General features: G+C 70.7%; 57 protein-coding genes (2 of these 57 running past the window's edge). 27 read left to right on the top strand and 30 right to left on the bottom strand.

From position 1 onward, the window contains the following. The 3 genes in view from G6G98_RS12885 to G6G98_RS12895 are tightly spaced (at most 32 nt apart) and all read right to left on the bottom strand, a layout consistent with a single transcriptional unit that may run on beyond the window. On the bottom strand, positions 1-1026 hold the 5' portion of the coding sequence (locus G6G98_RS12885; RefSeq protein ID WP_164234069.1) for a Gfo/Idh/MocA family protein. It extends 39 nt beyond the left edge of the window; 1026 of the gene's 1065 nt are visible here — the first part of the coding sequence; its start codon is at positions 1024-1026; its stop codon lies beyond the left edge, outside the window. Between the two features lie 2 nt (positions 1027-1028). Beyond that, positions 1029-2027: a Gfo/Idh/MocA family protein gene (locus G6G98_RS12890; protein WP_164234068.1), complete on the bottom strand. Its 999-nt coding sequence runs from the start codon at positions 2025-2027 to the stop codon at positions 1029-1031. A gap of 32 nt (positions 2028-2059) precedes the next feature. Continuing rightward, a complete protein-coding gene (locus tag G6G98_RS12895; protein ID WP_164234067.1) occupies positions 2060-3064 on the bottom strand; it encodes a LacI family DNA-binding transcriptional regulator in 1005 nt (334 codons plus the stop codon). A gap of 12 nt (positions 3065-3076) precedes the next feature. Between G6G98_RS12895 and G6G98_RS12900 the strand changes: the two genes are divergently transcribed. Together G6G98_RS12900 and G6G98_RS12905 are read left to right on the top strand one after the other, a co-directional pair. Further along, on the top strand, positions 3077-3895 hold the full coding sequence (locus G6G98_RS12900; protein ID WP_208321491.1) for a 6-phosphogluconolactonase: 819 nt from the start codon (positions 3077-3079) through the stop codon (positions 3893-3895). Continuing rightward, positions 3892-5037: an N-acetylglucosamine-6-phosphate deacetylase gene (locus G6G98_RS12905; protein WP_164234066.1), complete on the top strand. Its 1146-nt coding sequence runs from the start codon at positions 3892-3894 to the stop codon at positions 5035-5037. The genes G6G98_RS12900 and G6G98_RS12905 overlap by 4 nt, the downstream gene beginning before the upstream one ends. Positions 5038-5156: 119 nt before the next feature. Here G6G98_RS12905 and G6G98_RS12910 read toward each other — a convergent pair whose 3' ends face one another. Next, the gene (locus tag G6G98_RS12910) at positions 5157-5879 is read right to left on the bottom strand and encodes a GntR family transcriptional regulator (RefSeq protein WP_164234065.1); all 723 of its coding nucleotides are present in this window, start codon (positions 5877-5879) and stop codon (positions 5157-5159) included. Positions 5880-5982: 103 nt separating this feature from the next. Between G6G98_RS12910 and manD the strand changes: the two genes are divergently transcribed. The 5 genes from manD to G6G98_RS12935 all read left to right on the top strand — a co-directional run bounded on the left by manD (position 5983) and on the right by G6G98_RS12935 (position 10752). Then, complete coding sequence (gene manD / locus G6G98_RS12915) at positions 5983-7221, top strand: D-mannonate dehydratase ManD (RefSeq protein WP_164234064.1); 1239 nt, start codon at positions 5983-5985, stop codon at positions 7219-7221. Next, on the top strand, positions 7218-7715 hold the full coding sequence (locus tag G6G98_RS12920; protein ID WP_243842125.1) for a gluconokinase: 498 nt from the start codon (positions 7218-7220) through the stop codon (positions 7713-7715). Before manD ends, G6G98_RS12920 begins: the two co-directional genes overlap by 4 nt. Positions 7716-7760: 45 nt before the next feature. After that, a complete protein-coding gene (locus G6G98_RS12925) occupies positions 7761-8504 on the top strand; it encodes a hypothetical protein (RefSeq protein ID WP_164234063.1) in 744 nt (247 codons plus the stop codon). Positions 8505-8806: 302 nt separating this feature from the next. After that, positions 8807-9808, top strand: a complete 1002-nt coding sequence (gene corA, locus G6G98_RS12930) for a magnesium/cobalt transporter CorA (protein WP_164234062.1) — start codon at positions 8807-8809, stop codon at positions 9806-9808. Between the two features lie 23 nt (positions 9809-9831). After that, a complete protein-coding gene (locus G6G98_RS12935; RefSeq protein WP_164234061.1) occupies positions 9832-10752 on the top strand; it encodes a Gfo/Idh/MocA family protein in 921 nt (306 codons plus the stop codon). A 106-nt stretch (positions 10753-10858) separates the two neighbouring features. On the opposite strand, the gene G6G98_RS12940 is transcribed toward G6G98_RS12935, so the two are convergent. Continuing rightward, a complete protein-coding gene (locus tag G6G98_RS12940) occupies positions 10859-11428 on the bottom strand; it encodes a DUF305 domain-containing protein (protein ID WP_347877968.1) in 570 nt (189 codons plus the stop codon). A 64-nt stretch (positions 11429-11492) separates the two neighbouring features. Next, a complete protein-coding gene (locus tag G6G98_RS12945) occupies positions 11493-12008 on the bottom strand; it encodes a hypothetical protein (RefSeq protein WP_164234059.1) in 516 nt (171 codons plus the stop codon). Between the two features lie 234 nt (positions 12009-12242). Here G6G98_RS12945 and G6G98_RS12950 point away from each other — a divergent pair, with 234 nt between their 5' ends. The 5 genes from G6G98_RS12950 to G6G98_RS12970 all read left to right on the top strand — a co-directional run bounded on the left by G6G98_RS12950 (position 12243) and on the right by G6G98_RS12970 (position 15620). Next, on the top strand, positions 12243-12581 hold the full coding sequence (locus tag G6G98_RS12950; RefSeq protein WP_164234058.1) for a PadR family transcriptional regulator: 339 nt from the start codon (positions 12243-12245) through the stop codon (positions 12579-12581). Between the two features lies 1 nt (position 12582). Beyond that, entirely contained in the window at positions 12583-12954 is a 372-nt protein-coding gene (locus G6G98_RS12955; RefSeq protein WP_067356701.1) for a DUF1048 domain-containing protein, read from the top strand. Continuing rightward, complete coding sequence (locus tag G6G98_RS12960) at positions 12951-13736, top strand: ABC transporter ATP-binding protein (protein ID WP_164234057.1); 786 nt, start codon at positions 12951-12953, stop codon at positions 13734-13736. Before G6G98_RS12955 ends, G6G98_RS12960 begins: the two co-directional genes overlap by 4 nt. After that, on the top strand, positions 13733-14500 hold the full coding sequence (locus tag G6G98_RS12965) for an ABC transporter permease (RefSeq protein ID WP_164234056.1): 768 nt from the start codon (positions 13733-13735) through the stop codon (positions 14498-14500). Before G6G98_RS12960 ends, G6G98_RS12965 begins: the two co-directional genes overlap by 4 nt. A gap of 478 nt (positions 14501-14978) precedes the next feature. After that, entirely contained in the window at positions 14979-15620 is a 642-nt protein-coding gene (locus tag G6G98_RS12970) for a GntR family transcriptional regulator (RefSeq protein ID WP_164234055.1), read from the top strand. Between the two features lie 42 nt (positions 15621-15662). Here the strand turns inward: G6G98_RS12970 and G6G98_RS12975 are convergent, their stop codons facing one another. The 4 genes from G6G98_RS12975 to G6G98_RS12990 form a co-directional block, all read right to left on the bottom strand. Next, positions 15663-17138 (bottom strand): lipase maturation factor family protein, encoded by a 1476-nt coding sequence (locus tag G6G98_RS12975; RefSeq protein ID WP_164234054.1) that lies wholly within the window; start codon positions 17136-17138, stop codon positions 15663-15665. A 53-nt stretch (positions 17139-17191) separates the two neighbouring features. Beyond that, positions 17192-17575, bottom strand: a complete 384-nt coding sequence (locus G6G98_RS12980; RefSeq protein ID WP_067356715.1) for a RidA family protein — start codon at positions 17573-17575, stop codon at positions 17192-17194. 65 nt (positions 17576-17640) lie between these two features. Further along, a complete protein-coding gene (locus G6G98_RS12985) occupies positions 17641-19230 on the bottom strand; it encodes an N-acyl-D-amino-acid deacylase family protein (protein ID WP_164234053.1) in 1590 nt (529 codons plus the stop codon). A 108-nt stretch (positions 19231-19338) separates the two neighbouring features. Next, complete coding sequence (locus G6G98_RS12990; RefSeq protein WP_067356721.1) at positions 19339-20694, bottom strand: MFS transporter; 1356 nt, start codon at positions 20692-20694, stop codon at positions 19339-19341. Positions 20695-20834: 140 nt separating this feature from the next. On the opposite strand from G6G98_RS12990, the gene G6G98_RS12995 reads away from it, so the two are divergent. Continuing rightward, positions 20835-21554, top strand: a complete 720-nt coding sequence (locus G6G98_RS12995) for a helix-turn-helix transcriptional regulator (RefSeq protein WP_084788448.1) — start codon at positions 20835-20837, stop codon at positions 21552-21554. A gap of 132 nt (positions 21555-21686) precedes the next feature. Here the strand turns inward: G6G98_RS12995 and G6G98_RS13000 are convergent, their stop codons facing one another. The 6 genes from G6G98_RS13000 to G6G98_RS13025 form a co-directional block, all read right to left on the bottom strand. Beyond that, a complete protein-coding gene (locus G6G98_RS13000; RefSeq protein WP_164234052.1) occupies positions 21687-22607 on the bottom strand; it encodes a glycine betaine ABC transporter substrate-binding protein in 921 nt (306 codons plus the stop codon). After that, entirely contained in the window at positions 22600-23553 is a 954-nt protein-coding gene (locus G6G98_RS13005) for an ABC transporter permease (RefSeq protein WP_164234051.1), read from the bottom strand. The genes G6G98_RS13000 and G6G98_RS13005 overlap by 8 nt, the downstream gene beginning before the upstream one ends. Then, complete coding sequence (locus G6G98_RS13010) at positions 23550-24857, bottom strand: quaternary amine ABC transporter ATP-binding protein (protein WP_067356729.1); 1308 nt, start codon at positions 24855-24857, stop codon at positions 23550-23552. Before G6G98_RS13010 ends, G6G98_RS13005 begins: the two co-directional genes overlap by 4 nt. Before the next feature lie 306 nt (positions 24858-25163). Continuing rightward, positions 25164-26366 (bottom strand): class I SAM-dependent methyltransferase, encoded by a 1203-nt coding sequence (locus G6G98_RS13015; RefSeq protein ID WP_164234050.1) that lies wholly within the window; start codon positions 26364-26366, stop codon positions 25164-25166. A 26-nt stretch (positions 26367-26392) separates the two neighbouring features. Continuing rightward, positions 26393-27124 carry an IclR family transcriptional regulator gene (locus G6G98_RS13020; protein WP_067356732.1) on the bottom strand — a complete coding sequence of 244 codons (732 nt, stop codon included), beginning with the start codon at positions 27122-27124 and terminating at the stop codon, positions 26393-26395. Between the two features lie 8 nt (positions 27125-27132). Then, positions 27133-28416 carry an alanine racemase gene (locus tag G6G98_RS13025; protein WP_067356735.1) on the bottom strand — a complete coding sequence of 428 codons (1284 nt, stop codon included), beginning with the start codon at positions 28414-28416 and terminating at the stop codon, positions 27133-27135. Between the two features lie 124 nt (positions 28417-28540). Between G6G98_RS13025 and G6G98_RS13030 the strand changes: the two genes are divergently transcribed. From G6G98_RS13030 to G6G98_RS13055, 6 genes are all read left to right on the top strand, one after another. Continuing rightward, entirely contained in the window at positions 28541-29449 is a 909-nt protein-coding gene (locus G6G98_RS13030) for a sugar kinase (protein WP_084788449.1), read from the top strand. A 23-nt stretch (positions 29450-29472) separates the two neighbouring features. Further along, the gene (locus G6G98_RS13035; protein WP_208321492.1) at positions 29473-30093 is read left to right on the top strand and encodes a bifunctional 4-hydroxy-2-oxoglutarate aldolase/2-dehydro-3-deoxy-phosphogluconate aldolase; all 621 of its coding nucleotides are present in this window, start codon (positions 29473-29475) and stop codon (positions 30091-30093) included. Further along, a complete protein-coding gene (locus tag G6G98_RS13040) occupies positions 30090-30497 on the top strand; it encodes a rhodanese-like domain-containing protein (protein ID WP_067356738.1) in 408 nt (135 codons plus the stop codon). Before G6G98_RS13035 ends, G6G98_RS13040 begins: the two co-directional genes overlap by 4 nt. Before the next feature lie 141 nt (positions 30498-30638). Further along, positions 30639-31016, top strand: coding sequence for a GntR family transcriptional regulator (locus G6G98_RS13045; protein WP_067356741.1), 378 nt, complete (start codon positions 30639-30641; stop codon positions 31014-31016). Beyond that, positions 31013-31921 (top strand): ABC transporter ATP-binding protein, encoded by a 909-nt coding sequence (locus G6G98_RS13050; protein WP_067356743.1) that lies wholly within the window; start codon positions 31013-31015, stop codon positions 31919-31921. The genes G6G98_RS13045 and G6G98_RS13050 overlap by 4 nt, the downstream gene beginning before the upstream one ends. Beyond that, on the top strand, positions 31921-32607 hold the full coding sequence (locus G6G98_RS13055; protein ID WP_164234049.1) for a hypothetical protein: 687 nt from the start codon (positions 31921-31923) through the stop codon (positions 32605-32607). Before G6G98_RS13050 ends, G6G98_RS13055 begins: the two co-directional genes overlap by 1 nt. 251 nt (positions 32608-32858) lie before the next feature. Here G6G98_RS13055 and G6G98_RS13060 read toward each other — a convergent pair whose 3' ends face one another. The 6 genes from G6G98_RS13060 to G6G98_RS13085 form a co-directional block, all read right to left on the bottom strand. Further along, the gene (locus G6G98_RS13060; RefSeq protein ID WP_067356749.1) at positions 32859-33635 is read right to left on the bottom strand and encodes a DeoR/GlpR family DNA-binding transcription regulator; all 777 of its coding nucleotides are present in this window, start codon (positions 33633-33635) and stop codon (positions 32859-32861) included. Positions 33636-33637: 2 nt separating this feature from the next. Next, positions 33638-34477: a class II fructose-bisphosphate aldolase gene (locus G6G98_RS13065; RefSeq protein ID WP_067356752.1), complete on the bottom strand. Its 840-nt coding sequence runs from the start codon at positions 34475-34477 to the stop codon at positions 33638-33640. Continuing rightward, complete coding sequence (locus G6G98_RS13070; RefSeq protein ID WP_084788450.1) at positions 34474-35487, bottom strand: 1-phosphofructokinase family hexose kinase; 1014 nt, start codon at positions 35485-35487, stop codon at positions 34474-34476. Before G6G98_RS13070 ends, G6G98_RS13065 begins: the two co-directional genes overlap by 4 nt. Further along, entirely contained in the window at positions 35484-36509 is a 1026-nt protein-coding gene (locus G6G98_RS13075; RefSeq protein WP_164234048.1) for an ROK family protein, read from the bottom strand. Before G6G98_RS13075 ends, G6G98_RS13070 begins: the two co-directional genes overlap by 4 nt. A gap of 24 nt (positions 36510-36533) precedes the next feature. After that, entirely contained in the window at positions 36534-37430 is an 897-nt protein-coding gene (locus G6G98_RS13080) for an SIS domain-containing protein (protein ID WP_164234047.1), read from the bottom strand. A gap of 86 nt (positions 37431-37516) precedes the next feature. Then, the gene (locus tag G6G98_RS13085) at positions 37517-38503 is read right to left on the bottom strand and encodes an N-acetylglucosamine kinase (RefSeq protein WP_166706102.1); all 987 of its coding nucleotides are present in this window, start codon (positions 38501-38503) and stop codon (positions 37517-37519) included. A gap of 86 nt (positions 38504-38589) precedes the next feature. On the opposite strand from G6G98_RS13085, the gene G6G98_RS13090 reads away from it, so the two are divergent. Genes G6G98_RS13090 through G6G98_RS13110 form a run of 5 tightly spaced genes read left to right on the top strand, consistent with a single transcriptional unit; the run spans position 38590 to position 43676 of the window. After that, positions 38590-39519 (top strand): MurR/RpiR family transcriptional regulator, encoded by a 930-nt coding sequence (locus G6G98_RS13090; protein WP_164234045.1) that lies wholly within the window; start codon positions 38590-38592, stop codon positions 39517-39519. After that, positions 39519-40271 (top strand): sugar isomerase domain-containing protein, encoded by a 753-nt coding sequence (locus G6G98_RS13095; protein ID WP_067356764.1) that lies wholly within the window; start codon positions 39519-39521, stop codon positions 40269-40271. Before G6G98_RS13090 ends, G6G98_RS13095 begins: the two co-directional genes overlap by 1 nt. 56 nt (positions 40272-40327) lie before the next feature. Then, positions 40328-41749 (top strand): N-acetylglucosamine/diacetylchitobiose ABC transporter substrate-binding protein, encoded by a 1422-nt coding sequence (gene ngcE / locus G6G98_RS13100; RefSeq protein WP_067356767.1) that lies wholly within the window; start codon positions 40328-40330, stop codon positions 41747-41749. Continuing rightward, positions 41746-42765 carry a carbohydrate ABC transporter permease gene (locus G6G98_RS13105; RefSeq protein ID WP_347877969.1) on the top strand — a complete coding sequence of 340 codons (1020 nt, stop codon included), beginning with the start codon at positions 41746-41748 and terminating at the stop codon, positions 42763-42765. Before ngcE ends, G6G98_RS13105 begins: the two co-directional genes overlap by 4 nt. After that, on the top strand, positions 42762-43676 hold the full coding sequence (locus G6G98_RS13110) for a carbohydrate ABC transporter permease (protein WP_084788453.1): 915 nt from the start codon (positions 42762-42764) through the stop codon (positions 43674-43676). The genes G6G98_RS13105 and G6G98_RS13110 overlap by 4 nt, the downstream gene beginning before the upstream one ends. Positions 43677-43747: 71 nt before the next feature. Here the strand turns inward: G6G98_RS13110 and G6G98_RS13115 are convergent, their stop codons facing one another. Next, entirely contained in the window at positions 43748-44047 is a 300-nt protein-coding gene (locus tag G6G98_RS13115) for a chorismate mutase (protein ID WP_067356770.1), read from the bottom strand. Between the two features lie 101 nt (positions 44048-44148). Here G6G98_RS13115 and G6G98_RS13120 point away from each other — a divergent pair, with 101 nt between their 5' ends. Further along, positions 44149-45372, top strand: coding sequence for an AI-2E family transporter (locus G6G98_RS13120; RefSeq protein WP_164234044.1), 1224 nt, complete (start codon positions 44149-44151; stop codon positions 45370-45372). Between the two features lie 100 nt (positions 45373-45472). Here G6G98_RS13120 and G6G98_RS13125 read toward each other — a convergent pair whose 3' ends face one another. The 5 genes from G6G98_RS13125 to G6G98_RS13145 all read right to left on the bottom strand — a co-directional run bounded on the left by G6G98_RS13125 (position 45473) and on the right by G6G98_RS13145 (position 50350). After that, entirely contained in the window at positions 45473-46387 is a 915-nt protein-coding gene (locus tag G6G98_RS13125; protein WP_067356775.1) for an ABC transporter substrate-binding protein, read from the bottom strand. Between the two features lie 54 nt (positions 46388-46441). Further along, positions 46442-47167, bottom strand: a complete 726-nt coding sequence (locus tag G6G98_RS13130; RefSeq protein ID WP_067357325.1) for an ABC transporter permease — start codon at positions 47165-47167, stop codon at positions 46442-46444. Beyond that, the gene (locus G6G98_RS13135) at positions 47164-47844 is read right to left on the bottom strand and encodes an ABC transporter permease (RefSeq protein WP_067356778.1); all 681 of its coding nucleotides are present in this window, start codon (positions 47842-47844) and stop codon (positions 47164-47166) included. Before G6G98_RS13135 ends, G6G98_RS13130 begins: the two co-directional genes overlap by 4 nt. After that, the gene (locus tag G6G98_RS13140; RefSeq protein ID WP_067356781.1) at positions 47841-48701 is read right to left on the bottom strand and encodes an ABC transporter ATP-binding protein; all 861 of its coding nucleotides are present in this window, start codon (positions 48699-48701) and stop codon (positions 47841-47843) included. Before G6G98_RS13140 ends, G6G98_RS13135 begins: the two co-directional genes overlap by 4 nt. 188 nt (positions 48702-48889) lie before the next feature. Continuing rightward, complete coding sequence (locus G6G98_RS13145) at positions 48890-50350, bottom strand: dihydrolipoyl dehydrogenase family protein (protein WP_067356785.1); 1461 nt, start codon at positions 50348-50350, stop codon at positions 48890-48892. Between the two features lie 163 nt (positions 50351-50513). On the opposite strand from G6G98_RS13145, the gene G6G98_RS13150 reads away from it, so the two are divergent. Both G6G98_RS13150 and G6G98_RS13155 read left to right on the top strand, forming a co-directional pair. After that, entirely contained in the window at positions 50514-51962 is a 1449-nt protein-coding gene (locus G6G98_RS13150) for a class I adenylate-forming enzyme family protein (protein WP_164234043.1), read from the top strand. Then, positions 51959-53173 (top strand): beta-ketoacyl-[acyl-carrier-protein] synthase family protein, encoded by a 1215-nt coding sequence (locus tag G6G98_RS13155; RefSeq protein WP_164234042.1) that lies wholly within the window; start codon positions 51959-51961, stop codon positions 53171-53173. The genes G6G98_RS13150 and G6G98_RS13155 overlap by 4 nt, the downstream gene beginning before the upstream one ends. 155 nt (positions 53174-53328) lie before the next feature. Here G6G98_RS13155 and G6G98_RS13160 read toward each other — a convergent pair whose 3' ends face one another. Together G6G98_RS13160 and G6G98_RS13165 are read right to left on the bottom strand one after the other, a co-directional pair. Next, positions 53329-54435, bottom strand: coding sequence for a lactonase family protein (locus tag G6G98_RS13160; protein WP_067356803.1), 1107 nt, complete (start codon positions 54433-54435; stop codon positions 53329-53331). 45 nt (positions 54436-54480) lie between these two features. Continuing rightward, on the bottom strand, positions 54481-55312 hold the 3' portion of the coding sequence (locus G6G98_RS13165) for an adenylosuccinate synthase (RefSeq protein WP_067356806.1). It continues 455 nt past the right edge of the window; the window shows 832 of its 1287 coding nt (coding positions 456-1287); its start codon lies off the right edge, out of view — the gene reads right to left on this strand; it ends in the stop codon at positions 54481-54483.

Here is a 55312-nt window from a genome sequence, read left to right on the forward strand (position 1 = left end):
CTGGAGTGAGTGGTCATGTCGGGATCGAGGAACAGGGACGGTGCGGCCCACGCGCGCGGACTCGTAGACGCCGACGACGGATGCCAAGGCGAGGCGCCCATCGGCGACCCCGATGGCAGGAGGACGGCGTGCGGTGATGGCGTCGAGCACATCCAGATACTGCGCGCGGTGCGCCCAATCGACGGTCGTCCATCCCTCTGGCGCGGTGTCTTCGATGACCTCGTCCGCATCGTTGTAGCGCATGACGAGGCGGCCGGCGGCAATCGTGGCCGATCCTTCCGTTCCGAACACCGACAGGCGCACACTGCCCTCCGGATAGGCTGCGGTCGACGCGAAGACGGTGCCGACGGCGCCCGACTCGAATCCGAGCACGGCGCCGGCGACGTCCTCCACCTCGATACGCTCGTGCGCGACGCAGGCGGTGATCGCGGCGATGCTGCGCGGATGTCCGAGGAACCACAGGAGCAGATCCAGAGCATGGACGCCCTGGTTCATCAGCGCGCCGCCACCGTCGTGCTCCACCGTGCCCCGCCAGTCGCCCGAGTCGTAGTATGACTGTGCGCGAAAGAACGGCGACTCGACGGTGCCGCCCGTGAGCCGGCCGAGCCGGCCCGCATCGACGGCCTCTCGCAACGCGACGGAGGTAGTGAGGAATCGCCGCTGGCTCACAACGCTGATCACGCGATCGCCCGCGGCTGCCACGTCCGCGAGGCGATCCGCGGCGTCGATGCTGATGTCCACGGGCTTCTCCACCAGCACATGGCAACCGAGCTCCAAGGCACGGATCGCGAGATCCGCGTGGCCGGCGCTGACGGTGCAGATGCTGACGATGTCAGGCAGGCGGCCGGCATCGGCGAGTTCGTCGAGCGAGGATGCCGTGTGCGCGGCGCGCGGTGCGGCAAGCACCTCGGCACGGTCGGCGCGGTTGTCGATCACGGCGCTCACTCGCGCGCCGTCGATCGAATCGATCAGACGCGCGTGCACGCCGCCGATGAACCCGGCGCCGATGATGGCGACTTCGAGCATGCTCAGGCCTCCCAGTTCAGTTCGACGCCACCCATTCGGGCGCTCCGTTCGGCGAGGAGTGCGATGCGGGTGGCGACGATGGCGTCGCGGGTCGCGCGGTCCGCATCCGCTCCTCCGGCCAGCAGCGCGTCGAGCGCGTCCTGCGCCGGACGGCGTCCGCGCGGTGCCCTGGGCGAATGACGCGGCTCGGAAGCTGTGGTCAGCTCGAACACGCCCCGGCCCCAGTAGACCTCGGCCGTACCCTCCGCGCCCACCACCCGCAGGCGATAGTCGCCGTGGATGTCGGACCCGCTCGGTGTCAGCCAGTCGACCTCGGCGCTCAGCCTGACGCCGTCGCCGTCTCCGTCGTCGAGGACCACTGTCGCTCCGCCCTGCAGGTGGAATCCGGTCTCGATCGTAGGACCCAGCCATCCGCGGACCGTGCCGCGGGTGGCTCCGGTGATCTGCAGTGCGATGTCGACATCGTGCACCAGGAGATCGGCGAGGATGCCTCCATAGTTGTCGGGGTCAAGGAACCAGGGTGCCCGCTGTTCCCGGAGAAGCTTGTGCGGTGCCCAGGACGCGAGCGCGACCGGGACGCCGAGACGCCCCTCTTCGATGGCCTCCGTGAGAGCGAGGGTCTCGGGATACGTGCGCTTCTCGAGCATCAGCGCGACTCTGCGGCCCGTCGACGCTGCGGTCGCCTCGATGGCGGCGAGTTCGTCGAGATCGAGGCACAGCGGCTTGTCGCAGAGCACATCCGCACCGCCGCGCAGTGCGGCCAGCACGATGTCTGCGCGCTCGCTGTAGACGCCCGCGCAGACGACGATCGACGATCGCAGCCTGAGGACCTCGTCGAGCGAAGAGAGCACGGGGGCCCCGAACTCGGCAGCGATGCCCGCTGCGGCCTCTTGGTCGGGGTCGTGCACTCCGTCAAGACGAAGGTCGGGACGCTCACGGAGTTCGGCGAGGGCGTACTCGACGTGCGAGTGCGCCACACCGACGATCACAATGCCTGTCATGTGGGCATTGAATCATGCAACCGCTTGCAAAGTCAACGACGGATATTGCGGGCCGGCGCCACACTCGCGCGGTGCACGAGATGCGCGGCGAGCGCCGTGCGCTCGACAGGTGCGGCGCCATCGATCAGCCCGAGCAACGTCGACAGCGCGGCCGCCCCGCTCGCCGCCGAACCGCCCGACACCGTCGTCAGTGCGGGCAGCGTCGTCGCCGCAAGCACGTCGTCGCAGCCGATCACGCTGAAGTCCGCGGGCACATTCAACCCGATGAGGCTGAACCCGGCGAGCACGCCGTGCGCGATCACATCATCGAACGCGATCGCCGCCGTGGCTCCGGTCGCGATCAGCGAGCCGACACACTCGCGCCCGGCCTCGTAACTGGGCCTGCCGAGCTCGATCACAGTCACGGTCACGGCGGCCGCGGCGGCGCCCCCCAGAACCGCGGCGCGGCGCTGCTGGTCGGCCCAAGTCTCCGGTGGCCCCGCGAGGTAGGCGATCGTCGAGTGCCCCATCGCGGCGAGCAGGTCGACCGCCTCACGCACACCGGATGCCGCGTCGACGAGAACGCGTTGAACGCCCTCGATCTCGCGATTGATCAAGACGGTCGGAACTCGCTCCGCGAGTTCGAGGATCTGCTCCGCGGGAAGTCGCGACGAAGCGAGAACGAAGCCATCGACCTGCATGTCGAGCCTGTCGATCAGCACCTTCTCGCGGGCCGCGCGCTCATCCGAGTCCCCGAGGAACACCGCGTAGCCTGCGCGCTCCGCGCCGGCTTCCACCTCGCGCACGAGCGGTGGGAAGAAGGGATTGGCGATGTCCGGGACGATGAGCGCGATGTTCCGCGTACGACCGGTCGACAGTGCCCTGGCATGCGGGTCGACCGAGTAGCCGAGCTCAATCGCAAGCCGCTTGATCCGTTCGACCGTGTCGTCACGGATGAGGTCGGGGCGGGTGAAGGCCCGTGACGCGGTCGACTCTGACACGCCGGCGGCTCGCGCGAGATCGGCGAGCGTCACCCTGCCCTTTCGTTTCGAGGTCATGGCTCAACGATAGTGGCGCTGTCCGCAATTGCGGGCTTGACTTTGCAAGCGGTTGCACTATTCTTGCACAACATGAGTGCGTCCTCGTTCAGCCTGAACGTCCATCCCGATCGCGGCACGATGGGCTCAGCCGCGGCCCATGCCGCCGCCGAGACACTGCGTGCGGCCATCGCCGATCGCGGATCCGCGCGAATGATCGCCGCCGCGGCGCCGAGTCAGCTCGACGTGTACCGGGCACTCGCCGAGGAGCCCGACATCAGGTGGGAGCAGGTGACCATCCTCCACATGGATGAATATGTCGATCTCTCGCCCGCCGCGCCGCAGAGGTTCGGCAACTGGCTCCGCGAGCACCTCCTGACGAGGATCGGAGACGTGACCTTCCACCCGATGCGCACCGAGGCCGGCCCAGATGCCGCGATCGCAGAGTACGCGGCACTTCTCGCGGAGGCTCCGATCGACCTGGTCTGTCTCGGCATCGGGGTGAACGGCCACATCGCGTTCAACGACCCGCCCGACGCGCAGCTCGACGATGCCAAGGCCGTCCGCGTGGTTCATCTCGATGAGGTGAGTCGCATGCAGCAGGTCGATGATGAGTGCTTCGCTACCCTCGATGATGTGCCGACGCATGCGCTCACCCTCACGATTCCCGCGCTCCTGCGTGGCAGCCACCTCGTGTGCGCCGTCCCTGACGCACGCAAGGCGGAGGCCGTGCGTGCGCTGATGGAGGAGCAGGTCGATGCCACCTGGCCGTGCACGGTGCTGCGTCGGCATCCGCACTGCGAGGTACACGTTGACCGCGAGGCTGCCTCGCTTCTCCCCGCCACAGCATGAGCCCCTTATCCGAGACGGTTCTCCGCGGTCGAGACGTACACGGCGGCGGGCTGGAAGTCGTCATAGACAACGGCCGCATCAAAGCGCTGTCCGCCGTGCCGGTCGACGACGAGACGCCGTGGATCGCACCGGGTTTGGTGGACCTCCAGGTGAACGGACTGGAACGCGGCGACGCGAACGCCGCATCGCCATCTCCCGACCACATCGCCGAGATGGCACGCGCACTCGCTGCGCGCGGTGTCACGAGGTTCCTGCCGACTGTGATCACCGCGTCGATCTCCGACATGCGGGACAGGATCGCTGCCATCGCGAGTGCCCGCACCGATCCGCTGGCCGCAGCCATGGTGGCCGGTATCCACGTCGAGGGGCCGAACCTCTCGCCCGAGGAAGGCCCGCGAGGAGTGCATGCGCTCGAGCACATTCGCCCGCCGGCCATCGCGGAACTGACCGGCTGGCTCGACGCCGCCGAAGGTCTCCTGAGCGTGGTGACGCTGTCCCCTCATTACGAAGATGCCGTCGAGGCCACGCGTTTCCTGGTCGCCCACGGAGTGCGCGTCTCCATCGGCCACACCCACGCCGATGAGGCTCAGATCGCCGCGGTGGTAGACGCCGGCGCCACGCTCTCCACTCATCTCGGCAACGGCGCTCATGCGATGCTGCCAAGGCACCCCAACTATCTCTGGACGCAGCTCGCCGAGCGTCGGCTCTCAGCGGGGATCATCGCAGACGGTCATCATCTTCCCGACACGACGCTTGCGACGATGATCGAGGCCAAGCGCGACCACGGCGTCTTCATCGTCAGTGACGCGGTCGCGACACCGCCTGCGCTCATCGACCGCGGCGTATCGACGATCGGCGGTGGCGTCGCGATCACCGAAGACGGCGCCCTCCGCCATGTCTCGACCGGGTTCCTGGCCGGCTCGGTCCAGGCTCTCGATGTCGGCGTCGCGACCGCCGCGCGTGTGACCGGGTCGCTCGCGCTGGCCGTGGACCTCGCAAGTTCCGCGCCGGCGAAGCTGCTCGACGGGAGCGAACCGTGGCGCATCGGTGCCCGTGCGGATGTGATCCGATTCACCTGGTCGCCAGGCGACGACCGCATCCGCCCTGTCGACGTGTACATACGCGGCCAGCGCATCGCTTGATACCTCAGTGCCGCTCTCTCGTTCGGCGGCCGCTGCGGATCAGAGGCTGACCGCCGGGCGGCCGCGCGTCTGACTCCGCTTCGCCTCGCGCCACTCGCTCAACGACCGAGAGTTGCGCGTCAGCGCCGCCCCGGGCGCCCGGTGCGCGCGGGCTGGGCTCCGTCGAAGAGCTCCGGATGCTCCGCCCGCACCGCCTCGAGATCGGCGAACACGAACCGCAGGTGCTCGCGGAGCGCGGCGATGGCGGCATCCGCGTCTCCGGCTGCGAGCGCGTCGACCACTCGCTCGTGGTCGTCGACGTAGTCCTGCACGCCGCGGGTGGCGCTCATGCCGACGTAGCGGGCGCGGTCGAGGTGCCCCTTGGCGGCGCTCACGGCGGCCCACGCGTTCGAATGCCCGGCGAGGCCGAGCAGGGCGCGGTGGAAATCCTCGTCGAGGGGGTAGAACTCGTCGCGGTCGGATGCCGTCCGCTGGCGCGCGATGAGTGCGCGCAGCATCCGCTCCTCCTCCTCGGTGGGTGTCTCGCAGGCGGCGAGGGAGGTGAGCTCGATGGCCTCGCGGATGAACTGCGCCTCGCGGACGCGGTCGGGGTCGATGCGCGTGACGTAGGTGCCGCTCTGCGGACGGACCTCGACGAGCCCCTCCTGCGCGATGAGCAGCAGCGCCTCGCGCACGGGCTGGCGACTGAGGCCGAGGGCGGCGGCGAGCTCGTTCTCCGAGAGCAGCGCGCCGGGGGAGAACCGTCCGCCGATGATGTCGTCGCGGATGCGGCCGTAGGCCAGAGCGCGCGCCGACGGGCGGGTGGCGGGCTCGGTCTCGGTCTCGGTCTCGGTCTCGGGCATACCGTCACGATAGCTTGACGAAACTTGTATGGCAGTGATTTCATGATCAGTGCCATACAAATTGCGCGTGCACCGCCGCCGCGCCCCAGCTCGAGGAGTACCGATGCCCATCGACAAGGCCGAGGTGATCGTCACCAGCCCCGACCGCAACTTCGTCACCCTCAAGCTGACGACCGCCGACGGCGTCACCGGGCTCGGCGACGCCACCCTGAACGGCCGGGAGCTCGCCGTCGTCGCCTACCTCAGCGAGCACGTCGTTCCGCTGCTGATCGGCGCCGACGAGGACCGCATCGAGGACACCTGGCAGTTCCTCTACCGCAGCGCCTACTGGCGTCGCGGTCCGGTGACGATGGCCGCGATCGCCGCCGTCGACATGGCCCTGTGGGACATCAAGGGCAAGAAGGCCGGCATGCCCGTGTACCAGCTGCTCGGCGGCGCCTCCCGCACCGGGCTGCTCGCCTACGGCCACGCTTCCGGGGTCGACCTGCCGCAGCTGTTCGACTCCGTCCGCGAGCACCTCGAGCAGGGGTACCGAGCGATCCGGATCCAGACCGGGGTACCGGGTCTCAAGGCCATCTACGGCATCGCCTCGCAGTCGTCGTTCACCGGGGGCGGCGAGGCCCGCTACGACCACGAGCCCGCGCGCCGCGGGGCGCGTCCCGTGGAGGAGGACTGGGACACCCGCGCCTACCTCAACCACCTGCCCGGAGTGTTCGAGGCGGTGCGGAACGAGTTCGGACCCGGCCTCCCTCTGCTGCACGACGGCCACCACCGGATGACGCCGATCCAGGCGGCGCGTCTGGGCAAGGACCTCGAGCCGTACGACCTGTTCTGGCTGGAGGACTGCACGCCGGCGGAGAACCAGGAGGCGCTGCGCCTGGTGCGCCGGCACACCACGACGCCGCTGGCGATCGGCGAGATCTTCAACACCGTCTGGGACTTCAAGGACATCATCCGCGACCAGCTCATCGACTACGTCCGCGGCGCGGTCACGCACATGGGCGGCATCAGCGCCCTGAAGAAGACGCTCGACTACGCCGCGATGTACCAGATCAAGTCGGGCATGCACGGCCCGACCGACATCTCCCCCGTCGGCATGGCGGCCGCGATGCACCTCGGGCTGTCGATCCACAACTTCGGCATCCAGGAGTACATGCGCCACGGCGCGAAGACCGATCAGGTGTTCCGGCAGAGCTTCACCTGGCAGGGCGGGCTGCTGCACCCCGGCGACGCCCCCGGTCTGGGCGTCGAGCTCGACGTCGACGAGGCCGGGAAGTACCCGTACGAGCAGGCGTACCTGCCGTACAACCGGCTGGCCGACGGAACGGTGCACGACTGGTGAGCGGCGCCGCACGCCCCATCGTGGTGATGGGGGTGTCGGGCGTCGGCAAGACGACGGTCGGCACGGAACTCGCCCGCCGCCGCGGCGTCGTGTTCGTGGACGCCGACGACCTGCACGGCGCCGCGAACATCGCGAAGATGAGCGCCGGAATCCCGCTCGACGACGCCGACCGCTGGCCCTGGCTCGACCGCGTCGGCGCGGCGCTGCGCGCCGGCGACGGCGTGGTCGTCGCGTGCTCGGCTCTGAAGCGGCGCTACCGGGAGCGCCTGCACCGGCTCGCCCCCGCCACGGTGTTCGTGCATCTCGACGCCGACGCGGAACGGGTGGCCGCGCAGGCGCAGTCGCGGGAGGGTCACTTCATGCCGCCGGCGCTGCTGCAGTCGCAGTTCGACGCGCTCGAGCCGCTCGCGCACGACGAGCCCGGAGTGACGGTGGCGGTGGACGCGGCGCCGGACGCGCTGGCCGAGCGCATCGAACGGATGCTGGAGGCCTGAACGACCGCCCCGCGGAGCGGGAGCGCGAAGTAGGCTGTGGGCATCATGGAACCTTTCTTCACCTGGCTCGGCACCGTGCCGTGGTGGATCATCTTCCCGCTCATGGGAGTCGCCGGCGGCGCGGCGAAGGCCTGGGAACGTGGCTCACGCCGACGCCATGAGCGCCGCCTCGAGACGCTGAGGATGAAGGCGCAGCTGAAGACCGCCGAGATCGAGGCGCGCGCCCTCACCCGGCAGGCGAAGCAGGGACCTGCGGTCGTCGACACGACGGCATCCGTCGCCCCCAGCCAACTGCTCGAGCGGCTTTTCGCCGAGCACGACGAGATCACCGCGCGCTGGCTGGACTACGAGCTCGACGTCGCCAAGCTCATCGCGTTCCCCGCCATGAGCGACGGCCGCCAGCCGCTCGTCGCCGCCTTCCTGCGGGCGAAGAAGACGGCGGATGCTCTGCGCCCGGCGTCCGCCGACGCGAAGGTCTCCGACCAGCAGGTGTCGGAGTATCTCGACGCGGTCGGCGCGTACGCCGTCGCCTTCGAGGTCGCCGAGAAGGACGCGCGCCGGCTGCGCGATTCGACGTTCACCGAGGCCGAGCGCAAGCGCCTCGAGCGCGCCCAGCAGCTGCTCAAGGTCGCCGTCGACGAGTCCGCGACGCAGGCCGAGCGCAACGTCGCGTACAAGAGGGTGCGCGACGAGCTCGAGGGCCTGATCCTGCTCTCCGACGAGGCGGTCGAGGTGCTGGAGAAGAAGGTCGCCCGCGAGCTGCCCTCCTCCCCGGCATCCGAGGCCTGAGCCCCCGGCCTGCATCCGTCGCGCAGCCGAGGCGCGAACCTGGGTGCGTCCGCCAGGACAGCGGAGTATGCTGGCCCGTCGGGTCGAGTGACCCGCGAACTCGAAAGGCGGTGATGGCGATGTCCGGTGATAGTCACGACGCCGCCCCCGCTGCGTCGCGTTCGACCGCGCTCTCGCGTTGAGCATCCGCTCCGCGTCCGCACGTCCCTGCTCGCAGCCGTCGGCGGCGTCCTCCGCATCCTGACGACGAATCCGCGCACCCGGCCGAAGCCGGCGTGCGCCCGCGAGAACGGAGCCGCATCATGGCGCTCATCGACAACGGCGTGTACGTCCACGGACGTCGCGTGGAGACCCTTCTGAACCTCGACGACACGTCGCGCACCCTCGGCGCGATCGGCGGCATCGCGTGGATCGGCCTGTACCGGCCGAGCCCGCAGGAGGTGCACTCGGTCGCGCGCGAGTTCGACCTGCATCCGCTGGCCGTGGAGGACGCGCTCTCCGGCCACCAGCGATCCAAGGTCGAGCGCTACGGCGACACTCTCTTCGCCGTGCTGCGCCCCGCCCGCTACCGCGACGAGCAGGAGTCGATCGAGTTCGGCGAGCTGCACCTGTTCGTCGGCCCCGACTTCGTGGTGACGATCCGGCACGCGGAGTCGCCGAACCTCGCCGCGGTCCGCCGGCGCATGGAGGCGAACCCCGACCTCCTCGCCATGGGGCCGGAGGCGGTGCTCTACGCGATCCTCGACGAGGTCGTCGACGAGTACGAGCCGATCGTGGCCGGACTCGAGAACGACATCGACGAGATCGAGGACCAGCTGTTCGGCGACAGCGACGACGACGCCCTCTCCCGGCGCATCTACCAGCTGTCCCGCGAGGTCATCGGATTCCAGCGCGCCGTCCATCCGCTCGCCGGGATGCTGGAGTGGCTGCGCCGCGGCTCCGACAAGTACCGCATCGACGAGGAGCTGCAGCGGTCGCTGCGCGACGTGCTCGACCACACCATCCGCATCGTCGAGCGCGTGGACTCGTTCCGCGCGATCCTGGAGAACGCACTCACCGTGCAGTCCGCTCTGGTCGCACGCCGGCAGTCCGAGGCGAGCCTCGCGCAGAACGACGAGATCAAGAAGATCTCCTCCTGGGCGGCGATCATCTTCGCGCCGACGCTTGTCGGGACGGTCTACGGCATGAACTTCGACGTGATGCCGGAGCTGCAGTGGACCTATGGCTACCCGCTCGCGATCGGCGCGATGGCCGCGTTCGCCATGGGGCTGTACGGGGTGTTCAAGTACAAGCGCTGGCTGTGACCGGCGGGCCGTAGGCTCGTGCGATGGAGCATCGCGATCTGCTGCGCGTCGGCATCGTCGGAGCGGGCGGCATCGCCCCGCCGCACATCAGCGGATGGCTGGCGATCGGTGCGGAGGTGCTGCTGCTCCGTCGCGGCGGGGCGGCAGAGCTCGCCGCGACGCACGGCCTCGCGGTGATCGACGACCTCGCCGAACTGCTCGACCGCGTCGACGTCGTCGACATCCTCAGCCCCACGCCCACCCACGCCGGCATCGCCCTCGCGGCGATCGCCCGCGGCAGGCACGTCGTCTGCGAGAAGCCGCTGGCGCTGGATGCCGCCGAGGCGCAGCGCATGGCCGACGCGGCCGCTGCCGCCGGCATCCGTCTGTTCCCCGCCCATGTCGTGCGGTACTTCGCGGACTATGCACGGGCGAAGGAGCAGGCGGATGCCGGGGCGATCGGCGACCTCGTCGAACTGCGGTTCCGGCGCACGGTCGCCGCTCCGGAACCGGCGTGGTTCTTCGATGCGGATGCCGGTGGCGGAGTCATCCGCGACCTGATGATCCACGATCTCGATCAGGCGCTGTGGTTCGCCGGCCCCGTGGTGGAGGTGTCGGCCGCGCAGGCCGGGAGCGGCGCCCCGCCGCAGACGGCGGAGGTCGTGCTCACGCACGCGAGCGGGGCCGTGAGCAGGATCGTCGCCGAATGGCTCGCGCCGGGCACGTCGTTCCGGTCCACCGCCGAGATCGCCGGCACGCACGGAGTGCTGCGGGTGGACACTGCGGCTCCGGTCTCCCCGCCATCGGACCCGTATCTCGCCCAGCTCGCCGACTTCGCCTCCGCGCTGGCCGCCGGCACGCCGGTGCGCGTGAGCCCGCAGGACGGCATCGCGGCCGTGTCCCTCGTCGATGCCGCCTGCGCCTCGCTCGCCGCGGGCGCCCCGGTGCGGGTCGCCGTCGGCTGAGCCGGGCCGTTCACAACTCCTCAGAACGAGCCTCGGAACCGCTGTTCCCGCCCCTCAGCCCCGCGTTTCACCCGCGATTCTGAGGAGTTGTGAACGGTGACGTCGGCTACAGCGTCGCGAGGATCTCCTTCATCTCGGCGATCTCCTCGCCCTGCGCCGCGACGATGTCCTCAGCCAGGGCGACGGCATCCGGGTGCTTCCCGTCGGCGATCTCGGTCTCGGCCATCGTGATCGCGCCCTCATGGTGCACGATCATCTGCTCCAGGAACAGCCTCGAGGCCTCGGCGCCGGATGCCGCCTCCAGGGCGGCCAGGTCGTCCTCGGTCATCATGCCGTCGCCGCGATGCATGCCGCCCTCGGGGGCGTCCACGCCCCAGTCGTCGAGCCAGCCCTGCATCTTGTCGATCTCCGGCGCCTGCGCGGCCTTGATCCTCTCGGCCAGGTCGACGACGCGCGGGTCGATGCCCTCCTTGCCGAGCACCAGGTCGGACATGTCGACGGCCTGCTGGTGGTGCACGATCATCATCGCCGCGAACATCGCGTCGGCCTCGTTCGCTCCGGATGCCGGGGCGTCGCTCGCCGAGTGGTCCATGCCGGGCATCGACGGGTGGTCGGTCGGCGTGGCGGACGAGCATCCGGTGAGGGCGATTGCGCCCGCCAGGACGAGTGCGGTCACGATCGGTTTCTTCATCTCTGTCTTCCTTCAGTCGTGTGAGTCGGGTGAGCGGAGCGCGCTCGACTCAGGTGCGGCTGATGCAGAGGATGTGAAGGGAGGGCGCGCGCGGTCGCACGACATCGGCGCGCACCCGCGTCAGCGGCAGCAAGGGCGGCGACGGCATCCGCCACCCCGCCGGCAGGACCAGGAGCAGGATGCCGCCGAGCAGGGCGAGCACGCAGGCCGCCTTCAGCGCGGGCAGGTCGGCGCAGCCGGCGCAGGTCGCCGGCGCCACGGCATCCGCGGGCGCAGCGGCGGACCCGTGCTCTGCCGCGTACGAAGCAGGCACGACGGCGGCATCCGCGTGCGCGTCGGCGTCGGAAGCGGGCGCTCCGGCCGGCTGATGCGGGGGCGGTACGACACCGTCGGGGTGGGCGTGCGCGGCGGGCGCGGCGAGAGCATCCGCGTGCCCGCCGGCGCCGGACGACGCGTGTGCGGATTCGTGTCCGCCGAGCACGTGCATCCCGAGAAGCCCGAGCATGAGTGCCACGGCGAGCGCGATCAGCAGCGGCATCCTGCCCGCCGTCCGCCGACCGTCCATGTCGCCAGGATACCCCACCTGGGTATTCCTGGCACGCCCCTCTCCCGTCGCACTACTGAATTCGGCACGCGCCGCGTCTTTCTCCGCAGCGGCTGCAGGAAACAGCAGCGCGACGACCTTCGAGAAAGTTTGCTATTCGGTGTTGCTAAGTACCGGTACTCAGTGTTACTTTGTACCGGTACCCAGCAACACTGAGTACCACCACCGACACAGACACAACGAAAGGAGGACCCGATGGGCAAGCAGATGACCGAGATGCTCAAGGGCACCCTGGAGGGCATCGTCCTGGCCCTCCTCGCCGAGCAGCCGGCCTACGGATACGAGATCACCGCACGGCTGCGCGAGCACGGGTTCACCGACATCGCCGAGGGCACGATCTACGCACTCCTCGTGCGCATCGAGCAGAAGAGCCTCGTCGACGTCGAGAAGGTGCCGAGCGAGAAGGGACCGCCGCGCAAGGTGTACTCCCTCAACGCGCAGGGATCGCAGGAGCTCGAGGAGTTCTGGAAGAGCTGGAGCTTCCTCGCCAGGCAGATCGAACAGCTGAACAAGACGAACAACAAGGAGAACTGACATGGCCGCGAAGTGGATCGAAGCGCTCACCGGATCGCTCGAGCAGAAGAAGCAGTACAAGCAGGCGAAGGCACGCCTCGACGCCCTCCCCGAGCCCTACCGCTCGGTCGCGAACGCCCAGCACCGGTACTCGATGTACTACGGCGGGATCACCGACGGCGACACGCTCGTGCAGATGTTCCTCGACCTCGCCGACCTCTGGGAGCGCGCCGCCGTCGACGGCACCCCGGTCGGCGACATCGTCGGCGACGATGCGGTCGAGTTCGCCGAGACGTACGCCCAGGCGTACGGCGGCACCCAGTGGATCGACAAGGAGCGGGCGCGCCTCATCAAGGCCGTCGACGACGCGAAGAAGAAGGAGAGCCGATCATGACCACCACCGCCATCAGGGTGCAGGGCATCCAGAAGTCCTACAAGGATCTCCAGGTCCTGCGCGGCGTCGACTTCGAGGTCGAGAAGGGGTCGATCTTCGCTCTCCTCGGCTCGAACGGCGCCGGCAAGACCACCATGGTCCGCATCCTCTCCACCCTGCTGAAGGCGGATGCCGGCACGGCATCCGTGCAGGGGCACGACGTCGCGGCCGAGCCGCTCACGGTGCGGAAGTCGATCAGCCTCACCGGGCAGTTCGCCGCCGTCGACGAGGTGCTCACCGGACGCGAGAACCTCGTGCTGGTGGCGAAGCTGCGGCACCTCCCGCAGCCAGGGCAGGTCGCCGACGAACTGCTGGCGAAGTTCCGGCTGACGGATGCCGGCGGCCGGAAGGCCGGCACGTACTCGGGCGGCATGCGACGCCGGCTCGACATCGCGATGAGCCTGGTCGGCCGTCCCGAGGTCATCTACCTCGACGAGCCGACGACGGGCCTGGACCCCGAGGCCCGCATCGAGGTGTGGGAGGTCGTCAAGGAGCTCGCGAACACCGGCACCACCGTGCTGCTCACCACGCAGTACCTCGACGAGGCCGAGCAGCTCGCCGATCGCATCGCGATCCTGCACCAGGGCCGCATCATCGCGAACGGCACGCTCGCCGACCTCAAGCAGCTGCTCCCGGCGGCGAAGGTCGAGTACGTCGAGAAGCAGCCCACCCTCGAGGAGATCTTCCTCACCCTCATCGGCCCGTCTTCGGGCCCCGCAGCCGAAAGGGAGAACGCAGCATGAGCACGCACTTCGTCGCCGACACGGCGACTCTCACCGGCCGCTCCATGCGGCACATCTTCCGCAGCGCAGACACCATCATCACCACCGCGGTCACCCCGATCGCCCTGATGCTGCTGTTCGTGTACGTCTTCGGCGGGGCGCTCAAGCAGAGCACCGGCAGTGAGAACTACGTGAACTACCTGCTTCCCGGCATCCTGCTGATCGCGATCGCGTCGGGCATCGCCTACACGGCGTTCCGGCTCTTCACCGACATGCAGTCGGGGATCTTCGAGCGGTTCCACTCCATGCCGATCGCCAGGTCGAGCGTGTTGTGGGCGCACGTGATCACGTCCCTCGTGGCGAACATCATCACCCTGGCGATCATCTTCGCCGTCGGGTTCCTGATGGGGTTCCGCACCGGGGCGAGCGTCGCGGCATGGCTCGGAGTGATCGGCATCCTGCTGCTGTTCACGCTGGCCCTCACCTGGCTCGCGATCATCGCCGGGCTCAGCGCGAAGACCGTGGACGGCGCGAGCGCCTTCTCGTATCCGCTCATCTTCCTGCCGTTCATCAGCTCGGCCTTCGTGCCGACCGACACGATGCCGGGTCCGGTGCGGTGGTTCGCCGAGAACCAGCCGGTCACCTCGATCGTGAACACGATCCAGGCCCTGTTCGCCGGGCAGCCGGCGGGGAGCGACATCTGGGTGGCACTCGCCTGGTGCGTCGGCATCCTCGTCGTCGCCTACGTGCTGGCGATGGTCTCGTACCGCAAGAGGATCAGTTGATCGCGCCGAGCGAGACGGAACGCTCCGACCGGGGTCTCACCCCCGGCCGGGGCGTTTCGCCGCGCTCGGGAGCCGGGTCATGGCCGGCATCCGGTTCGCGTCCCCGCGCCTTCCGCGCTCGCCGCGCTCCCCGCGCGTCCGGGAGGAGAACGCACGCTCGGGAGGAGCCCCGCGCCGGAATCCTCAGCCCGAACGTGAGGACTCCTCCCGAGCGGAGACCCTGAGCGTGATCGATCGAGGGAGGAGCCGGCGACGAGCCGGCCCCTCCCTGAACCCCGTGACGGGGGCGTCGCGAGGTCTGCTGGCCAACCCCAGGACCCCAGCCCCAGGAACGCCGGTCCGGGGCACCGTCCTTTATAGGACACCTGGGGAGCGTTCTCCCAGCTGTGCCGCCGATCCGAACTGGCATCCCAAGATATCGGTGCCTCCGCATCATGAAACGGCCCCTCCATGGTCCTCTGAGGAGAGGAGGAGGCCCATGAGCCCAGAGAGATTCGAAGCACCGCGCGGCCCGGCGGAGCCCCTGAGCGAGACAGTCTTCCGCGCGCTGGCGCAGGCGATCGTCCGCGGAGACATCCCGCCGCAGAGAAGACTCAATGACGAGCGCATCGCACGACAGTACGGCGTATCGCGGACCCCGGTCCGTGAGGCGTTCAGGCGCCTCGAGAGCATCGGCTTCATCGAGATTTACGCCAACCGGCGGACGGCGGTGACATCGGTGACCGCGCGAACCGTGCGGGAGTCGCTGACCTATGCGGGCTATCAGGCCGGGTTCGCGGTGCACGCCGGACTTCCCCTGCTCAGCCCCGACGAACGCGCCGAAGCCGCGCAGCTCGCCAGGGATGCCGGCCGGTACGTCCGCTCGCCGGCGGAAGCCTCGACCGCACGCCGGCGCCTCTTCTCCTACCTCTCCGAGCACTCCGGCAACCCGATGCATCACACGCATATGCGCGATCTGGAATACGCATTCGAGAGGAACCTCGGCGGGTACCTCGTCCCGCCCGAGCTCGCCGCCGCCGCGGAAGCGGACTTCGAAGCCCTCGCCGGAGCGATACTCCGCGGCGACCGCGCGCAGGCCGAGGAGATCGTCCGCCGGCTGCACGGCATCGATCCGGACTAGCTGCGGCGCCGGCGCACGGAGGCCGGCTGCCGCCACGCGGCGCTACCTCAGCCCGAACGGGCCGAGGATCACCCGACGACCGGTGCGCACCCAGCGCACCCTGTCGGCGCGGTGCTCGGCACGCGTCGCGAACCGGTAGCGGTACGTCACCGCTCGCACCCATCGCGGGCGCTCACCGTCGAACGGGTCGACGCGGAGCAGGGCGAGGGTGGGAGCATCCGCCTCCAGCAGCCGCACCAGGAACGCCGTGAACCAGTCGTCGAGCGACCGGCCGAGCGGCAGGAACCACATCAGCCAGTCCAGCCGCAGGTGATACGGCGCGAACTGCCGCGGAGTTCGGCGGACGTCACCCGGCTTGCCCTTGAACTCGTACTCCCGCCAGTGGAAGCCCTCCTCATCCGCGGACCCCTCGACGACGATCTCGACCCGCTGCTTCGTCACCGTTCCGAAGGCGCCGTAGGCGTTCGCGATCTGCCAGCGGTTGAAGCTCGCGTTCATGAGCTGCCGCCGCGCGAACAGATTGCGCAGGGCCGGCCAGCTGAGCACGAGGTACAGGATGCCGAGGGCGCAGGTGATCACGAACCAGTACAGCGGGATGCCGTCGATCGCCCCGGGCGTTTCGTCTCGCTGCGCTCGCTCAACGACCGGAGCACCCGGGAGCCCGATCGCGGAGAAGGCGATCACGATCGTGGCCCAGTTCAGCCAGGCGAAGTTGCCGGTGAGCACGAGCCAGAACTGGGTCGCGATGACGATTCCCGCCGCCACCGCACCGACGATCTGCGGCACCGGCCCGTCCGTCCAGACGGACAGGATGGGCGCGAACAGGAAGAAGGGCACGACGAGCTGGGCGAAGTGGTTGCCGAGCACCTCGCCCTTGTGGAACCAGCGCGGCAGCAGATGGGCCTGCCGGCTCAGCGGTCCCGGCATCGGTTGCGTCTCGTGGTGGTAGGTCAGCGCGGTGAGATCGCGCCACTCCCGCCCGCCGCGGATCTTGATCATTCCGGCGCCGAACTCCAGCCGGAACAGCAGCCACCAGAACAGCACGATCACGACGGTGGGCGGCGGCTGCTCCCTCGAGCCGAGGAACGCGGCGAGCAGGCCGCATTCGATGAGCAGCATCTCCCAGCCGAACGAGTAGAACGTCTGACCGATGCTGACGACCGACATGTACCCGCCCCACAGCAGCAGGAACGCGATCATCGGCAGCCACGGCGGGCCGAGCTGCGGGATGCCGGCGACGAGCAGACCGGAGACGACGATGCCCGCCCAGCACAGGGCGACGAGGCGTCGATCGGTGTAGCGGATGCGACGGAACAGCGTCGGATTCAGCATCCGCTTCCTGGTGTCGCGGCGGGAGACCCAGTCGAGCAGCGCGGGCGCCGGGAGCAGGCCGTGCTCGCCGAGCAGGGGCCGGAACTGGTTCAGCGTGGAGACGAACGCGACGAGATAGAGCGCCGCGATGCCCCGCTGCAGGACCTCGCGGGCGAATCCGAAGTCGACCGCCGCGAACCCGTCCACGGACCACAGGCTACGCCCGGGACCGTGGACGGGTCAGGGGGTTGCGTGCGGGATCAGTCCTGCGGCAGCGCGGCGACGACGTCGATCTCGACGAGGATGTTCGCGAGCTGCGAGCCCACGGTGGTGCGCACCGGGTACGGCTCGGAGAAGAACTCCTTGTACGCCTCGTTGAACTCCTCGAAGTCCGCGAGGTCCTGCAGGTGCACCGTCGACTTCACGACGTCGTCCGTCGTGAGGCCGTGCACGGCGAGCACCTTCTGGATGTTGCGCAGCACCTGACGGGTCTGGTCCCCGACGTTGTCCGCGATGGCGTGATCGTTGGCGGCATCCTGCGGGCCGAACCCGGCCGTGTACAGGAATCCGTTCGCGACGACCCCGTGGCTGTACGGGCCGGCGGGGGTGGGTGCGCCCTCGGCGTAGAAGCCGGTCTTCGGCATGTTCTCTTTCCCTTCTGTTGACATCAGGTCTGTGGTGAGCCCCGGGTGGTCCGGGCGGTCCTCGGTCAGGATGCGGCGGCGGTGCGGCGCAGCCCGCGGCCGGGCAGGGCGCCGGTCGGCTCCCCGCCCGCGAGCACGCGGATGCCGGCCACGAAGACGTCGTCGATGCCGGTGGCGTGGCCGCGCGGGCTCTCGTAGGTCGCGGTGTCGGCGACGGCGTCAGGGTCGACGAGCACGAGGTCGGCGATCGCGCCGGCTTCGACGACGCCCCGCCGCCCCAGTCCGAATCGGCGTGCGGGCAGCGCGGAGAGGTGGTGCACGGCATCCGCCCATGACCAGGCTCCGAGCTCCCGCACGAACACCCGCAGGTAGCGGGCGAAGGTGCCGGCAGCGCGGGGATGCGGATGCGCGCCCACGAAGATGCCGTCGGATCCGCCGATGTGAGCCGGATGCCGGAAGATGCGGGCCAGCTCGGCGTCGGCGCGGGGGCTGCGCACCGCCATGACGGCGCTGCACTCGAGCCGCGAGGCGGCGAGCGCGTCGAGGGCGAAGTCGATCGGCGTGGTGCCGGCGCGCTCGGCGGCGGCGCGCAGTGTGAGCCCGTGCGCCCAGGCCAGCTCGGGAGCGGCGAGGTGGGCGAGCGTGATCATGTCGGGCCAGTCCGGGCCGAGGCTCGCGCTCTGGGTGGCCCTGGCCACGCCGATCTCGCGCAGGGACTCCCGGTGCGCCGGGTCGGCGAGCAAGGCGACCGCCTCCCGCGCGGGGAGCATCGACACCTCGGGCGGCAGCAGCGGCATGCCGAGCAGGGTGCAGCCGCGGACGTACGGGTAGGCGTCGAAGGTCGCGTCGACGCCGGCATCCTCCAAAGCGTCGAGCTGCTCGAGCACGATGTCGGCGTCGGCGTGGAAGTGCGAGACGTGCACCGGGAGCGGCGCGCCGGCCTCGGCGGCCGCCCGGCGGGAGATGTCGGCGATCTCCGCGATACCGGCGGCCGTGTTGGCCTCGTAGCCGCCGCGCATGTGCGTGACGTAGACGCCACCGGCGCGAGCGACCGGGGCGCAGAGGGCCGCGATCTCCTCGGCGTCCTGGAAGATCCCGGGCACGTAGTCGAGCCCGGTCGAGAGGCCGACGGCGCCGCCGGCCATCCCCTGCGCGACCAGGTCCGCCATCCGCTGCCGCTCGTCGGCGGAGGCGGGTCCGTCGTCACGGCCTCGCACCTCGAAGCGCACCGTCCCTGCGGGCACGACGTAGGCCGCGTTGAGCGGCGAGGTGCCGTCCGCCGCGGCGAGGAATGCGGCCACGCCGCCGCCGCGGTACGAGGGGTGCGGGCCGTTGATGGCGGCGAAGTACTCGGAGGCGTAGGCCCCGTCTCCGGGTGCATAGGAGACGCCGTCCTGCCCGGCGATCACGGTGGTGACGCCCTGGCGGAGCAGCGCGGTGCTGATCTCGGCATCCGCCAGCAGGCCGTCGGCGTGGGAATGCGCGTCGATGAAGCCGGGGAGGATGAGCCTGCCGGAGGCGTCGACGACCTCGTCGGCCGGCCGGGGGTCGGCACGGCCGACCTCTGTGATGCGCCCCTCCTCGATCGCCACGTCGGCGAGTGCGGGGCCGGACGCGGTCACCACGGAGCCGCCGCGGAGGACGATGCGGGTCATGCCTGCTCCTCGTTGTCGGAGGCGGACTGTCGGGATGGATCCCCCGGGGCGGAGCGCGACGGCATCCGCCCCGGGGAAGGGGGCGCTCGGCGAGCGCCCCCTGGCTTCTCAGGCGCCGGTCTTGACCGCGGCGGTCGCAGCCAGCTCGTGCAGGCGTCCTGCGCCCTCGACGTCGGGGATGATCGACGCCTTGAGGGTGGCGATCACGCCGACCACGGCGATGACGGCGGCGTAGACGACGACCGGCCAGAACGACCCGCCTGCCGCCGCGACCAGCGCGGTGCAGATCAGCGGGGCGAGGCCGCCGCCGAGGGTGTTCGAGATCTGGTAGCCGATGTTGACGCCGGTCGTGCGCGCCTCGGGGTCGAACATCTCGGCGAGCATCGTCGCGAGCGTCGCCTGCATCGCCACGCCGAACACCACGAAGCCGAGGATCTGACCGAGCCAGATCAGCCACATGTTGCCGGTGCTGAAGAGCATGAAGGCGGGGAAGACCATGGCGGCGAAGCCGAGGCATCCGATGATGTAGACCGTGCGGCGTCCGATGCGGTCGGAGATGGCACCCCACAGCGGGGCGACGAAGATCTGCAGCAGGCCGACGAGCATGGTGCCCGCGAAGCCCATCCAGGCCGGCAGGTTCTTGTCCGCCACCATGAACGCGAGGCCGTAGGTGAGCACGACGTAGCCGGCGATCGACTGCGGCAGGCCGATGAGGATGCCGAGGATCGTGTTCTTCGGGTGGCGGAACGCCTCGACGAGCGGGTTGGCCTTCTTGCCGGCGACGGCGAGCTGCAGGGTCTGCGTCTCGGTGAACTCCTCGGACTCCTCGAGGTGGCGTCGCAGGATCACGGCCACGATCGCGAGCACGATGGACAGTACGAACGGGATGCGCCAGCCCCACTCGATGAACCACGAGCCCGGCGTGAGGCCGAGCCCGGCCATCAGGCCGCCGGAGACGACGTTGGCGATGCCGGCGCCGCTGATGAGGAAGGCGCCGTACAGGCCCTTCTTACCGGTGGGTGCGGCCTCGACGACCATGGTCGCGGCTCCGCCCATCTCGCCGCCGACGAAGAAGCCCTGGGCAAGACGGCAGACGAGCAGCAGCAGCGGAGCGGCGATGCCGATCGTCTGATCGGAGGGGATGAGGCCGATGCCGGTGGTCGCGATGCCCATGCCGATCACGGTGCTCAGCAGCACGACCTTGCGGCCGACGCGGTCGCCGATGATGCCCCAGATGATGCCGCCGACCGGGCGGAGGAAGAAGCCCACCGCGAAGGTCGCGAACGAGGAGAGCTGGGCGATCACCGGGTCGTTCGAGGAGAAGAACACGGCGGGGAAGACGGCGGCCGCGGCCAGACCGTACAGGTAGTAGTCGTAGTACTCGATCAGGGTGCCGATCGCGCCACCGGCGACGGTCTTGCGCTGCTTGGGAGTCAGACCCCGGGATGCGGCGACAGTGCTCATCCGAGCCTCCTTGCTGGGTGATGTTCGGGTCGGTTTCGGGCCGGTGACCTGTACGGATCGTCCCGGTGGAGCTAAGATAGCAGCGAATTGAACAGTCTGTCTACGTTCTGAATTTTTTGTTCAAGGAGGAGGTCGGGTCGATGACGCCCACCGCGACCGAGGAAGCCGCCGCAGCTCTCGCCGAGGAGATCGCTCGCGACACCTACGAGAGCGCAGAGGAGGTGCTCCGGCTCTACCGCCCCGTATTGCGCGCGATGGCCACCGCGGCCGGGCCCACGGTGGAGGTCGTGCTGCACAACCTCGACGGCGCCGACGTCGACCTGGGGCACACGATCATGGCGATCGAGAACGGCCACGTCACCGGCCGCGCCGTGGGCGGCCCGTCCACGTCGCTCGGCCTCGATGTGATGAGGAACCGCCAGAAGAACCACGACGCGTTCGGCTACACGGCCTACACGAGCGACGGCCGCGAGCTGCGCTGCTCGTCGGTCTACTTCCACAACGCCGCCGGCGACGTCATCGCCTCGCTGTGCATCAACGTCGACCTCAGCCCGCTGCAGCAGGTGCGCAGCACCCTCGAGGCGCTGCTGCCCGCCCCGACGACGACCGAGAACGCGCCCCGCGAGCACTTCGGCTCCGACCTCGTCTCGGTGATGGACTCGATGATCAGCGACGCCATCCGCGAGATCGGCCGCCCGGTCGAGAACATGTCCCGCGACGACAAGATCGCCGTGCTCGAGCGTCTCGACCAGCGCGGCGCGACGCAGATGCGCAAATCGGTCGAGGCGATCGCGAAGCGGCTCGGGATCTCACGGGTCACGGCGTACTCCTACCTCGACGAGGCGCGCAGCCGGGGCTGAGCCTTCACCGGTCGTCGAGCGAGGGAGCGCAGCGACCGAGACGAAACGCCCCGTGATCCCGGAACCGTGTCACGACGGGCGTTTCGTCTCGCTTCGCTCAACGACCGTGGTCGAGCGTGGACGCAGATGCCGTCAGCCGACCACCCAGTCGAACTCGTCGCCGTGCTCCTCGAGCCACGCGTCGACGGCATCCGCCTCCCGGCCCTCGCCGTACTCGTTGACGACGAGGTCCTCGAGCGAGCCGTACTGCTCGTCGTCCAGCACGATCTGCTCGATCAGCGCGGCGGCATCCGGGAACTCGTCCGCGAACCCGGCCGTGCCGAGGAAGTGCAGGCCCTCCGACTCGCCCATGGCGCCCTTCGGGTCCTCGAGATCCTTCACCGCGAAGGCCTCGTTGGCCCAGAACGGCCGCCACAGCGTGACGACGATGTCCTCCTGCTTCTCGGTCGCCGCCTTCAGCTCGGTGAGCATCGCGGCGGTCGACGAGGTGACCGGCTGGTACTCGCCCTCCAGCCCGTAGGCGGGGAGCATCTTCTGCGTCTGGGAGGTGAGCCCGGCACCCGGCTCGATGCCGATGATCCGTCCGTCGAACCGGGCGCCGGCGCCGGCGAGGTCCTCGATCGAGTCGATGTCGGAGTACTCCGGCACCGCGATGGTGAGCTTCGCGTCGTCGTAGTAGGTGCCGAGATCCTCGATGTCCTCGCCGTAGGTGTCCATGTACTCGGCGTGGGTGATCTCCGGCCAGGCCGACGGGAACACGTCGACGTCGCCCTGGGCGAGGCCGGTGTACAGCGGCCCGGCCTCGGTCAGCGTCTTCATCTCGACGTCGTACCCGAGCTTCTCCAGCTGGTCCTGCAGGAGGTACGCGGTGCTCAGCCCGTCGGTCCAGCTCGGCAGGAAGCCGAGGGTGATGGTGCCCTTGTCACCGCCCCCGACGGAGCCGCCGCCGGTGAGCCCGGTGGTGCCGCCGGCGCCGTCCGTCGCGCAGCCGGCGAGGGAGAGGGATGCCGCGACGCCCGCGGCCGCGATCGTGAGGATCCTGGACTTACGCATTCTGCAGCTCCTTCTCCTCGGCCTTGGCGACCGGGGTGTCGATCACCGGGGCGGATGCCGCTGCGGCGGCGCGCCGCGCGGCGCGGCGGCGGGCGAGCATCCCGAGCAGGGACGCCGGATTGCGGCCCAGCGTGCCGAGTGCGGCGGTCACCCGGTCGAGGAACACCGCGATGAGCACGACGCCGAGTCCGGCCTCGACGCCCTTGGCGATGTTCACGGTGGAGATGGCCTCGACGACCATCTTCCCGAGGCCGTCGGCGCCGGCCATGCCGGCGATGACCGCCATCGACAGGGCGAGCATGATGACCTGGTTGACGCCGGCGAGGATCGTCGGCATCGCGAGCGGGAGCTGGATGCCGCGCAGGATCTGTCCCGGCTTCGCACCGAAGGCCTGCCCGGCCTCGACGATCTCGGAGTCGACGCCGCGGATGCCGAGCTCGGTGAGGCGCACGCCAGGGGGCAGCGCGAAGATCACCGTGGCGACGAGCCCCGGGACCACGCCGATGCTGAAGAACACGATCGCGGGGATCAGGTAGACGAACGCGGGCATCGTCTGCATGAAGTCGAGCACCGGCTTCAGCACGGCGCGCACCGTGGCGTTGCGGGCCGACCAGATGCCGAGCGGGATCGCGATGAGCACGGCGACGAGCGCCGCGACGAGCACGAGGGCGAGCGTCTGCATCGCGGGGACCCAGAGCCCCATCGCGACGATCAGGCCGAACGACACCACCGTGCCGATCGCGAGCTGCCAGGAGCGCACGAACCACGCGATGAGCGCGGCGACGGCGATCACGACGAAGAAGTAGGGCAGCAGGAGCAGGAACGTGAGGCCGTCGACGAGGAAGGTCACCGCGAACGAGATCACGTCGAGCGCGCCGGCGAGGTTGTCCTTGATCCAGTCGACGGCGGTCGCGACCCAGGTTCCGAGGGGGAGCTGGAAGCTCATCGGGCCACCTCCCCGGGAACGCCGGTGCCGACCGGCGGCTCGGCGGTCCACCCGTCGTCGAGCACGGCGTCGATCTCGGCCTGCGGCATCGGCTGCAGCGGCAGCGTGAGCTCGCCGGTGGCACCCGGGCCAGGGCCGAGCGCGGCGAGCAGCGTGACACGGGGGATGACGCCGACGAGTCGGCCCTCGGCATCCGTCACCGCCAGGGGCACCGGCGACTCGACGGCCGGGATGAACAGGTTCATCAGGACCTCGTTCTCATCCACCGCCAGCGGCACGGGCTTGAGGATCGAGGCGAGCGTCGTCTCGCCCTTGCGCACGAGCTTGACGGCATCCCGGTCTGTGACGATGCCGACCAGCTTGCGGTCGCGGCCGACGACGTAGGTCGCCGACATGTACGCGTCGCGCATCTGGCGCAGTGCCGTGCGCGGGCCGGCGGTGTCGGCGACCACCGGGCGCGGGCGCTCCATGACGTTCGCGGCGGTGAGCACGCGGGCGCGGTCGACGTCCTGCACGAACTGCTCGACGTAGTCGTTCGCGGGGTCCGTGAGGATGTCCTCGGGGGTGCCGATCTGCACGATGCGGCCGTCGCGCATCACGGCGATGCGGTCGCCGAGGAACATGGCCTCGTTGAGGTCGTGCGTGATGAACACGATGGTCTTCTGCAGCTTCTCCTGCAGCTCGAGCAGCTGCTCCTGCATCTCGCGGCGGATCAGCGGGTCGAGGGCGCTGAACGCCTCGTCCATCAGCAGGATGTCGGTGTCCGCAGCGAGCGCCCGGGCGATGCCCACGCGCTGCTGCATGCCGCCGGACAGCTCGGACGGGAGCTTGTCGCCCTGACCGGCGAGGCCGACGAGGGCGAGGATCTCCTCGGCCTTCGCGAGTCGCTGTGTCTTCCCGACGCCCTTGAGCTCCAGCGGGTACGCGACGTTCGCGGCGACGGTGCGGTGCGGCAGCAGCGCGAAGTGCTGGAACACCATCGAGATGCGGTCGCGGCGGATCTCCCGCAGCCGCGACGCGGGCACGCCGGTGATCGGGTCTCCGGCGACGAGGACGGATCCGTCTGTCGCCTCGTGCAGTCCGTTCAGCATGCGGATGATCGTGGACTTGCCGGAGCCGGACAGCCCCATGATCACGAAGATCTCGCCGCGGTTGACGGTGAAGCCGGCGTCGATGACGGCGGCGGTTCCCGCGTCGGCGACGGCGGTGCGGCTCTCACCGGCCTTCAGCCGGCGGACGGCCTGGTTCGGATTCCTCCCGAACACCTTGTACAGATGGCGCGCTTCCAGTGCGATTTCGGACACGTTTCCCCCGCGGCTCGCCTCATGGGCGAGCCCGCTTCGGTTACGCCCGGGTGACGTTCACGAGGCCGTTTCGAGAGCATGCTGTGGCGGCACTGGCAGCGGATTTCGGATCCGCCGCAGAGAACATCGACCGTACGTCCACGCCTCTTCGCAGCTCAGCTCATCGAAAGAAGGACGTGGCCGCGGACTGGTCTTCGGGCCGTCAGGCCCTCAACCCAACCTAACGAAATGGCTGATCAGGGGCAAATCCATGAACCCGCGCCAGATCCGGTTTCCGCGGCTGACCGGGGGATTGGACGGGCCCGCTCAGCGGCGGACGCTGCGCATCACGGTGAACTTCGGCGTGCGCGCGAGCTGCTCGGTCGGCCCGATCAGGCGGGTCAGCTCCGCCCGGTAGCCGAGGGCGGAGTTGTACACCGTGAGAAGCTCTCCTCCGGGGCGGAGCAGTCGCGCCGACGCCTCGAACAGCCGGGTCGCGGCCCCCGTGTGCACGCTGCTGCCGAGGTGGAACGGCGGGTTCAGCAGCACGAGATCCGCGCTGCCCTCGGCGAGCTCCGAGGCGGCGTCGTCATGCATCACCGTGACGCGGTCGGCGACGCCGTTCGCGGCCGCCGTGGCCCGCGCGGATGCCGCGGCCGCGGCCGACCGGTCGGTGGCGATGACGCGTGCTTCCGGGTGGGCGAGCGCGTACGAGACGGCGAGCGCGCCGGTGCCGCAGCCGAGGTCGACGACCGTCTCGGCGGCGTTCACAACTCCACAAGAACTCCGCCCCGCGGCCCCGTCCGGCCCCGGAACAGCCGCACACGACCCGTTCTTGAGGAGTTGTGAACCGCCGAGGCCGAGCACATCCAGCAGGACGCGGGTGCCGATGTCGAGCTTCGCACCCGCGAACGCCCCTCCGTGCGCCACGAGCGTGAGCCCGTCGTGCTGCGCGGTCACCGGGAACGGCGGGCCGGCGGGAACGGGCAGCGGCTCGGAGGCGATCACAAGACGTGACTTCCGCTCCGCGCGCTGCGCCTGCACCCGCCCGAAGCTCCGGCCGAGCACCTCGTTCTGCGCAAGGGTCATGTGCTTCACCCGGCCCCCGGCGACGAGCACCGCGTCGGGCGCGGCCCAGCGGGCCACGGCATCCGCGATCTCCTCGAGCTCGGCGAGCGCCTTCGGCAGCTGCATAAGCACGAGCCGGGCGCCCTCGAGCAGCGAGCGGTCGAGTTCGTGCGCGGAGAAGCCCGCGAGGCCCAGCTCCGCGGCGTTGCTCGCGAGCGCCCTGCGCCCGGTGGCAAGGTCCTGATGCACGCGGATGCCGGCGAGCCCGGCATCCGTCAGCGCCAGCGTGATCGCGCCGTACTCGTCCCCGATGACGGCGACCTCCGCCCCGCTTATGCCGTGTTCTGCGGCGAGGGCGAGACCGCGATCGACGAGGAGGACGTCGGTGGCGTCGTGCGCCTGGAGGTTCGGGGCCTCGACGTCGGGCCGGCGGCGCAGACGGTCGTAGGGGAAGTCGGGCACCACCCCAAGATACGCGTCCGCCGGCGTCAGCCGACCTCGCGGGCGATGCGGGCCGCCGTGCGCTGCAGCAGAGGGATGCGGTGCTGCAGCGCCTCGAGGTCCTGCACCATGCGGAACGCGGTGAGGGAGAGCGCGCCGAGCACACCCACCGAGCTGCGGATCGGCACGGCGACGCAGTTCACGAAGTCCTCGAACTCGGCGTCGTCCACCGCCCACCCCCGGGCGGAGATCATGTCGAGCTCCGCGTCCAGCGCGGCCCTCGAGGTGATCGTGCGCGCCGTGTGCGCCTTCCAGTCGGTGCCGGCGAGCACGGCATCCCTGCGGGACTCGTCGAGATCGGCGAGGATCGCCTTGCCGACGCCGGTGCAGTACGGCAGCACGCGCGAGCCGATGCGCGAGTACATCCGCACTCCGCCCTGGTCCTCCACCTTGTCGACGTAGACGATGGTGTCGTCGATGAGCGCGGCGACGTGCAGGGTGTTGCCGACGACCTCGTGCAGCTCCCGCACGTGGGAGGATGCCGCCTGCCGGAGGTCCAGGTTCTCCAGGGCGATCTGCGCGAGCGAGACGAGGTGGAAGGCGAGGACGTAGGCGCCGTCGGCACGTCGGCGCGCGTACCCGACGTCCTCCAGGGTCTGCAGCTCCCGGAACATCGTCGAGCGGTGCAGCCCGAACTCCGCCGCGAGCTCGGCCACGGTCTTCGGCCGCGCCGCGATCGAGTCGAGGATGAGGGCGGCCCGCCGCACGCTCTGCGACATCGCGCGGCCTAGAAGAAGGTCCGCACGAGCTCGACGACCCGGTCGTCGTCCTGCGAGGCGACCACGGGCAGGAAGTGCCACTTGTCGAAGGCCGTGCAGGGGTGCGAGAGGCCGAGTCGGACGACCTCGCCGATGCGCGCATCCGCCTCCGCCGGGCGCAGGAACGTGTGCTGGTCGTTCATCGCCGACACCGTCGCGCCGGGGAGCGGCTGGAGCGGGGCGCCGAGATCGGCGGCGACGCCCTGCGGCTCGGGCAGGCCCTCGTCGAACGGGAAGTCGCGCTTGCCTCCGTCGAGAAGCGCGAGCCCCGGCTCGGGGTGCGACACCACGCGGGCATGGCCGTGCATGGCGGAGCGGAGGACCCCGTGGTCGCCCTCGTAGCCGGCGTCCAGCGGGGAGATGCCGCGGTAGAAGCCGTCGTCGTGCACGATGTACGCCCCGGAGCGCAGCGTCCACCGGGTGCGGTCGTCGCGGGCGACGGCATCCGCATAGACCTCGGCGACGAGATCGAAGTAGGCGCTGCCACCCGCGGTGACGAAGACGTCGCCCTCGTCGTCGTACAGCTCGGCGAGCGCCTCGTGCACGACGAGCTGCTGCTCCAGGTATCCGCGCACCGCGGCGAGCGCGACCGGCGAGCGGTCATGGCCGAGCGCGCCCTCGTAGCCGGAGACGCCGGCGAGCCGCAGGACGTCGGATGCCGCGATGAGCCGCGCGATCTCCAGGGCCTCCTCGACGGTGCGGGCGCCGGTGCGCCCTCCCGCCGCGCCGAGCTCGACGCAGACGTCGACGCGCCGCGGGACGCCGGTCTCGCGCAGGGCCGACTGCATCCGCTGCACCGTCTCGACCGAGTCGGCCCAGGAGACGAACCGGAAGTCGGGATCGGCGAGCTCGCCCGCCAGCCAGCGCAGCGAGCGGGCGTCGACGACCGCGTTCGCGAGCATGATCTCGTTCAGCCCGAAGGTGCGCGCGGTGCGCACCTGGCCCATGGTGGCGAGGGTGATGCCGGGGCATCCGGCATCCAGCTGGCGCTGCCAGAGCGCCGGGGCCATCGTCGTCTTGCCGTGCGGCATGAGGCTGAGTCCGCGGGAGCTCGTCCACTCCGCCATCACGGCGAGGTTCGACGTCATCGCGGCGTCGTCGAGGGCGATGATCGGCGTCCAGAACTCGGACAGGCGAGGGCCGGACGCGAGGAACTCGTCGACGGTCAGGCCGATCGCGCGTTCGGGGATGCCCTTGTCGCGGGCGGTGAGGCGCTCGGCGCCGAGTCCGTCCAGCATGAGCCGCTGTGCCATGGGGTCCTCCTGGTGCTCGATCGATCCGCGGGGCGTCTGCGTCGAACCTACCCCCTGTCGTGGCACTGTGCATATGCTGCAACGCGCGTTGCGGATGCTGCGCACCCTCGTCATCATGTGAGTCATGGACACTCCTGCCCCCGCCCTGATCGCCCTCGGCGAGACGATGGTGCTGGTCACCCCGCGCGACGCGACGCCGCTCGCCGACGCGGAGGACGTGCGGCTGAGCATCGGCGGCGCCGAGTCGAACGTCGCCGCCCACGCCGCGGCTCTGGGACAGCGCACCGCCTGGGTCAGCGCGCTCGGAGACGACGTACTCGGCCACCGCGTGCACCGCGCGATCACCGGGCAGGGGGTCGACACCCGATGGGTGCGCTTCGACCCGAATGCCCCCACCGGCGTGTACTTCAAGGACCCCGGCCGCGGGGTGCTCTACTACCGCGCAGGGTCCGCGGCTTCGCGGATGACCGCGGAGAGCATCGCCGACGTGCCGCTCGAGCAGACGACGATCGTGCACGTCTCCGGCATCACCCCCGCGCTCTCGGCCGGCTGCGCGGCGATGATCGACGCCGTCATCGCCCGGGTCGCCGCGAGCGACGCCGCGCTGAGCTTCGACGTGAACCACCGGGCCGCCCTGTGGCCGGCATCCGAGGCCGCCCCCGTGCTGCTCGACCTCGCGAACCGCTCGGACATCGTCTTCGTCGGCCTCGACGAGGCCGAGACGCTCTGGGGCACGAAGACCGCCGAGGATGTCCGTGCGCTCGTCTCCGCCCCCGCCCGTCTCGTCGTGAAGGACGGCGACGTCGGGGCGACCGAGTTCTCCGCCGACGGCGCCGTGTTCGTGCCGGCGATCAAGACCGAGGTGGTCGAGGCGGTCGGTGCCGGCGACGCCTTCGCGGCGGGATACCTCGCGGGGCTTCTCGCGGGAGACGCCCCGGCGGAGCGCCTGCAGGGCGGGCACCGCCGGGCGCACCTGGTGCTGCAGTCCACCGACGACGTGGTCGGGGTGGACGTGACGGATGCCGCGGAATGACCGCGGACACTGACGAAAGAGGGATGACGATGGACAACTCCGGTTTCGAGGAGCTCTTCGGCGGCGCGCAGCTCATGGCGATCCTCCGCGGCATGGGTGCGGAGAGGAGCCTCGCCGTCTCGACCACGGCCTGGGACCTCGGCATCGACGTGGTCGAGCTGCCGATCCAGACCGAGGAGGATCTCGAGGCGCTGCGGGTGGTCGCCGCGGCCGGCCGCGAACGCGGGAAGATCGTCGGAGCGGGCACCGTCGTGTCCCCGGAGCACGTGGCGCAGGCGGCGGACGCCGGTGCGGTGTTCACCGTCAGCCCCGGCCTCGATCTCGAGGTCGTCCGCGCCTCGCACGATGCGGGGCTGCTCAGCATCCCCGGCGTCGCGACCCCGAGCGAGGTGCAGCTGGCGCTGAAGTCCGGGCTGACCTGGCTGAAGGCGTTCCCGGCATCCGTGCTCGGCACGCAGTGGCTCTCCGCCATGCAGGGCCCGTTCCCGCAGGCGAAGTTCGTCACCACCGGTGGCATGAACGCCCAGAACGCGGGCGACTACCTGCGCGCCGGAGCCCGGGTGGTGGCCGTCGGCTCAGCCCTCGAGGACCCGGCGCAGCTGCCGCTGCTCGCCGCGCTCCTCGACCCCGAGCGCCGGCCGTGACCGACCTCGAGGCCCGTCTCGCCCACGTCGACGCGCGACTCGCCTACGAGATCGACGTGGTGGCGGCGTCGCAGGCGGTGACCGAGGGCTGGGCCGTGCTCGTCGACACGCGACGGCAGGAGTCCTGGGACCACGGGCACATCGCGGGCGCGCTGCACCTGCCGAAGGCCGGGCTGGACGCGCGGATCGACGAGCTCCCCCGCGACCGCACGCTCATCGTGTACGGCTGGGGCCCCGGCTGCAACGGCGCCACGACCACGGCCCGGATGCTGCTCGCCGCCGGCCTCGACGTGCAGGAGCTGCTCGGCGGCTACGAGTACTGGGTCCGCAACGGCTTCGAGACGGAGGCCGGCGGGGTCGTCAGCCGGCAGGCGCCGGACCCGCTGGTCACCGCGGAGCACTGACGCGCCGCGGCATCCGGCGCATGCAGAAGAGCCGCCCTCCCGAGCACCTCGGAGGGCGGCTCTTCTGCATGCCCTTGACACGACCCAGGTTCCATGGTTACTTAGTCGAGTAAGTAACCAATTAACCACCGCGGAGGACTCGTGATCGAAGAAGGCAAGCCGCTCTTCCTCCAGATCGCCGAGCAGATCGAGGACTCGATCCTCGACGGATCGCTCGCCGAGGAGGCGCAGGCGCCTTCCACGAACGAACTCGCCGGCTTCTACCGGATCAACCCCGCCACCGCGGCGAAGGGAGTCGCCATGCTCACCGACAAGGGAGTGCTGTACAAGCGCCGCGGCATCGGCATGTTCGTCGCGACCGGCGCCAGGGAGACGCTCCTCGGGGAGCGCCGCGCCGCCTTCGCCGACCGCTACATCGAACCGCTCCTCGCCGAGGCCCGCACGCTCGGCCTCGACGCCGCCGACCTCGCGGCGCTGCTCGCCGAGCGCGCCGCCCGCACAGAAGGGAACCCCGCATGACCGCAGTCATCGAGGTGCAGCACCTCACCAAGCGCTACAAGGAGAAGCGCGCGCTCGACGATGTGTCCCTCCGCATCGAGGGCGGCGCGATCTACGGCCTGCTCGGCCGCAACGGAGCGGGCAAGACCACGCTCATGTCGATCCTCACCGCGCAGAACTTCGAGACCTCGGGCACGGTCAGGGTGTTCGGCGAGCATCCCTACGAGAACGCGCAGGTGCTGAACCGCGTGTGCTTCGTGCGGGAGAGCCAGAAGTACCCCGACGACGCCACCCCGCGACATGCGCTGGCAGCGGCCCGCCTGTTCTTCCCGAACTGGAGCCAGGAGCTCGCCGACGAGCTCGTCGCGCAGTTCCAGCTGCCGATGAAGCAGCGCATCAAGAAGCTCTCGCGCGGACAGCTCTCGGCCGTCGGCGTGATCATCGGCCTGTCCTCGCGCGCCGAGATCACCTTCTTCGACGAGCCCTACCTCGGTCTCGACGCTGTCGCCCGGCAGATCTTCTACGACCGCCTCATCGAGGACTACGCCGAGCACCCTCGCACCGTGATCCTGTCCTCCCACCTCATCGACGAGGTCGCCAACCTCATCGAGAAGGTCATCGTGATCGACAACGGCCGGATCATCCTCGACGAGGACACGGATGCCGTGCGCGACCGCGCCGTCACCGTCGTCGGCGACGCCGCCAGGGTCGACGCCTGGGCCGACGGCCGCGAAGTGCTGCATCGCGAGGCGCTCGGGCGAGTGGCCTCGGTCACCGTGCTCGGTGCGCTGTCGGCTGCCGAGCGGGCGGAGGTCACGGCATCCGGCCTGGATCTCGCCCCCGTCTCACTGCAGCAGCTCATCGTGCGATTGACGCAGAAGGCGGGCGCCGCGGCGCCCGAGACCGAGAAGGAGGAGGTGCGCTGATGCGACGCACACTGAACGTCGTCCGCCTGCAGCTGATCAACCGGCAGACCTTCATCTGGGTGCCGCTCATCATCATCGTCGGCGCCACGCTGCTCTCGGTGGTGGTGTACGCGCTGATCCCTGTGGACACGCCGAAGTACGGCGGCGCCGGCCAGGCCCCGCTCTGGTACTTCTTCGCCATCGGGATGTCGGCGATGACCCTCACCTTCCCGTTCTCGCAGGCGATGAGCATCACGCGGAGGGACTTCTTCCTCGGCACCATGCTCACCGCCGTTCTCGGCGCCGTGCTCATGGGCGTCGTGTTCGTCCTCGGCGGTGCGCTCGAGCTCGCCACGAACGGCTACGGCGTGAACGGCTACGTGTTCCACCTGCCGTGGCTGTGGGAGGCGGGCCCCTTCGGCGCGTTCCTCTCGGCGTTCACCCTCGCGCTCTTCTTCTTCGTGATCGGCTTCACCGGCGCCACGATCTACAAGAGCTGGGGCCCGCTGGTGCTCACCATCGTCAGCGTGGCGCTCGCGGTGCTGCTCGTCGGGCTGATGTACCTCGCCACGCGGCTCGAGCTCTGGGGCGCGGTCGGCGACACGATCGCGGCACTCGGCTCCGTCGGACTCGCCCTCTGGGGCCTGGTCGGCGTCGCCGTGCTCGCGGGCGTCTCCTTCCTCGCCTTCCGGAGGGCCATCCCGTAGGCAGAGTCCGCACGACGGATGCCGTCGCCGCATGCACCGTGCGGCGACGGCATCCGCGTCTTCAGGCGTTCGTCGCCAGGGATCCTTGTCCGCCGTCGCCGCTCGCCCCTCCCCGCTGTGCGGAAAGTCGGACTCTCCGCACGGCACGCCGCCTCAGACGGACACCGCGGCGGCGTGTCGGCCCGGAACTCCGACGTTTCGCACGCGTACGCGACGGTGCGCCGAGGCTCGGGCGTCTCCGCAAGCCCGCGTCAGGCGAGAAGCACCTCGTACCCCGCAGCGCGGAGCGCATCGATGGCGGCGGCATCCGCGCCGTCATCCGTGATCAGGGTCCGGAACAGGTCGGCCCCGCCCACTGCGGTGAAGGCCTCCGCGCCGAGCTTGCTCGAGTCGGTCACCACGACCGCACGACGTGCGCGCTCGGCCATCATCCGGTTGACCGCCGCCTCGCGCTCGTCCTGCGTGGTGGCGCCGGCCACGGCATCCATGCCGTTCACGCCGATGAAGGCGATGTCGAGACGCACGCCGCGCAGCAGCTGCTCGACGAAGGGACCGACGAGCTCGTAGCTGCGGGAGTGGATGACACCCCCGGTGACCACGACCTTGATGTCGGGCCGGGTGGCCAGCTGGGCGGCGATGTTCACGGCGTTCGTGACCACGGTGATGCCGCCGCCGACGGCGAGGTCCTCCCGTGCGGCGAGCGCGGCCGCGATGGCCGTGGTCGTAGTGCCGCCTGAGAGCCCCACGACCATGGACGGCGTGACGAGCGATGCGGCGATCTGGGCGATCGCCTCCTTCTGCTGCGTCCGGAGGTGGCTCTTGTACCGGATGGGGAGCTCGTAGGCGACGGCCTGGGCGACCGCGCCCCCGTGCGTGCGCGTGAGCAGGCGCTGCTCGGCCAGGCTGTCGAGGTCGCGCCGGGTGGTCGCAGGCGATGCTCCGAACCGCTCCACGAGCTCCTCGACGGTGACCTCGCCGGAGGAGGCGAGCAGGTCGAGGATCGCGTTCAGCCGCGCGGCACGCTTCATGCCTAAGACTCTAGGGCGAACAGGCGCAGCATCCGTGCGGCCTCTCCGGCGAGCGCCTCACGTGCGGGCTTCAGGTACTTGCGGGAGTCGACGAGCCTGTCGTCGGCGGCGAGGGTCTCGCGGATCGCCCGCGTGAAGAAGCCGTTCAGGTGGGTGGACACGTTGATCTTGGTCATGCCCGCGCGCACGGCGTCGGCGATCACTGCGTCCGCGACCCCCGAGGACCCGTGCAGCACCAGAGGTATGCCGAGAGCGGCATGAAGCCGCGCGATCAGATCGAGGTCGAGGGACGCGGAGCGGTCGAGCATCGCGTGGGAGGACCCGACGGCGACGGCCAGCGCGTCGACTCCGGTGGCCTCGACGAAGGCGCGCGCCTCATCGGGATCGGTGCGGACGCCCGGCGCATGGGCGCCGTCCTTGCCGCCGACCTCGCCCAGCTCGCCCTCGACGTACACGCCGGCCGCGTGCGCTTTCGCGGCGACTGCGGCGGTGAGCGCGACGTTCTCCTCGTAGGGCAGCGCTCCGCCGTCGAACATCACGGAGCCGAAGCCGAGGGCGATCGCCTCCTCGACGAGCTCGGGCCGCTCGGCGTGATCGAGGTGCACGGCCACCGGCGTCTCCGCACGGCGGGCGACGGCGAGCGTGGCCAGGGCGATCGGCTCGAGACCTCCGTGGTAGTCGGCGCAGTTCTGCGAGATCTGCAGGATGACGGGGAGGCCGGCGAGCGCGGAGGCGCGCACGAGCCCCTCGGCGGTCTCGAGGTGGATCACGTTGAACGCGCCGATGCCGGTGCCGCGGGCGGCGGCATCCGTGACGAGATCGCGGGCGGAGACGAGGGTCATTCGGGGTCCTTCGGTTCGTCGGGGGCCGAGACGGCATCCTCGGCGTGAGACACCACGCCGGCGCCGGCGTCTCGCGCGGCACGTGGTCTCTCGGCCGGGTACGGGCCGACCACGAGGGCGGCTTCGAGGTCGGGCCAGGTCGGGGAGATCTCGCCGGCGAACGGCATCAGCACCGCGGCCGCCGACCAGGCGGTGGCGCGGCGCAGCACCGTCGCGGGATCGCCCACGCCCTCGGCGAGGAGCACGGCGCAGGCCGCGACGCCGGCGTCTCCTGCACCCGTCGGGTTGCCGGCCAGCGGGCTGCCCAGGCGTGCGTGGACGACCTCGGATGCCGTCACCGCCAGCATCCCGTCTGCGCCGAGGGAGAGCAGCACGAGCTCGACGCCGCGGTCGATCAGCGAGCGCGCGCCGGCCACGGGGTCGGCGATGCCGGTCGCCTCGGCCAGCTCGGCGGCGTTGGGCTTGAGGACGGATGCTCCGGCATCGGCCGCGCGCAGCAGAGCGGGACCGGAGGTGTCCACGATGACGGGCACCCCCGCATCGCGCCCCACCCCGATGAGGATCGGCAGCAGGGTGTCCGGGGCGCCGGGCGGCAGGCTCCCCGAGATGACGAGCACCCGGGCGCTCGGCAGCCGGTCGACGACCTCGGCGAGCAGGGCCGCCCATTCGGCATCCGACGGGTTGACGCCGCGCTCGTTGACGACGGTGGTGTCGCCGAGGTGCTCGTCGACGATCGCGACGCTCTGCCGCGTCGCGCCCGCGACCTCGATCAGGGCGTTCGGCACACCGGATGCCCCCAGCTCGGCGGCGAACTCGATGCCCGTGCGGCCGCCCACGGTCGCGATGGCGACCACGTCGGCGCCCTGAGCGTGCGCGACGCGTGCCACGTTGAGGCCCTTGCCGCCGGCGCGTGCGGCGCCGGCATCCGCCCGATGCGTCTCACCCGGGACGAGGCGGTCGACGTGCCAGGTGAGGTCGAGCGCGGGATTCGGGGTGACGACGAGGATCACGGGAGCTCCTTCGCGGCGGCCACCTGGTCGCCCGTCAGCTCCCGCGCACGCAGGGCAGCGCCGATCAGGCCGGCGTTGCCGGAGAGCTCGGCGGGGACGAGCTCCGGGAGGCGGTGGAAGCTCATGCGCGCGGCCAGGCGCGTGCGGAGCTCGTCGAAGAGCGCACCGCCGGCACGGGACAGCCCGCCGCCGATGACGACGGCCTCGGGGGCGACGACCGCGGTGAGCTGGGCGAGCGACATCGTCAGGGCGTCCAGGGCCGAGTTCCAGATGCCTGCGGCGATGTCGTCGCCGGTGGCCGCGCGCGCGATGACGTCCTTCGCGCCGTCCGGCGTGATCCCGGTCGCCTCCCGGTAGCGGCGCGCGATGGCCCCGGCGGAGGCGACGGCCTCCAGGCAGCCGCGCGCGCCGCAGGCGCACACGGGTTCGTCGGCGATCGGCGAGTGGCCGATCTCCCCCGCGTAGCCGCCGGCCGTGTAGGGCTCGCCGCCGACGAGAAGCGCTCCGGCGACGCCGGTGCCGATCACGAGCACGACGGAGTTCGCGTAGGCCCGCGCCCCGCCGAGGCGGTGCTCGGCCCAGCTCGCCGCGCGGACGTCGTGGTCGAACGCGACCGGGAGTCCGAGCTTCGCGGCCGCGAGGTCGCGAAGGGGGGAGTCGTGCCAGCCGAGGTTGCTGGCGAAGACGCCGAGGCCCGCCTCCGCGTCGACGATGCCGGGCACGACGAGCCCTGCCGCCTGCGGGACGACCCCGGGATGGTCCGCGAGCAGTTCGCCGGCGAGCACGCCGAGACGCTCGATGAGCACCTCGGTGCGGTCGCCGTCCGCCACCGGAGTCGGCGTGCGCCGGAGTCCGAGCGCGGTGCCGTCGGCATCGAACAGCGCCGACTTGATGTCGGTGCCGCCCACGTCGAAGGCGAGCACCGGGGCGCCGGCGCCGAGCGCGCGGACCTCGGCGAGGCGCTCCCCGGAGGCGTCCTTCACGACGTCGGGCACATCGCCGGGGTCGTCAGGCGTGGTCATCGGCCGGTCCGTCCGCGTTCCGGGTCATGCGTCCAGGATGACGGACCGGGTGAGGTTGCGCGGAAGATCCGGGTCGAGCCCGCGCGCCACGGCGCGGTCGAGGGCGACGCGGTGCAGGCGGACGAGGTCGGCCATCGGGTCGACCGGATGCTGCACGAAGCGCGCACCGGTGGCCTCGACCTGCGCGGCCAGCCCCTCGGGCGCCTCTCCGAACTGCCAGGTCACGCGGCCGGGGGCGGCGATCGCGATCGGGCCGTGACGGTACTCCATCGACGGGTACGACTCGGTCCACGACTGGGAGGACTCGCGCATCTTGAGGGCGGCCTCGTGCGCGAGGCCCACGGTCCAGCCCCGGCCCAGGAACGTGTACTGCTCGGCGTCGCGCAGCTCGGCGTCGTCGGACGCGGCGAGGACGGCCGTCGCGTCCTCGATCGCACCCGTGAGGTCCTCGCCGAGCGCGGCGCGGAACAGGGCGAGTGCGGTGGTCGCGAAGCGGGTCTGCACGACCGACTTCTCATCGGCGAAGGGCAGCAGCACGGCCTCGTCGACGAGGGAGACGAGCGGGGAGTCCGGGTCGCCGATCACACCGACGGTGGGTACCCGGCCCTTGATCCGGTCGACGAGTTCGAGGACCTCGGTGGTGGTGCCGGAGCGGGTCAGCGCGACGACCGCGTCGTAGTCCCGGTCGACGAAGGACTCGGATGCCGCGAACGCGTCGGTCTCGCCGAGGCCGGCGGACTCCCGGAGAGCGGCGTACGACTGCGCCATGAACCAGGACGTGCCGCAGCCGACGACAGCGATGCGGGCACCCGCGGCCGGGAGCAGGCCCTGCGCAACGCGCATGTCTGCGGCGGTGGCCCAGGTCTCGGGCTGCGAGGTCAGTTCCGCACGCATGTGCGCGCCGGGCTGCGGTTCGGTCATTCGAGGACCCTTCCCAAATCAGGAGTGATTGTTTATGCTCACATATCGTGCAGATCAATCAGATTCTAGCACTCGCTCGACGGAGATCAACGGAGACGTCGCACCCCGTCAGCGAGCGTCGCGAGCAGCTCCGCCGACGGCGGGACTCCGCCCGCGCGCAGCGCGAGCAGGGCGGCGCCGACCGCGCCGTCCGGCACCGAGCGCAGCTCCAGACCCTGCGCATCGTCACCGAGCCGACGCAGGAAGGAATCCCTGACCAGTCCCTCGCGCGACAGCACTCCGCCGCCGATCACCAGCGGCCCCGGCAGGGTCAGCACCGACAGGAGGGTGTCGGCGAGGTGCTCTCCTGCTCGCCGCTGGATGCGCGCCGCGACAGGGTCTCCGTCGATGAAGGCGAGCGGCGCGAGGTTCGCGAGCTCGACGGGCGGGCGCGCGTACAGCGCCCTCACGATCTGCTCGAGCGCGCGCGGGCGGCCGGCACCGCCGGCGGACTCCGCCCCGAGACCGAGATGATCGAGCAGCCCTGGGGTCATCGCGGTGAACGGTCCGGTGCCGTCGAGGTCCTGCACGACGGCGCGCGCCACGCGCCGGCCGATCCAGAAGCCGCTGCCGCGGTCGCCGAGCAGCCAGCCCAGGCCGTCGCCCGCCTTCTCGATCACGCCGCCGCCGACGCGGATGACGCAGGCTCCCGTGCCGGACACGATCGCGTAGCCGAACTCCTCCGCGGCACCGCTGCAGTAGGTGGCCAGCAGGTCGGCCTCGAAGGTGAGCCGGCCCGTGAACCCTTCGGCCCGCAGCCGTTCGAGCAGCCATTCCTCGTCTCCGCCGGAGACGCTGTGCCCTGCCATGGCGGCCGTGACGACGGACACTTCGGACAGCGCGCATCCGGCGGCGTCCAGCGCGACGCCGATCGCCTGCATCACCCCGTCGGCCGCCCCGTCGCGGCCCGCCGAGATCGGGTTCCCCCGGCCGCCGACGCCGTAGCCGAGACACTGCCCCCGGGCGTCGGCGAGCACCGCCCTGGTCGAGGTGCCACCCGCGTCGAGACCCAGCATCCTCATCTCGTGACCCATTTGTTATGCGTCCTAACTTGACCTATCATCGGGGCGAGAATAGTTTTCATCCCAATGGAGTTCTTCCCGAACGAAAACTGGAGGCAATGGTGCCACGCAGTCTCGACGGCGGCAACGGTGCGGTGATCGGCCGCATCGTGGCACGTCGGCGCTCCATGCCGACAGCGATGGCGCGGATCGCCGAACTGGTGATCTCCATGCCGAGCACTCCCGTCGAACTGAGCATCACCGATCTCGCCGAGCGAGCCGGCACCTCTCCGGCGACGGTCACCCGGTTCTGCCGCACGCTCGGCTTCGACGGCTACACCCAGTTCCGCGTCGCGATCGCCTCCGAGCTCGGCCGCGGCGGCCCCGACGGCAGCTGGCGCACCGACATCGGCACCGAGTTCGGCCCCACCGACTCGCCCGACAAGGTGCTGCGGACCCTCCTCAACCTCCACGTCGTCAGCCTCGAGACCACCGCCGCCTCGATCGACCTGGCCGCCGTGGGCCGCGTGGCGCAGGCCATCGCGGACAGCCGGCACATCGACCTCTACGGCGTCGGCGGCAGCGCCGTGGTCGCGACGGAGCTGCAGCGCCGGCTGCACCGCGTGGGGCTGAACGCGCACGCCTGGTCGGACACGCACGACGGGCTCGCCAGCGCCGCCCTGCAGGACGAGTCGTGCGTCGCGATCGGCATCTCGAACACCGGTCAGACGGACCAGACCGTGCAGATGCTCATGCAGGCCGGTGCGACCGGAGCCCTGACCGTCGCCATCACCCACGACGACGCCAGCTGGATCGCCGATGTCGCCGACATCTCGCTGACCACCGCCGAGCCCGTCGCCTACCTGCGCCCCGACGACATGTCCGTCCGCCACACGCAGTACCTCGTGATCGACCTGCTCTACCTGCTCGTCGCGCAGCAGATGTTCGACCAGGCGGCGGCGAATCTCGCCGCGACCGCCGTGGCCGTGTCCGCCCACCGCCGCCCGCGGAATCCCGCGGCGCGCCCGACGCTCTCCCAGGGGGCCTGATGAGCGCACAACCCTCCGACCTCCTCCGCGAGGCGACCACCCGGCTCGAGCGACTCTCCGCCGAGGCCGAGGCCGGCGCCCTCGACGGCGCGATCGAGCTGCTCGTCGGGGCCCTCGACGCCGGCGGGGTCATCCACGCCTTCGGCACCGGTCACTCCGAGGCGTTCGCGATGGAGATCGCCGGCCGCGCCGGCGGTCTGATCCCCACGAACCGCTTCGCCCTGCGCGACATCGTCATGCACGGCGAGCGCGAGGTCGACGTGCTCACCGGCTCCCTCGAGCGGGAGCCCTGGGTGGTCGACGAGCTCATGGCCACGGTGCCGGTCGGTCCGGACGACGTCTTCACGATCGCCTCGAACTCGGGCGTGAACGGGTCGATCGTCGGCACGGCCCTGTGGGCGAAGGAGCGCGGTCACCGCGTGATCGCCGTCACCAGCCTCGAGCACACGGCGCGGGTCGAGCCGAAGCATCCGTCCGGGCTCCGCCTCAGCGAGGTGGCCGACGTCGTCATCGACAACCTCGCCCCCTACGGGGACGCCACCCTCGAGGTCGCCCCCGGGATCGCCGCCGGAGCGATCTCGTCGATCACCGCCGCCTTCATCGCGCAGCTGCTCACGCTCGGCGTCGCGCGCACGATCGCCGCGCGCGGAGAGACGCCGCCGATGTACATCTCCGCGAACATCCCCGGCGGCGACGAGCACAACTCCGCTCTGGAGGACCGCTACCTCGGCCGCATCCGCCGCGGCGCCTGAACCCCCGAGACCCGACAGCCCACCCTGAACACACACCCATAACGAAAGGTACCGAGATGGAAAACAACGACACGTCCATCATGAGCCGCCGCACCCTGTTGCGCGGCGCGGCCGCGACGGCGCTGCTGCTCCCGTTCGGCATGTCCCTCGCCTCCTGCGCCGCCCCCGGCGGCGGCGGTGGCGCAGCGGGCCCGAAGGGCGAGGTCACGGCGGACAACCCGTTCGGCGTCGCCGCGAACACGAAGGTCGACGCGGTCATCTTCAACGGCGGCTACGGCGTGGACTACGTCGAGAACGCCGCGAAGCTGATGGAGAAGAGCAAGGGCCTCGAAGGCGTCACGGTCAAGGTCTCGCCCTCGACCAAGATCGCCACCGAGCTGCAGCCGCGCTTCGTCGGCGGCAACCCGCCGGACCTCATCGACAACTCCGGCGCCAACTCCATCGGATGGAACACGATCATCGACCAGCTCGAGGACCTCACCGAGGTGCTCGACGCCGAGAACCTCGAGGGCGAGAAGATCCGCGACACCCTCTTCGGCGGCGTCGAGGCTCCCGGCACCTTCGACGGCAAGTTCGTCGCGCTGAACTACGTGATGACCGTGTACGGCATCTGGTACTCGTCCAGCCTGTTCGAGGAGAACGGCTGGAGCGTGCCGACGAGCTGGCAGGACCTCAAGGACCTCGGCGCGAAGGCCAAGGAGCAGGGCAAGTACCTCTTCCTCTGGGGCAAGGAGGCCGCGACCTACTACCAGACCATGGTCGTCGACTCCGCGGTGATCCAGGCCGGCGACGACGTGCGCCTGCCGCTGGAGAACCTGGAGGAGGGATGCTGGTCGCACCCCGTCATCCAGGACATCCTGACGATCTTCCACGAGCTGATCCAGGCCGGCTACGTCAAGCCGGGCGGATCGGGCACGCAGTTCACCGAGGCGCAGGCGCAGTGGAGCTCCAAGCAGGAGGCCCTGCTCTACCCCTCGGGCTCGTGGATCGAGAACGAGATGAAGTCCCAGACGGCCGACGGCTTCGCGATGATGGGCATCGCCGAGCTGCCCCTCGACGGCAACCAGACCACCCCGGCGGGCACCATGCGCGCCGAGGCCGGCGAGCCGTTCATCGTCCCCTCCAAGGCGAAGAACCCCGCCGGCGGCAAGGAGCTGCTGCGCACCATGCTGTCGAAGGAGTCCGCGACCGCCTTCGCCAAGGAGAAGCTCGCGCCGACCATCGTCAAGGACACCGTCCCCGAGGACGGCTTCGGCTCGACCGCGCTGCAGTCGCAGGGCAAGCTGCTCGCGGCGGCCGGTGACAACGTGTTCACCATCAAGTCGTTCAACCTGTACGGCATGAACAGCGACCAGCTGCCGATCTGGAACTCGTTCCTCGACGGCAAGATGGACGTCGCGACCATCACCAAGCAGCTGCAGGACCTGACCGACAAGATCCGCAACGACGACTCCGTCAACAAGATCGAGATCAAGTGACCACTGCTCACGGTCTGGACGCGGCGCAGGACACCGTCGCGATCACGGCACCAGGGACGGGGCGGCGCAAGCCGCCCCGTCTCGGGCAGCGCCGGCTGACCTTCGATTACGTCTCGTTCCTGCTGGTGTTCCTCGTCCTGCCGGTGGCGATCTTCCTGATCTTCGTGATCTCGCCGTTCGTGCAGGCCGTGTACTACTCGATGACGAACTGGACCGGCTTCTCGCCGGAGATGGACTTCGTCGGGTTGACGAACTTCGGGCGGCTCTTCTCCGATGCGACGTTCCTGCAGGCCATGGGGAACAACGTCATCCTCGCCATCCTGGTGCCCCTGATCACGCTGTCGATCGCGCTCGTCTTCGCGAGCATGATCACGGTCGGCGGCCCCAGCAGCGGCCAGGTGCGCGGACTCGCGGGGTCGAGCTTCTACCGGGTCGTCTCCTTCTTCCCGTACGTGATCCCGGCGATCGTCATCGGCATCCTGTGGGCGCTGATCTACTCGCCCGCCGGCCTGCTGAACGGCATCCTGAGCGCCGTCGGCCTCGACACGAACCAGTTCGCCTGGCTCGGCGACGAGCGCACCGCCATGGGCGCGTCGATCTTCGTGATCGTGTGGGGCATGGTCGGCTTCTACATGGTGCTGTTCATCGCCGCGATCAAGGGCATCCCCGCCGAGGTCTACGAGGCCTCGCGCCTCGACGGCGCCGGGCGACTGCGCACGACGCTGTCGATCACGCTGCCGCTCATCCGCGACAACGTGCAGACGGCCTACATCTACATCGGCATCCTCGCGCTGGACGCGTTCGTCTACATGGCGGCGCTGAACGCGACCGGCGGTCCCGGCAACACCACGCTCGTGATGTCGCAGTACCTGTACCGCACGGCGTTCGAGAAGAGCCAGTTCGGTCTGGCGAGCGCGATGGGCGTCGTCCTCGCGGTCATCACCCTGCTTTTCGCCGCGGCGGTGTTCCTGGTGAACAGGCTCACCGGCGGCAAGGACGACGGAGGTCGGATATGAGCGACAGCACCCGCACCCTGGTGTCCATCGATCCCAAGCGCGCCCGCGCCGATCGCCAGGTCCTGCGCAAGCCCCGGCTGACGACGGGCGACCGCGTCGTCGGCGGCGTCTCGCACGTGGTCCTCGCGATCTGGTCGCTGGTCGTGATCCTCCCGCTGCTGTGGACCCTGTTCAGCTCGTTCAAGTCCACGGCGGAGATCTTCGACTCCCCGTTCACGATGCCCTCGTCGTGGGCTCCGACCAACTACATCAACGCCTGGACGAAGCACAACTTCGGCCAGATGTTCCTGAACACGATCATCGTGGTCGGGGTGGCGCTGGTGCTGGTCATGCTGCTCGGCGCGATGTGCGCGTACGTGCTCGCCCGCTTCGCCGTCCCCGGCAGCCGGGTGATCTACTACCTCATGCTCGCCGGGCTCACCTTCCCGGTGTTCCTCGCGATCGTGCCGCTGTTCTTCATCCTGCAGGGCATCGGGCTGCTGGGCACCCTCCCCGGGCTCATCATCACGTACGTGGCGTTCGCGCTGCCGTTCACGGTGTTCTTCCTGTTCTCGTTCTTCAAGTCCCTTCCGTACGAGATCCAGGAGGCCGCCTACGTCGACGGCGCGAGCGAGTGGCGCACCTTCTTCCAGGTCATGCTGCCGATGGCCAAGCCGGGACTCGCCGCGGTCGGCATCCTGAACTTCCTCGGCCTGTGGAACCAGTTCCTGCTGCCGGTCGCGTTGAACCCGAACGCCGACCAGTACGTGCTGTCGCAGGGAATGGCGGCGTTCGCCTCGGCCGCCGGCTACGAGGTCGATCAGGGCGCCCTGTTCGCCGCCGTGATCATCACGATCGTTCCGGTGCTGATCGTGTACGTCCTCTTCCAGCGCCAGCTGCAGGGATCCGTCTCGCAGGGCACCTCGAAGTAGTCGCCCCGCCGGCAGGAGAAGGGCGCGGATGCTGCGGCATCCGCGCCCTTCTTCGTCGTTCGGGAGCGGGCTCAGCGCCCCTCTGCCGCCTCGGTGTGGTGGCGGATCACCTCGGCGACCACGAAGTTGAACCACTTCTCGGCGAACTCGGGGTCGAGATGCGCCTCCTCGGCGAGCGCGCGCAGCCGGGCCACCTGCTGCTCCTCGCGTCCGGGATCGGATGCCGGCATGGCGTGCTCCGCCTTCAGCTGACCGACCTGCTGGGTGGCGCGGAAGCGCTCCGCGAGCAGGAAGATGAGCGCGGCATCGATGTTGTCGATGCTGCCGCGCAGACGGAGCAGCTCTGCCTTCGGGTCCACGGCGTCGGTCATGCCCCTACTCTACGGAAACGGCCGTCGCCGGGCCCCTTCGTTGCACGACCGCCGGCCTGCGCCTCCCCGGCCATCGCCGGACCGGCGGATATCTTGAGCACATGAGCGAGAACGAGCAGCGGACGCCGGACGGCACGACGGATGCCGCCCCGGTCGACGCCCCCGCAGCCGTCGCCGTGGCGCCGGCCGTCGTCGACGAGCATCCGGGGGACGCCCCCGCCGAGACGTCTCCCACGCGCGCCGTGGTCGTCGAGCCGATGGCCCCGAGCCGCTCCTTCTGGACCCGCATCGACCGGCCGTTCGTGTTCGGCTTCCTGGTGACGCTCGGAGGGCTGGGCGCGATCGTGCTCGGCATGGCGCTGACCAGCCTGTCGACGGTGCTCATCTACATCGCCCTCGCGCTCTTCGCCGCGCTCGGTCTCGACCCGGCCGTGCGGTTCCTCGAGCGGCGCGGCCTGTCCCGCGCGATCTCGGTGCTCATCGTCATCCTCGGCCTCATCCTGGTCGTCGCGCTGATCCTGTGGATGATCCTGCCGATCGTCATCGACCAGATCGCGAGCTTCGTCCGCTCGGTGCCGGGCATGATCGGCGACTTCATGCGCACCGACCTGTATGCGACGCTCGAGGCGCAGTTCGGCGACCAGTTCGAAGACCTCGTCGCCGACGTCCAGGCCTTCCTCGTCGATCCGGGCAACATCGCGGCGATCGGCGGCGGAGCCCTGCAGATCGGCGCCTCGATCGCCACCGGCATCTCCGGCGCGATCGTGGTGCTCGTGCTGACGCTGTACTTCGTCGCGACGCTCCCCTCCATCAAGACCGGCCTCCTCCGCCTCGCGCCGGCACGCGACCGAGCCCGCGTCGGCGACATCACCGACCAGATCACCGACTCGGTCGGCGGCTACGTGATGGGCATGGTCGTGCTCGCGTTCTGCAACGCCGTGCTCGCCTTCCTCCTCTACCTGCTCCTCGGCCTGCCGTTCCCGCCGCTGATGGGGACGGTCGCGTTCTGCATCACGCTGATCCCGCTGGTCGGCTCGGTGATGTTCTGGATCATCGGCACCGGCCTCGCCCTCATCGCCGACCCCGTCGCCGCGCTCGTGTTCGCGATCGTCTACCTCGTCTACATGCAGGTCGAGGCCTACGTCATCACGCCGCGGGTGATGAACCGGGCGATCTCGATCCCCGGCTCCCTCGTCGTCATCGGCGCCCTCGCCGGCGGCACCCTGCTCGGCCTCCTCGGCGCCCTCGTCGCGGTGCCGGTCGCGGCATCCATCCTCGTCGTCATCAAGCAGGTCTGGGTGCCCCGGCAGGACGCCCGGGTCTGACCCACCCGCCTCCGGGCGCCGAGACCCCTGCCTGACGCCGAGACCCCGCCCTGTTCGCGTTGACAGGGCGGGGTCTCGACGGAAAGCCGGGGTGTCGGGCTCAGAGGAGCCCGTTCTCCTCCAGCCAGGCCTTCGCGATGTCGGTCGCCGACTTCTCGTCGACGGTGCTCTGCACGTTCAGGGCGACGAGCCCCTCGGCGGTGAGCTTGGCGCTGATCGCGTTGATCACGTCGGCGATCTCATCGGCCACGTCGCTCGAGGCGATCGGCACCACGTTCGAGGCGAGGATGATGTTCTCGGGGTCCTCCAGCGCGACGATGTCCTCGGTCTGGAAGGCCGGGTCGGCCGAGTAGATGTCGGCCACCTGGATCTCGCCGGCGAGCAGCGACTCGAGGGTCGTCGGACCGGTGGCGGAGAACGCCAGGTCGACGCCGTACACCTCCTTCGCCGCGGCGGGGCCGTACGGCCGCTGCTCGAACTCCGGCGCCGCGCCGATGGTCACCGGGGCGGGAGCCTTGGACAGATCGGCGATGCTGGTGAGCCCGTGCTCGTCGGCGTAGCTCTGCAGCACCGTGTAGGTGTCCTGGTCGGAGGCCTCGGCGTAGTCGAGGGCGGTCAGCCCCTCGGGGAGCGCATCCTGGAGCGCGGCGTAGACGTCGTCGGGGCTCGTCGCGGTGGCGCTGTCGTCGAGGTACTCGAGCAGGTTGCCCGTGTACTCCGGGAACAGGTCGATGTCTCCGGACTCCACATCGGGCATGTACGCGTCGCGCTGGCCGATGCTGAACTTCCGCTCGACGGTGAAGCCGGCATCCTCCAGCGCCTGCGCGTAGATCTCGGCGATGATCTCGTTCGAGTAGTACGCCTGCGAGCCGATGACGATCGTGTCGCCGCCGGCCTCCGGCTCGTCGCTCGGGGCGTCGAGCGGGTTGCTGCTCGCGCAGCCGGCGAGCACCAGGGCGGTCGCGAGAGCGGCGGCGCCGGCGAGGGCGAGACGTGACTTCCGTGCGGTGGACATGGGGTCCTCCTCTTCCTGTGTGACTTCTCGTGTGAGTTCTCTGGGTGGGCGGGTTCAGGCGGGGGCGGATGCCGCGGCCGGCGCCGCCGCTCGGCGACGACGGGTGCGCGGGCCGGTGCGGACTCCGGCGGGAACGGCCGCGTGCTGGGCGAGCGCGAGGAGCAGATCGACGAGCAGGGCGAGCGCGGCGACGAGGATCGCCCCGCCGAGCACCTGATCGAACTGGCGCAGCGGGATCCCCTGGATGATCGGCCAGCCGAGGCCGCCGAGATTGACGTAGGCGGCGATCGTCACCGTCGCGATGACCTGGAGCAGCGCCGATCGCAGGCCGCCGACGAGCAGCGGCAGGCCGAGCGGCACCTCGACCTTCCAGAACACCTGCCACTCGGTCATTCCCATCGCCCGCGCGGCGTCGAGCACGCGGCGGTCGATGGCCTCGAGGCCGGTGTACGCTCCGGCGAGCAGCGAGGGGATCGCCAGGAGCACGAAGGTGGCGACCGCCGCCTGCGGGATGCGCAGCACGCCGAGCAGGAGGACGAGCAGCACCATCAGCCCGAACGAGGGGATCGCCCGCGCCGCCCCGGAGACGGCGACGGCGATCTCGCGGCCGCGGCCGGTGTGGCCGATCAGCCAGCCCAGCGGCACCGCGATGAGGGCGGCGATCAGCACGGAGACGGCCGTGTACAGGAGGTGCTGGCCGAGCAGGACCGGCAGCGCGTACGCGCCCTGCCAGCGCTCCGGCGCGGTGAGCCATGCGACGGCCTCGGCGAAGAGGTTCATGCGGCGGCCCTCAGCGGCCTGACCGCCACCGGGGCGGCGCGCGCCGCGACCCGCGTCCACGGCATCAGGGCCCGCCCGGCGAGCAGGAGCAGGAGGTCGACGAGCAGGGCGATCACGACCACGGCCACCACGCCGGCGAAGACCTCGGCGATGATGCGGCGCTGCAGGCCGTCGGTGAAGAGGTACCCGAGATTCTGCACGCCGATGAGGATGCCGACGGTGGCGAGCGAGATCGTGCTCACCGCGGTGACCCGGAGGCCGGCGAGGACCACCGGACCGGCGAGCGGGAACTCGACCGCGAAGAAGCGGCGGAACGGCCCGTAGCCGACCGCCGTGGCGGACTGCCGCACGCCCTCGTCGACGGAGTCGAGGCCGTCGGCCACCGCGCGCACGAGGATGGCGACCGCGTAGATCGTGAGCGCGATGACGAGGTTCGTCGGGCTGATCGCCGAGTACCCGAGCGTGGCGGGCAGAAGGATCAGCAGTGCGAGCGAGGGGATCGTGTAGAGCAGGCCCGTGATCGCGATGATCGGCCCGCGCACCAGCCGGTAGCGCCAGGCGATCCAGCCCAGCGGGAGCGACAGCATGAAGCCGAGCACGATCGGGATGACGCTCTGCTGCAGGTGCACCAGCGTCAGCTCGAGGATGCGCCCGAGGTTGTCGGCGACCCAGGTCACGGGGCACCCCCGGAGGCGGCATTCCCTGGCGCAGGCTCGCCCGGTGCGCCGACGATCGCGCCCTGCGTGCGCCCCTCCGAATCGACGACGACGGTGCCGCGCGGCGTCTGCTTGAGGTGCAGCGCCCGCCGCCCGCGATCGGCCCCGATGAATGCGGAGACGAAGTCGTCTGCCGGGTTCTCGATGATCTCGCTGGGGCTCCCCACCTGCACGATCCGCGCGCCCTTGTCGAGGATCACCACCTGGTCGCCGAGGAGGAAGGCCTCGTCGATGTCATGCGTCACGAAGACGACCGTCTTGTCGAGCTCGCGCTGCAGCCGGATGGTCTCCTGCTGCAGGTCGGCGCGCACGATCGGGTCGACGGCGCCGAAGGGCTCGTCCATGAGCAGGATGTTCGGGTCGGCGGCGAGCCCGCGGGCGACGCCGACGCGCTGCTGCTGGCCGCCGGAGAGCTGGCTGGGGTACCGGTCGGCGAGCGACTGGTCGAGCCCGACCGTGGTGAGCAGCTCGCGGGCGCGCGCGTGAGCGGGCCCGCGCTTCACGCCGGTGAGGCGCAGCACCGTGGCGACGTTGTCGATGACCGAGAAGTGCGGCATCAGACCGGAGTTCTGCATCACGTAGCCGATGCGGCGGCGCAGCGCGACCGGGTCTCCCCCGAGCACGCTCTCCCCATCGATCTCCACGTCGCCAGAGGTCGGCTCGACCATGCGGTTGATCATGCGCAGCAGGGTGGTCTTGCCGCAGCCGGACGACCCGACGAAGACGGTGGTCTTGCGCGACGGCAGCACGAGGCTGAAGTCGTCGACGGCGAGGGTACCGTCGGGGAATCTCTTGGTGACGCTGCGGAACTCGATCATGGTTCTCCGGTCGCTCGATCGATCAGGAAGGCGCGGCGATCAGCGGACGACCTCGCGCCGCGCGGCGATCAGGGGTCCTTCGAGTACGGCCATCATGGGTCCTGCCTCCCGGGATCTGGTTCCGAGCGTATACGGGGGTCGCGACATCCGATCCCTGTTCGGAGCGGAGCGGCGATCGGATGGGGGCCTCATGCCGAGTCCCGTCCGTAGCCCTCGAGCAGCCGGAGCCAGATCTCGCTCACGGTCGGGAACGCGGGGACCGCGTGCCACAGCCGGGCGATCGGCACCTCCCCCGCGATCGCGATCGTGGCCGCCTGGAGCAGCTCGGCGACCTCGGGGCCGACGAAGGTCGCGCCGAGCACCACCTCGCGGCGGGTGTCGACGACGAGACGCGCCTGCCCCTCGTAGCCGTCCTCGGCGAGGCCAGCGCCGGCCACCCAGCCGAGGTCGTAGTCGACGACCTCGATCTCGTGGCCGGCTTCGCGCGCAGCCGCGGCGGTGAGCCCGACGGACGCGACCTCGGGCATCGAGAAGGTGACCTGCGGTGCGGCCGCATGATCGGCGGTCGCGGCGTGACGGCCCCAGCGGCCGTCGTCGACGGGGTCGCCCTTCGCCCGCGCGACGATGACGTCGCCCGCGGCGCGCGCCTGGTACTTGCCCTGGTGGGTGAGGAGCACCCGGCCGTTGACGTCGCCCACCGCGTAGAGCCAGTCGTGATCAGGCACCCGCAGCGTGTCGTCCGTCTCGATCCAGCGTCCGGGCTCCAGGCCGACGACCTCGAGACCGATGTCGCCGCTGCGTGGAGTGCGGCCGGTCGCGACGAGCACCTCCGCCGCCGTGACGGTCGCGCCGTCGCCGAGAGTGATGGTGACGCCCTCCTCGCCGCGGCGCACGCTCTCGGTCGCCGTGCCGGTGCGCACGTCGACGCCGAGCTCCTTCAGGCCGGCGGCGACCCGCTCCCCTGCGAACGGCTCCATGCCGCCGAGCAGGCCGCTGCGGGCGATGAGCGTCACGGCGGATCCGAGCCCGGCGTAGACGGTGGCCATCTCGACGGCCACCACTCCGCCGCCGATCACGGCGAGGCTCGGCGGGAGCTCCTTGGCGCTGGTCGCCTCCCGGCTGGTCCAGGGCGCAGCCTCGCGGAGGCCCTCGATCGGCGGGACGGCGGCATCCGACCCGGTGCTGATCGCCACGGCATGCCGGGCGCGGAGCACGCGCGTGCCGCCGTCGGCATCCGTCACCGTGACCTCGCGCTCCCCGGTGAGCCGGCCGCGGCCGCGCGCGAGAGCGATGCCGGCCGAGTCCAGCCAGCGGACCTGGCCGTCGTCGGACCACTCGTTCACGGCGGCGTCGCGACGGGCGAAGACCTCGCTCACGTCGATCTCCCCGGTGACGGCGGCATCCGCTCCGCGCACGTGCCGGGCGGCTCTGACGGCGTGCACCGGACGCAGCAGCGCCTTCGACGGCGTGCACGCCCAGTAGGAGCACTCGCCGCCGACGAGCTCGTCCTCCACGATGATCACGGCGAGCCCGCCCTGCGCGGCCCGGTCCGCGACGTTCTCGCCGACGGGGCCTCCGCCCAGGACGATCAGGTCGTACTCGTCGGCGCCCGGTTCCTCGGTGCCCGCCTCAGCCGTGTGCGTCGTCATGCCGCCCCCTCCGTCGCCGAACAGTCTTGCTCATGAGCAACGTCGAGTCACGGACGGGTTGTTCCTGATCGTCCTCGATCCGCGTCACCTGAACAGTGTTCACGTACACTGATCAGCACCGATCCGCCGCCGTGCCCGAGGAGCGATCACGTCCATCACGCCGATGCTGCGCCGCGCCGCCGCCGCCGACCCCGGCCGCCTCGCGCTGGTCGGGAGCGACCGGAGCCTCACCCGTGCGGAGCTCCTCGAGGACGCCGCTCGCCTCTCCGCCGGGCTCGACGCGCTCCGGCCGGAGGGCTCGGCCGGCCGCCCCGTCGTCGCTCTGTGCCTCGACGCGGCCTTCGACGTCGCACGCCTCGTCGTGGCAGCCGAGTACGGGGACCGGATCGTCTGCGTGCTCGACCCGCGCTGGCCGGCATCCGTCCGCCTCGCGCTGCTCCTCGCCGCCGGGGCCGACCTGCTCGTCACCGCGGACGACGACCTCCGGGCGCCGCTGGCCGAGGCCGGCTGGACGGGACGGATCGCGCGCCTCGACGAGCTGCGGGGCGCGGCGGCATCCGCTCCGGTCGTCCCTCCCGCCGACGCCCCGTTCCTCCTGCTGTTCTCCTCCGGCACCACCGGCGCTCCGAAGGCGTTCCTGAAGACGAGGGCGCAGTACGCCGCGAACATCGCCGCCTCCCGCGCGCACCTGGGCGCCGCGGAGGGCGTCGCGACCTTCGCCCCGGGCGCGCTGTCGTTCAGCCTCACGCTGTACGCCCTGTTCGAGGCGCTCGGCACGGGAGGCCGGATGCACGTGGCCGACAGCCTCGACGAGCTGTGGCTCACGGGTCGGGTGCAGGAGGAGGGGGCGACGCGCGTGGTCGCGGTGGCCTCGGCGCTGCACGCCCTCGCCGACGCCGCCGACCGGCATCCGGACCGCTACGACGGGCTCGACCTCGTCGTCACGGGCGGCGCGGCGCTGTCTCCGTCGGTCCGCTCCCGACTGGCAGCCTCGATCCCGCGCGCCGAGGTGATCGCCTACCTCGGCGCCGGGGAGCTCGGCTTCCTCGGCGACAGCCGCTCCGACGATCCGGCGATCACGCTCTACCCGCACGTCGAGGCGCGGATCCGCGACGACGACGGCCGCGATGTCGCGCCGGGCGGGCTCGGCACCCTCTGGGTCCGCTCCGCCTCCTGCTCGGACGGCTACCTCCCGTCCACGACGACGGAGCCGCTGACGGATGCCGAGGGCTGGGCGACCGTGCACGACCAGGGCCGCCTGCGCGGACGAGCGTTCACCTTCGCGGGGCGCCGCGGCGACGTGATCACGACGGGCGGGCACACCGTCGCCCTCGGCGACGTGGAGCAGGCCTTCGACGGGATGCCGGGGCTCGGCGCGGCGTGCGCGGTCGCGCTGCCCCATGAGCGCCTCGGCACGGTGATCGCCCTCGTCGCGGAGGGCGCGGCCCCGCCGAAGCCGGCGTTGCAGGCCTGGGCGGCGGAGCGGCTCGCCCCGGCATCCGTCCCCCGCCGCTGGTACGCCCTGCCCTCCCTGCCGCGCACGGCGAGCGGGAAGGTGCGCCGCACCGAGACCGCCGCCCTGCTGACGGACGGCCCGGCGGTGCGGCTGTGACGGCGGAGGTCGTCATCACCGGCGTGGGCGCGGTGACCCCGAGCGGACTGACCGCGGCGGCTCTGTGGGAGGCGGTGCGCGACGGACGCAGCGGCATCACCCGGCTGTCCGAGGCCGCGTCGCCGGGGAGCCGCGTGCAGGTGGGCGGTGTGATCCGCGGCTTCGCGCCCGACGGCGGCCCGGCGGAGCGACGTCTCAATCCGGTGCAGCGCTGGGCGATGACGGCCGCCGATGAGGCTCTCGCCGGCTTCTCACCCGGCGATCCCGCGGCGGTTCACGTGATCGTCGCGACCGGCTCCGGCCCGGTCGACGCCCTGCAGGAGGCGACACTGGCCCTCCGCGAGCGCGGCCCCCGGCACGTGCCTCCCGGACTCGTCGTGCACGGCACGGCGGATGCCGTCGCCGGCCTGCTGAGCCGGCGATACGGCTTCCTCGGGCAGGCTCAGGCCGTGACGGCCGCGTGCGCGAGCGGCGCGATCGGCATCGGCGAGGGCCTGAGGCGCATCCGCCACGGCTATGCGGAGGCGGTGCTCGTCGTCGGCATGGAGGACCTGCTCGGTCCCGTGCACCTCGCCGCGAACGCGAACCTGCGGGCGGTGGCGACCGGTTTCGCCGAGGAGCCCTGGGCAGCCTCCCGGCCGTTCGACCGCGACCGCCGAGGCTTCGTGATGGCGCAGGGCGCGGCGGCGGTGCTGCTGGAGTCGGCGGATGCCGCCCGCCGTCGCGGGGCGGTTCCGGTCGCGGGCGTGACCGGCTTCGGCGCCGCCTCCGATGCGCACCATGCCACCGCCCCCGATCCCTCGGGCCGCGGGGCGGCCGCCGCTATCGCCGCGTGCCTCGCCGACGCCGGCGTCGCCCCGGATGCCGTCGACCACGTGAACGCGCACGGCACCGGCACGCCCCTCGGGGACGAGGCCGAGCTCGTCGCCCTCGAGCGGGCGCTCGGATCGCGGGTGAGAAGGGTTCCGGTCACCGCGACGAAGTCGAGCACGGGGCATCTGCTCGGAGCATCCGGCGTCGTCGACGCGGTCATCTCGGCGCTGACCCTGCGCGATCGGATGCTGCCGCCGACGATCAATCTCGCCGACCCGATCCGCGACGACTGGGACTTCGTGCGCGACCGCGCGCGAGAGCACGAAGTGCGGAGCGTGCTGTCGACGTCGTTCGGCTTCGGCGGGCACAGCGCCGCGCTGCTGTTCTCCGCTGTCTGAGGCGCGGGCGCCGTTCAGAACTCCTCAGAACCGGGCGGCCGCGGTCCCGTTCCGCCGGAATCCGTGCTGATCCGCGCAGAATCTGCGGAGTTGTGAACGCGAGCCGAGCCGGAACAGGGAGAGGAGGCCGTCGCCCGCGCGTCAGCAGCCGCGGCTCAGCGCACGGGCAGGAAGTGCGTGGGCGTCGGCGTCTGGGCTTCGTGGCGGATGCCGAGCGGGGCGCCGGTGCGCTCGTCGAGGTCGAGCAGGGTGATCGAGTCGGAGCGCTGTCCGGCGACGAGCAGCTTGCCCTCGTGCACGAGGTGATGGCGCGGCCAGTCGACGCCGGCATCCGCGAGCGCGACGGACTCCAGGCTCTCGCCCGCCCCGCGCACGCGCAGCGCCGCGATCGTATTGCTGCCCCGCAGCGCCGTGTAGAGGAAGTGGCCGTCGCGGGTGCGGGCGAGCTCGGCGGGGAAGTCGGCGCCGACGACGGCGATCGGGCTCGACAGCGTCGAGGACACCACCGACCAGGTGCCGTCGGGCCCGGCGGCCAGCGTGAACACCTCGCAGGAGTACTCGGTCACCACGTGCAGGTGCCCGCTCGGGTGCACGACCATGTGCCGCGGACCGGTGCCGCGCGGCAGCACGACCTCGTGGTCGAGGGCGAGGCCCGCCCCCGACGGTCGCCAGATCCGCACCAGGTCGAAGCCGAGGTCGGTGGTCGCGATCCGGCCGTCGGGGAGGAAGGCCGCGGCGTGCGCGTGCGAGACGCGCTCCTCGGCCGAGTCGGAGGCGGCGTACGGGTCGGATGCCGCGGCCCCCGTCCCGGCCGGCGCGCCGGTCTCGGGTCCCGGCTCGCCGAGGAGTGCGGCTCGGAGCTCGGCGGCCCTGTTCGCAGCATCCGGGATCGGGCGTCCGGCGCCGTCGAGGCCGATCCGCACCACCCGGCCGTCGCCGTAGCAGCTGGCGATCAGGTAGGCGCCGCTCGGGGCGACCGCGACGTGGCAGACGTACTGGCCGGCCTCGACCGGCTCGCCGAGCGGCGCCAGCGACGACTCCCCGGTGCGGGCGAAGGCCTGCACCGCGGCATCCCCCTCCAGCGCCGCATAGACGACGTCGAGGGTCGGATGCTGCGCGAGCCAGGACGGCGAGGGCGTCTCGGTCACCGCGCCGCGGTACTCCAGCGCCGTCGGCGCGCTCTCGGCGCCTGCGAGCAGTCCGATTCCGTCTGCGGTGCCGTCCATCGCGGGACCGTACCCGCCGAGCCAGAACCGCGTCATCGCGACATCCTCACGGTCATCGAGTGCACTCGGCGGGCGAGGGCATCAGTCGAGCAGGTCGTGGCGGACGATGACCTGGTCGCGCTCCGGGCCGACGCCGATCACGGAGATGCGCGTGTTGCTCATCTTCTCGAGCGCCAGCACGTACTCCTGCGCGGTCTGCGGGAGGTCCTCGAAGGTGCGGGCCTTCGAGATGTCCTCGCTCCAGCCCGGGTAGTACTCGAGGATCGGCGTCGCGTGGTGGAAGTCGGTCTGGTTGACCGGCACCTCGTCGAAGCGGCGGCCCTCGACGTCGTAGGCGACGCAGACCGGGATCTGCTCGAGTCCGGTGAGGATGTCGAGCTTGGTGAGCACGAGGTCGGTGATGCCGTTGATCCGGGTCGCGTACCGCGTGATCGGTGCGTCGTACCAGCCGACGCGGCGCGGACGGCCGGTGGTGGTGCCGAACTCGAAGCCCTGCTTGCGCAGCCACTCGCCCTGCTCGTCGAAGAGCTCCGTGGGGAACGGTCCGGAGCCGACGCGCGTCGTGTACGCCTTGACGATGCCGACGATGCGGTCGAGTGCCCCGGGTCCGACGCCCGAGCCGGATGCCGCGCCGGCGGCGGTCGCGGTCGACGAGGTGACGAACGGGTAGGTGCCGTGGTCGATGTCGAGCATCGTGGCCTGGCCGCCCTCGAAGACGACGACCTCGCCGCGGCCGAGGGCCTCGGCGATGAGGTGACCGGTGTCGGCGACCATCGGGCGCAGGCGCTCGGCGTAGGAGAGCAGCTCGTCGACGATCTCGTCGACCGTCACCGCACGGCGGTTGAAGACCTTCACCAGCAGGTGGTTCTTCTGGTCGAGGGCTCCCTCGACCTTCTGGCGGAGGATGTTCTCG

It is taken from the genome of Microbacterium hydrocarbonoxydans, from assembly GCF_011752045.1.
Classification (GTDB): Bacteria; Actinomycetota; Actinomycetes; order Actinomycetales; family Microbacteriaceae; genus Microbacterium.

Coding starts and splice junctions, on each gene's coding strand:
- G6G98_RS13160 (WP_067356803.1), bottom strand. CDS start 54,435: ATGACGCGGTTCTGGCTCGGCGGGTACGGTCCCGCGATGGACGGCACC.
- G6G98_RS12995 (WP_084788448.1), top strand. CDS start 20,835: ATGACGCCCACCGCGACCGAGGAAGCCGCCGCAGCTCTCGCCGAGGAG.
- G6G98_RS13125 (WP_067356775.1), bottom strand. CDS start 46,387: ATGTCCACCGCACGGAAGTCACGTCTCGCCCTCGCCGGCGCCGCCGCT.
- G6G98_RS13120 (WP_164234044.1), top strand. CDS start 44,149: ATGAGCGAGAACGAGCAGCGGACGCCGGACGGCACGACGGATGCCGCC.
- G6G98_RS13000 (WP_164234052.1), bottom strand. CDS start 22,607: ATGCGTAAGTCCAGGATCCTCACGATCGCGGCCGCGGGCGTCGCGGCA.
- G6G98_RS12890 (WP_164234068.1), bottom strand. CDS start 2,027: ATGACAGGCATTGTGATCGTCGGTGTGGCGCACTCGCACGTCGAGTAC.
- G6G98_RS13065 (WP_067356752.1), bottom strand. CDS start 34,477: ATGACCCTCGTCTCCGCCCGCGATCTCGTCACGGATGCCGCCGCCCGC.
- manD (WP_164234064.1), top strand. CDS start 5,983: ATGCCCATCGACAAGGCCGAGGTGATCGTCACCAGCCCCGACCGCAAC.
- G6G98_RS12950 (WP_164234058.1), top strand. CDS start 12,243: ATGGGCAAGCAGATGACCGAGATGCTCAAGGGCACCCTGGAGGGCATC.
- G6G98_RS12895 (WP_164234067.1), bottom strand. CDS start 3,064: ATGACCTCGAAACGAAAGGGCAGGGTGACGCTCGCCGATCTCGCGCGA.
- G6G98_RS12910 (WP_164234065.1), bottom strand. CDS start 5,879: ATGCCCGAGACCGAGACCGAGACCGAGACCGAGCCCGCCACCCGCCCG.
- G6G98_RS12955 (WP_067356701.1), top strand. CDS start 12,583: ATGGCCGCGAAGTGGATCGAAGCGCTCACCGGATCGCTCGAGCAGAAG.
- G6G98_RS12925 (WP_164234063.1), top strand. CDS start 7,761: ATGGAACCTTTCTTCACCTGGCTCGGCACCGTGCCGTGGTGGATCATC.
- G6G98_RS13085 (WP_166706102.1), bottom strand. CDS start 38,503: ATGGGTCACGAGATGAGGATGCTGGGTCTCGACGCGGGTGGCACCTCG.
- G6G98_RS13140 (WP_067356781.1), bottom strand. CDS start 48,701: ATGATCGAGTTCCGCAGCGTCACCAAGAGATTCCCCGACGGTACCCTC.
- G6G98_RS13005 (WP_164234051.1), bottom strand. CDS start 23,553: ATGAGCTTCCAGCTCCCCCTCGGAACCTGGGTCGCGACCGCCGTCGAC.
- G6G98_RS13050 (WP_067356743.1), top strand. CDS start 31,013: ATGACCGCAGTCATCGAGGTGCAGCACCTCACCAAGCGCTACAAGGAG.
- G6G98_RS13145 (WP_067356785.1), bottom strand. CDS start 50,350: ATGACGACGCACACGGCTGAGGCGGGCACCGAGGAACCGGGCGCCGAC.
- G6G98_RS13095 (WP_067356764.1), top strand. CDS start 39,519: ATGAGCGCACAACCCTCCGACCTCCTCCGCGAGGCGACCACCCGGCTC.
- G6G98_RS13020 (WP_067356732.1), bottom strand. CDS start 27,124: ATGTCGCAGAGCGTGCGGCGGGCCGCCCTCATCCTCGACTCGATCGCG.
- G6G98_RS13080 (WP_164234047.1), bottom strand. CDS start 37,430: ATGACCGAACCGCAGCCCGGCGCGCACATGCGTGCGGAACTGACCTCG.
- G6G98_RS13115 (WP_067356770.1), bottom strand. CDS start 44,047: ATGACCGACGCCGTGGACCCGAAGGCAGAGCTGCTCCGTCTGCGCGGC.
- G6G98_RS13075 (WP_164234048.1), bottom strand. CDS start 36,509: ATGACCACGCCTGACGACCCCGGCGATGTGCCCGACGTCGTGAAGGAC.
- G6G98_RS12980 (WP_067356715.1), bottom strand. CDS start 17,575: ATGCCGAAGACCGGCTTCTACGCCGAGGGCGCACCCACCCCCGCCGGC.
- G6G98_RS12945 (WP_164234059.1), bottom strand. CDS start 12,008: ATGGACGGTCGGCGGACGGCGGGCAGGATGCCGCTGCTGATCGCGCTC.
- G6G98_RS13060 (WP_067356749.1), bottom strand. CDS start 33,635: ATGAAGCGTGCCGCGCGGCTGAACGCGATCCTCGACCTGCTCGCCTCC.
- G6G98_RS13090 (WP_164234045.1), top strand. CDS start 38,590: ATGGTGCCACGCAGTCTCGACGGCGGCAACGGTGCGGTGATCGGCCGC.
- G6G98_RS13035 (WP_208321492.1), top strand. CDS start 29,473: ATGACGATGGACAACTCCGGTTTCGAGGAGCTCTTCGGCGGCGCGCAG.
- G6G98_RS13030 (WP_084788449.1), top strand. CDS start 28,541: ATGGACACTCCTGCCCCCGCCCTGATCGCCCTCGGCGAGACGATGGTG.
- G6G98_RS12990 (WP_067356721.1), bottom strand. CDS start 20,694: ATGAGCACTGTCGCCGCATCCCGGGGTCTGACTCCCAAGCAGCGCAAG.
- G6G98_RS12960 (WP_164234057.1), top strand. CDS start 12,951: ATGACCACCACCGCCATCAGGGTGCAGGGCATCCAGAAGTCCTACAAG.
- ngcE (WP_067356767.1), top strand. CDS start 40,328: ATGGAAAACAACGACACGTCCATCATGAGCCGCCGCACCCTGTTGCGC.
- G6G98_RS13150 (WP_164234043.1), top strand. CDS start 50,514: ATGCTGCGCCGCGCCGCCGCCGCCGACCCCGGCCGCCTCGCGCTGGTC.
- G6G98_RS13110 (WP_084788453.1), top strand. CDS start 42,762: ATGAGCGACAGCACCCGCACCCTGGTGTCCATCGATCCCAAGCGCGCC.
- G6G98_RS12970 (WP_164234055.1), top strand. CDS start 14,979: ATGAGCCCAGAGAGATTCGAAGCACCGCGCGGCCCGGCGGAGCCCCTG.
- corA (WP_164234062.1), top strand. CDS start 8,807: ATGGCGCTCATCGACAACGGCGTGTACGTCCACGGACGTCGCGTGGAG.
- G6G98_RS12985 (WP_164234053.1), bottom strand. CDS start 19,230: ATGACCCGCATCGTCCTCCGCGGCGGCTCCGTGGTGACCGCGTCCGGC.
- G6G98_RS12905 (WP_164234066.1), top strand. CDS start 3,892: ATGAGCCCCTTATCCGAGACGGTTCTCCGCGGTCGAGACGTACACGGC.
- G6G98_RS13025 (WP_067356735.1), bottom strand. CDS start 28,416: ATGGCACAGCGGCTCATGCTGGACGGACTCGGCGCCGAGCGCCTCACC.
- G6G98_RS12965 (WP_164234056.1), top strand. CDS start 13,733: ATGAGCACGCACTTCGTCGCCGACACGGCGACTCTCACCGGCCGCTCC.
- G6G98_RS13055 (WP_164234049.1), top strand. CDS start 31,921: ATGCGACGCACACTGAACGTCGTCCGCCTGCAGCTGATCAACCGGCAG.
- G6G98_RS12935 (WP_164234061.1), top strand. CDS start 9,832: ATGGAGCATCGCGATCTGCTGCGCGTCGGCATCGTCGGAGCGGGCGGC.
- G6G98_RS13130 (WP_067357325.1), bottom strand. CDS start 47,167: ATGAACCTCTTCGCCGAGGCCGTCGCATGGCTCACCGCGCCGGAGCGC.